Genomic DNA, 57,671 nt, shown 5'->3' on the forward strand with positions numbered 1-57,671 from the left:
TACCGCCCCGGTCGTGGGCGGATGGCTGGGCGACCGGGTCATGGGTACGCGCCGGACGATGGTTGTGGGGGCCATCATCCTGGCGACGGGCTATCTCATGCTGGGGGGGCTGACCGGCAACGTCCATTCCCTGTTTTTCGGGATGGCGGTCATTGCCCTCGGCAACGGTTTTTTCAAGCCCAACTCCTCCAACGCGGTCAATATCATCTACCGCGATCAGGACCACAAGCTGGATGTCGCCTTCACGATCTACTACATGTCGGTCAATATCGGCTCCACCTTCTCCCTGATCCTGACACCATGGTTGCAGCAGACTTATGGGTGGGGTGTCGCGTTCATCTCCTGTGGCGTCGGGCTGGGACTGGGCATAGCGGGTTATTTCAGCCGTCAGCGCCGGCTTGCCTGTATCGGCACGGCGCCTGACTTCACGCCACTATCGCCACGGCGGGGCATGCTCATTGCAGGGACGACCCTTGCCGCCGTGGTATTGATGGCGCGGGTTTTTGAATACAGCTCGATACAGGGTGCGCTTGTCATCGCATCGGGCTGCGTCATCATTGCAGCATGGACCCTGCTTTACATACGCGCCGCCGCACATGAACGTCCCGGCCTGAAGATCATGTATCTTCTGACCTTTGAAGTAGCGCTGTATTTCATCTTCTACCAGCAGATGGTGACATCGCTTACCCTGTTCGCGCTGCGTAATGTCAGCAAGGAATTCACGTTGTTTGGCGTGAACCTGTTTTCCATGTCGGCCGGACAGTTCCAGGCGTTCAATCCGCTCTGGATCATGGGGGGGACGCCCGTACTGATCGCCATCTATAACTGGCTGGGACGGCGCGACGATGATGTGAGCATCGCCACGAAATTCGTGATCGGCTTCGCCTGCGTCACCCTGTCCTTCCTGATCTGGTGGCTCAGTGCGGCGATGTCCTCCTCTCCCTACGTGTCACCGTGGGTCATGCTGATTGGATACGGCCCGTTATCCATCGGAGAACTCATGCTCAACAGCCTTGGGCTTGCAGCCATCGCCCGCTATGTCCCGCCGCGTATCAGCGCATTCATGGCCGGGTGTTTTTACGTCATGATCGGCTTTGCCATGTATGTCGGCAGTCTTGTCGCCAATCTGGCTGCGGTCGATAATGCGGGAACGCAGGGTGTCGATGCCGCCCGGACATTGCCCATCTATGGTGGACTTTTCTTTTACCTGGCATGTCTGGCCGGGGGGGCTACGCTTGTATTTGCCCTGCTGCTGCCGCTGGTCCGGAAATGGGAGGACGCCAATGCGCGGGGGCAGGATGAAAGTGTGGGAATGGAAACCCGCCTTTCGTATTAAGATGATGTAAAATGACGTTCCACGTCGCATAGGAATGTGGCGTGGAAACACTGTGGCCACTTGGGCTGCACGTCACTGACCGTCCCAGATCAGATCCAGCATTTCGTTGCTGGATCTTTTTTGTTTTAAAATGCCAGCACATCGAAAATGGATGTCAAGCGGACGGCAGGATTATGTAAGCAAGACTTCGTTTGTGACATTGGCGCGACCCTGATGGTCGTGTTTACCGCACGCCAGAAACTGACACCGGACGTATTTTTTCAACAGAGTCTGACTTCACTTGGATTTTCCCTGTTGGTCCGGTTTTCATCCTCGGTCATGAAGGCGGTCTGAAGACAGGCGTATTTCAGAATTATTATTGCGAAACAAAAACAATATCACGTTCATTTGATTTTTATGGCTGGCAACACTTCACCAGCATTACGTTAGGGGTTTCTGTCTGGCTCAATATCATCCGTCCATAATGGAGGCGTGTGTTGCGCAACGTAGCGAGACTGCTCACATCAGGACATATCTTTTTCATCCTATATTTTTCCCTGTTAGCCCTTGTAAATATCTATAATGCTTTTCCACTTGACGGCCATCATCCGCTTTTTGAGGTGGATTTCAAAAAGGCTTACTATGCGGCAGGCGACGCACTGGTCCACGGCGGACCGCAAGCATTATGGCCGCTGATTGAACAGGCCGAATTCGTTAACTGGCCGATCACTGCCTATCTGTTCGTACCTTTTGCATGGATCGGATTACAGAATGCTGAGTGGCTTTTCACTGTTCTTGGGATTCTGGCAATAGTTGCGACATTTCTGCTGCTGTCAAAAGACTGCCCGTCAGGAACACGATTAATGCTGGCCCTTCTGTTCCTTGGAAATGGCCCGTTATGGTACAGCCTTGCGGGAATGGGCAATACAACGCATTTCATACTTCTTGCCCTTATTATCTCCCTTCTTCTGTTGCGATCTGAACGTATGTATGGCGCTGGCGTCATAATCGGGGCTGCTGCCGCCATAAAACCAATGATCTCCATTTTTATTCTATATTTTATCTATCGCCGAAATTATCGCGCAGCCTTCTCCAGCATGGCCGTAATCGCATTTATTGCAGTATTTTCAGTGATTGTATTTGGACAGACCATAACCCATGGTTGGTATGAACATTGTATTGTAGCATTCTCAAAAAATCCAATCGGGGCTTTCAATAACCAGTCCCTCAGCGCGTTCCTGCTCCGCCTGCAAACGGGAGAAAAATATTTCCATGACTGGCGTGGACAGGATCTATCCTTTGACCTGCATTTCATTGCACAAATTGCACCGATACTGCTCATCGCCATAACGGCTTATGTCGGATGGAAAGAACGCCTGTCGCGGCAATCCGAACATTCATCCGATACTGTGGCCGCGGATATTTTTGACTTCAGTATTCTGACTACATTCTGCATCGTAACCAGTCCCGTTTCGTGGACGCATTACTACCTGCTGCTGCTTCTGCCGTGGGGTTTTCATATCACGGGCCGCCTGCCGTCAGATGACAGGCCCCTGACTTCATGGATGGTCTGGGGCAGCATGGTTTTTGGCTCACTGCCGGTTGTTAACCCGATAAGTCTGCCGTCCCCTCTGGAAGCCATAGCGACACGGACCGTTGCATCGATTTGGTTTCTGGGCGGAATGCTTTTCCTGTTTTCGCTGTTCCGATCCGGTCTGTATAAATCTCACGCAATCCCGCAGCCCATACCCGTGGATATTGCGTGGTTTAGCGGTACGGTTGAAACTCTACCGCTTGTATCGGCCGCCAATGATGATGTGTTATCACCTGTTACAATAGCGGATCGAACGGCTGAATCATCCTGACACATGTACGGGGAATGGTTTACGCGCCCCCCGTTCCCTGACGGATGCCAGATCCCGCTTCCGGTTTTATTCCCGTCATTATCCGTCTGTTTCCTGTCCTGATCTGAAAAAGAAAGACCGCCCGGCAAACTACACACTCCGCCATGCGTCTGCCTGCTATCCCTACAGAGCAGGACATCGTCCCATGAAAGCACTGACCTGGCAGAAAAAGGGCAAAATCACATGCGAAAGCGTGCCCGATCCCGTCATTCTTGACGGGCATGACGCCATCATCAAGGTAACCGCCTGCGCCATCTGTGGCTCCGACCTGCATCTTATGGACGGTTTCATGCCGACCATGCAGTGCGGTGATATTCTGGGCCACGAAACGATGGGGGAGGTTGTCGAAGTCGGAAAGGAGAATACCCGGCTTTCGGTCGGCGACCGTATCGTCGTGCCCTTTACGATCTCATGCGGTGCATGCCGACAGTGTAAATGGGGCAACTGGAGCTGCTGCGAACGCACCAACCCGAACGGACACCAGCAGGCTGAAACCTTCGGGTATCCACTGGCCGGGCTGTTCGGTTATTCCCACATTACCGGCGGGTTCGCGGGCGGTCAGGCGGAATATCTGCGGGTTCCCCATGCCGATATCGGGCCGATTATCGTGCCACCGGAACTGGATGACGAAAAGGTTCTGTTCCTTTCCGATATTTTCCCGACCGGATATCAGGCTGCCGAGTATTGTGACATTACACCCGAAGCCGAAAAGACCATTGCGGTATGGGGATGCGGACCGGTTGGACAGATGGCCATCCGGTCATGTTTCCTGCTGGGGGCAAAGCGCGTCATCGCAATAGACGAGGTTCCCGAACGTCTGGCCATGGCGCGGGCTGGCGGGGCCGAAACACTGGATTTCCGCGACAGAAACATTCAGCAGACCCTTATGGAAATGACGCAGGGTCTGGGGCCGGATGCGGTGATCGAAGCCGTCGGGATGGAAGCCCATGGCGCCGATACCATGATGCAGAAAATCGGGTCGGCCGTACTTTCGGCAACGACGCTGGAACGCCCCTTTGCGCTCAATCAGGCAATTCTTGGGTGTCGGCCGGGCGGGATTGTATCAATGCCCGGTGTCTATGCTGGTGCCCTTGGGCCGGTCATGATCGGCGCCCTCATGAACAAGGGTCTGACGTTGCGGACAGGACAGACGAACGTTCAGAAATATCTTCAACCCCTGCTGGAGCGCATTCGGAAAGGGGAGATTGATCCATCTTTCGTCATCAGCCATCGCACCACCAGTCTTGAGGATGGCCCCGATCTTTACCGGAAATTCCGCGATAAGAAGGATAACTGTACCAAGGTGGTCTTTTACCCTCATGGAAATGCGATATAGGATTGGCAAACTACGGCATTTCTACACTTCCTGCGTATTCTGCCGTTCCTGCCGGGGCGTCAGATCATTTTCCATGCGCTTAACGCCCGTTCCCGTGCAAGCCGGTGGTCCACCACTGGCGGCGGATAATCGCGGGGAAGCGCTGCTTCCCATGGCGCATGAATGGCATCGTCAGAAAGATGCGAGAGTTCGGGCACCCAGCGGCGGATATACACGCCGTGGGGATCGAATTTCCGGGACTGAAGGATCGGGTTCATGATGCGAAAATAGGGGGCCGCATCTACGCCTGTGCCTGCGCTCCACTGCCAGTTCATCGGGTTGCTGGCCGGATCATGATCGACCAGAGTGTCGGCAAACCAGCGTTCCCCGTGACGCCAGTCGATGAGCAGATGCTTTACAAGGAACGAGGCAACAACCATGCGCACCCGGTTGTGCATCCAGCCGGTATGCCATAGTTCCCGCATCCCGGCATCGACCAGCGGATAGCCCGTCTGGCCTTTCCGCCACCGGGCCAGACCGACCGGATCGTCACGCCAGGGCATGGCGTCAAATTCTGGCCGTAGATTCCGGTTGGCCATATCCGGTGTCACGAACAGCAGCGACCAGGCGAAATCACGCCATCCCACTTCAGCAAGAAACTGCTCGGGATATGTTTGTTCCGTTGCCGCCTGCCATATCTGTGCCGGGGTGATATGGCCAAAGCGCAGGAAGGGGGACAGCCGGGATGTGGCTTCTTGACCGGGAAAATCCCGCGCGGTTGCGTAGGTATCCAGATCGTTTTCGATGAAATCGGCAAGCTGGCTGTGCGCTGCCTCCTCCCCCGGTTCCCACATCGCCTGCAATCCGCCCGTCCAGTCATGGGTGGTGGGAAGCAGGCCGTATTCTCCCCCCTGCACGACAAGCCCGTCCGGCATGGGCGGAAGGGACGCAAATGTAAGCTTTTCAGGCGCGGGCGCAGGGGGAAAGGGGGCCGGACATGCCTTCATCGCGCGCCAGAACGCCGTGAAAATCTTGTACTGGCCGCCCGAGCGTGTGCGGATGGCCCATGGTTCGTGCAGAAGGGCACCCGCAAAACTGTGGGCCATGATACCCTGTGACCGGAGTTCCGACTTGATGATGGTATCCGTTTCACGCCCGCCGGGATCATAACGACGATTCCACAGGACGGTATCCGCCCCGGTCCTTCTGATGATTTCCATCAGAACATCCCGCGTTGCCCCCCGAAAGGCATGCAGCGCCCCGCCCTTTTTGCGCAGCGCACCGTCCAGCGACCGGATGGCCCCATCCAGCCACCACCGCGCCGCAGCGCCGGGCAGATGGGCGTCATCTACAATCACGATGCAGAGGACCGGTTTGCGCAGCTTTTCCGCCTCAAGAAGCGCCATGTTATCCGCAATACGGAAATCTTCGCGAAACCAGACGATAGTGGGGGGATGCGTCAGGTTATGTCTCCTTTATACCGGCATGGGGCCTGCATGATCTGACAATAGATAAAGCCGTTTGCGGTATGGGGCAAATGGGCAGCCGGGGAGTGTCCGTTTGCAGAAAGGGCATTCTCCGAAGCTTTTTGGGAAAAGCTTCCCCAAACACTTCTTTCTGAGTACGAGACATCAAAGGGAGGTTGTACTTCTGTTTATGTACGATGCTTACATATTGTCGTGATTAATATATTTATAAATAATCAGAACTGATACGTGTTGAGTTTTGATGTGATAACCTTGTTTTTGATATATTTGCGCTGAAGTTTTTCCTGCACCACATGGATATTCGTGCAGCGTGCGTTCATTTCCTTCAGCAGCGCATCTTTCCGGTCTTCTGGCAGGCTGCTGTCCCATTCGCCAGAAAGGTACTGACATATCTCCGCATTACGGACAAAGGCGGTAACATCCGTAGGAAACTGTTCCTCAGCCCTTGCAATAACCGGAAAGCCGACAAGTAAACAGGTAAGCAGAAATGCCATTTTCGTAATCATTGATGGATTGTCGCATACTCCGCCTGTTTCTTCCATCCGGTGTCACGATGTATTCGCCCGAATGAATAATGACGTAAAAGACCCCCTGCAACTTACGTCACAAGGGGTCTTTTCATTCAGGACCAGATGGACGCAGGGCAGAAATTGCCTGCGTCCGGTCATGACATCAGAACGGGGCGTCGATATCCACCACGTTAATAAGCTTGTGGTTGACGAACTCCTTGATGCCAAGGCCGATCAGTTCCCGGCCATAGCCGGAGTTCTTGATACCACCAAAGGGCAGGTCCGCCTTGGGCGACAGCGGATGGTTGATGACCACCATGCCCGTGCGGATGGCGCGTGCCACGCGGGCGCCACGGGCTTCATCCTTCGTAAACACGCTACCGCCCAGACCGTAGGGGGAGTCATTGGCGATGCGGATGGCGTCGGCCTCGTCCTTCGCACGGTAGATCTGGGTGACGGGACCGAAGAATTCCCAGTGCCGTGCCTCGTTCTTTTCATCCAGATTGGACATGAGCAGCGGCTGGAAGAAAGCGCCATGCTCCGGCACCGGTGCGCCGATCACTTCAACCTTCGCGCCCAGATCCATCGCCCGGGTCACCTGATCGCGCAGGTCATCCGCAGCCGCCTTGGATGACAGCGGCGCAAGCGTGGTGGCCGGGTCCATCGGATCACCCGCCTTCAGCGCCGCAACGCCTTCCTTATACAGCGCAAGGAACCGGTCATAAATGGCATCAGCCACGATCAGCCGCTTGGCGGAAACACAGACCTGCCCGGCATTCCAGTGCCGACCGATCACCGCCCAGCGGGCTGCCTTTTCCACATCGGCATCATCCAGCACGATGAAGGCGTCCGCGCCGCCCAGTTCCATCGTCGCCTTCTTCAGCGCCTTGCCTGCAATACCGGCAATAACCGTGCCCGCCCCTTCCGAACCGGTCAGTGCGATACCGCACACGCGGGGGTCGTTCAGGATCATGGCGGTGTGCGGACGCGCCGCATACAGGTTACGGAACAGGCCCGCGGGCAGTCCGGCTTCCGCCATCAGCGTATCAAAAGCAGCGGCGCATTGCGGCAGGTTGGACGCATGCTTGAGCAGCACGGCATTACCGGCCGAAAGCTGCGGCGCGATGATGCGCACCACCTGATAGAACGGGAAGTTCCACGGCTCGATCGCCAGCACGATGCCAAGCGGTTCATGCACCAGCGTGGCCCTGCCTTCCGCCGCGTCCGCCACAGGCAGGATCTCGGGCTTCAGCAGTTCTTCGGCATGGTTTGCGTAATATTCGAAAATCTCGGCGGAAAGAATGACTTCCTTCTTTGACTCCTCGAACAGCTTGCCCATTTCCAGCGTGCCGAGGCGGGCATATTTATCAATGTCACGGCGCAGGATGGCAGCCGCCGCGTTCATGACCTTTGCACGATCGGCAAAGGATGTATCGCGCCAGCTTTCAAACGCGGCATGCGCCTGTGCCAGTGCGGTCTGTACTTCCGCATCCGTTGCATCGGGAAAGGTTGCAACGACTTCGTTGGTATAGGGATTGGTTGTGGCGTACGCCATTTTAAGCCTCGTTTCTTTTCAACTTATGGATGCCGGGACGACAGGGTTGTGCATCCCGGCAGCGGGAACCGGCGCAGCAGGTCAGGCTGCGGCTTCGAGGATTTTGCGGCTGACATCCAGCGTGACATCGCCGTTTTCGCCCAGATGGGTCATACCGTGGTCTTCAAGCTGCCTGACCAGATCGTTGATGCCTTCGGCCCCGATGTCATAGGCGGACAGGCGGGTCGGCACGCCCAGACCTTCGAAGAATTCCTCGGTCTTGCGGATGACAGCGTCAATCCGCTCGTCTTCCGTGCCTTCGGTCAGGTTCCACACCCGCGCGGCATACTGCAGCAGCCTGGCGCGCTTTTCCGTGCGCCGCACCCGCAGCAGCGCCGGGAACACCATGGCCAGCGTACGGGCATGGTCGATGTGGTATTTCGCCGTGATTTCATGGCCGATCATATGCGTCGTCCAGTCATGCGGCACGCCCGCGCCAATCAGGCCGTTCAGGGCGAGGGTCGCCACCCACATGAGGTTGGAGCGCAGGTCATAATCATCCGGTGTCGCCACGATGCGCGGCCCGATTTCGACCAGACTGGACAGCAGCCCTTCGGAAAAGCGGTCCTGCGCCATGCCATCGACCGGATAGGTCATGTACTGTTCCATCACATGGACGAAAGAGTCCACGACACCGTTGATGACCTGTTTCATCGGCAGGCTCATGGTGCGCATCGGGTCCAGCACGGAAAAGCGCGGATAGACCAGCGGATTGGAAAACAGCAGCTTGTCGCCGGTGGACTGGCGCGAAATCACGCTCAGGCAGTTCATTTCTGAACCGGTTGCGGGCAGGGTGACGACCGTGCCCAGCGGCAGCGCCTTTTTTGCGGCCTCGCCCTTGCTGACCAGAATGTCCCACGGCTCACCTTCATACGGCACGGCGGCGGCGACAAACTTGGTGCCATCCATGACCGAACCGCCGCCCACGGCAAGCAGGAAGTCGAGCTTTTCCGCCCGCACCATGGCCACGGCCTTCATCAGCGTCTCGTAAGTGGGGTTGGCTTCAATGCCACCGAATTCACGGACAGTACGGTTGCCAAGGGCTGCGCGCACTTCGGCCAGCGTCCCGCTGCGTTCGGCGCTGGCGCCACCATACAGCACGAGTACGCGTGCTTCGGGCGAAAGCTGTTCATCAAGGCGGGCAATCATGCCTTTGCCAAAGAGGACCCGCGTGGGGTTGTAGAATTCAAAATTCAGCATTCTTGCACCTACTAGACCGGTCGTCTCTATTAGACCGGTCACTTATTAAATTCGTGGAACAGGACGCCCTGCCCCAGCCTGAAACTAGATTTCCAGAAGCCGCCTGCTTGCCTCCCAGGCATGGTCAAACGGCGGGGAACTATGGGTGATCTTCACCATCAGCGTCGAACCCAGCCATAACTGGTAAAGGGCCGCCGCCAGCATCGGGGCCGACTGCGTGTTGCCAATCGACCCTTCTTCCTGTCCGGCGGCAATGACCCTTGCGATCCGTTCGATCACGGAACGGGTCCCGATCTCCAGTATCGTGCGCATCCGTTCGGACAGGTCGGATACTTCGGCCGCCAGCTTCACGATCAGGCATTTGTTCCCGATCTGGCCATCAATATGGGTATCGCGCCAGAACTGGCAGTAACGCGTGATACGCTGCGCCGCGTTCCCTTCCCCATTATCAAGGATATCGTTCATTTTGATCAGATATTCCTCGATATAGGTCCGCAGGAGTTCTTCCCCGAATGCTTCCTTTGATTCGAAGTAGTGGTAGAATGACCCCTTGGGAATACCCGCGACATCCAGTATCTGCGCCAGACCGACGGCGGAGAAACCACGCTGGCCGATAAGCGGTCTGGCCGTTTCCAGAATATGCTGCCGGGCGGCGCGATGTTTCTCTGCGATCTTCATGGGAGTGTATATATGGGGTGCCTGCTGGCGTGTCCAGATAAAAATTAGACCAGTCGTCTTTTTTTTGGATCATGCCTGCTCAGGCACTCTGCCCGGCCATGATTTCCCCAATAATATCCTCCACCATCCGGGTGGTGCGCGAAAGCTGCCGTGTGCGGTCATGCACCAGCGCCAGCGTAAGATCCGGCACGCTGGCCCCGATCAGCGGGACAAAAGCCAGATCCCCCCGCATCACTTCGGACATTACATCCAGATAGCTGAGCAGACAGATACCCGTTCCCGCCATGACAAGGGAAATGATCATCTGCACATTGTTCGCCCGTGCCGCGACGGACGGGGCCATGCGTCCCGCCGCCATCAGCCGGGCAAATACGGATGCCAGCGCCAGCGGCTGTTCCGGCACGATCATGGCATGGTCCGCGCACTGCGTCAGCCGGACGGCATCATGCTGCGCCAGCGGATGGTCGGAACGGCAGGCAAAGCCGAGCGGAAAGGACAGCCGCCGGACCACAACCAGATCACGCATTTCCTCCGGGTCCAGTACCAGCGCAAGATCGCCTTCGCCTGACAGCAGGGTGTGGTGAATACTTTTATTGTCGCGGATATTCACATTCAGCACGACACCGGGATGCGTACGTTTCATGCGGCTGACCAGTTCGGGCAGGAAAGCGCGCGACAGGGCTTCGGGCGCCAGCAGGTCAACCTGACCACGGCGTATGCCCTTCAGGTCGTCGATTTCGCGCTTCAGGTCATCCAGATCCTTAACCCAGCGCCTGGCGCATCCATACAGCAGTTCCCCCGCCGCCGTCAGGCGCATGCCGGTGGGCAGGCGTTCAAATAACGGGGTCTGGAGCTGTTTTTCACCCAGCAGGATGTGCCGGTTGATGGCCGAACCCGCGATATGCAGTTCCTCTGCCGCCTTGCGTATGGATTTGTGCCGCGCAACAGCCAGAAAATAGACCAGAAAACGGGAAAAAGGCTGCATGCGTTCTCATTTCGAGAATGGGAAAGGATCAATTATGATATATCTGAGAGCGCACCGCATGTGAAATGATCTTTCCGAAGACCCCGGACCGCTTCCGGCCCGTTCAGGAGGACCATCATGACCACAGCAACCTGCGCCCGCCCGGCGGACATCCACCCCCTGCCCCGCACCATGACGTTTGAAGTGGATGACTGGAACATCCTTGCGCGCTGCTGGCATCCGGTCGCCCTTGTGCGCGAACTGGGTGACAGGCCGCTGGGCGTGACCCTGCTGGATGCGCCGCTGGTGGTCTATCGCGCGGGCGACAGCATTGTCGTGGCCGATGACCTGTGTCCCCACCGTGGCGTGCCGCTAAGCATGGGCAAGGGAGACGGGCAGACCGTTGCCTGCGCCTATCACGGTTTCCGTTTTGGGGAAAAAGGCCGCTGCGTGAAGGTGCCCGCCCATCCCGACAGCGCCATTCCGTCAAAGCTCAACCTGCGCACCTATCCCGCCGTGGAACGCTATGGCCTGATCTGGACCTGCCTGCGACCGGAAGGGGACGGGGCCGATATTCCCCCCATGCCGCACTGGAACGACCCGGCCTTTCAGCAGATCAACTGCCCGTGGATCGATATTGCCGGTTTTGCAGGCCGACAGGTGGAAGGGTTCATTGACGTGGCCCATTTCGCCTTTGTCCATACCGACACGTTCGCGGACCCTGAAAACCCCGTGGTGCCCCCTTACAGGACCCGCATCACGCCCGACGGGTTCGAAGCGGAATACCGCAGCAGCGTGGGCAATTATCCCATTGGCAAAAGCGACCGGGGGCGGCCGGGTTTTGAATGGCTGCGGCATTTCCGCGTGCATGTACCCTTTACCGCGACGCTGGAAATCCATTTCCCCGATAATGGCCGCCTTGTCATCATGAACGCGGCGTCACCCGTGTCGGCCCGTAAAACGCGGATGTTCGCGCCCATGTGCCGTAACTTCGACAAGGACCTGCCACTACAGGATGTCTATGACTTCAACCTGCGGGTTTTCGAGGAGGACCGCGCCCTGGTAGAAGCCCAGAAACCGGAGAACCTGCCGCTGGACCCCACGCTTGAAGCGCATGTCATGGCGGATCGCAGTTCGATCGCCTATCGCCGTGCCCTGCGCACGATGGGACTGAGCCAATTCTTCACGGCGTGAAGGGAATGATGCCCATGTCCACCCTGTTTTCTGTCCTTGTCGATGCTGTCACGCCGGAAGGGGACGACTGCGTGCGCCTGCGTCTGGTCGCCCGGGCGGGGCAGGACGACCTGCCACGCTTTGAACCCGGCGCGCATATTGATGTCATGACCCCTTCGGGCCTGATCCGTCAGTATTCACTGTGTGGATCAGCGGAAGATCGCACGGGGTATGAACTGTGCATCAAGCGCGAAGCGGCCTCCCGTGGGGGATCGGAATCCCTGTGCGCGGAAATACGGCGGGGCATGGAACTGCGTATTTCCCCGCCCCGCAATGCGTTCATGCTGCCTGATGCGCAACGCCATATCCTGATCGGGGGCGGTATCGGCATTACGCCCCTGCTTTCCATGATGATGTATCTGCAGGGCAGGAATGCTGACTGGCAGCTTCATTATTATACGCGTGATCCCCGGCGCGCGCCGTTTGGGGACATGCTGCGCCAAGGTCCGTATGCGCCCCGTGTCAAGTTCAGCCGAAGCCTGAAAAACGGGTACCCGGATGTACTGGACACACCATCGCCTGACACCGCCATCATGCTGTGTGGGCCGGACGGGTTCATGAACGCTGTTTTTTCCCATGCCGTCGCCGCAGGCTGGCAGGCGGATCAGGTCCATACCGAATATTTCCGCCCGACCGAAACAACCCATGCCCTTTCCGATCGGGCGTTTGATGTCGTGCTGGCGCGATCGGGGCAGACGGTGAACGTACCGGCGGGACAGAGCATTGCCGCCGCCCTGCTTGCCGCCGGGGTGGATGTGGACCTGTCGTGTGAGCAGGGTATGTGCGGTGCCTGTGTCGTGCCGCTTGTCGCCGGGGAAGGCGATCACCGTGATATGGTCCTGACCGAGGAAGAACAGGGGCGCAGCATTGCGCTATGCTGTTCACGCAGCCGCAGCCCGTCGCTGACACTGGACCTGTAACCGGGACCGGGCGGGGAATACCCGCGCGTTACTATGGCTGTCGGGAACTGTCCTCGGGGTCCGGTAATGCCAGCAGCGTCTCTTTCAGCGTATCCGGCAGGGCCGGAAAAGGATCGACCCCGACCGCGCGGATCAGCGTCGCCACATTGACAACCGTGCAGGTCGGGTTTTCCGTGTTCTTGCAGACATAGACACCGGCTGCGTTGACCATGGGGTCATACACCGCTTTCCATGTGGAGGAAGGCACCACAACATGATGCCCGATCCCCTGCGTGCTGCCGTAAAAGGCCGGTCCGGTCACGACATAGAGCGCGCCTTCCTGCAACGCCAGTTTCCGCACCGCCCGTTCCACATCGCTCCATATCCCCTTATTCAGTTCGGGTGTCTGTGGCACGACATTGGCCAGTGAAAACGCCTGATCGCGTCCCGCCATGTCGGGTGCTTCCGACGCCGGTGTCATGCGGCCACGGGCATAGCCCGAACGCCTGTAATCGGCAGGGTCGGCCCCATCGCCCGGCGGCAGGCGTGGGTCGGCATGAGGCCGGTCGGTCACGCGGCCCAACTGGCTGGCCCGCATGATTTCCCGCCGGGTCAGATATTCCGCCGACCATAGCGGTTCATGCACCAGACCGGAATTGAGGGCAGCATAATCCGCATTGCACAGCAGGGTCGTGCGCGGCAGCAGTCCGGGGGCAACCAGCGCGGGCAGGTGCCCCTGCGCGCCGAACTGCGGGCACGGATCTTCCTGGGCCGATGCCGCGCAGGGCATGCTGACAGCCAGGCACCCCATAACCGCACACACCCGGACTGATCTGCGTAACATACCGAACACCTCTGGATACCCTGCATAGGGCATTCCACATCAGTCGGGCGCAAGGCAAGCCCCGGCCTGCGATAAGGTGTAATGGTCGCGGCATCGCAATACTGCCGGGAAAACAGACTGTCTGAAAAACCTGCTTTTCATAAGAGAAGGTCTTGGTGACGCTTTTTGAAAAAAGGCGGCACTCAAAAACTTTTATTACATTTCACGCCGAAACGATACGGATGGGACGTTCGGCTATGTCGATCCGGACGGGTGTGAACTGGCGGGCATCCCCGTCGCTCTGCACCGGTATGCCCGGTGGTGTGCGGATTTCGATGCTCCGCGCGGTATGTATTTCCACGTCCCGCTGGCGTGCCAGATTGCCACGCAGCAGGGACAGGCTGGCGCGCAGGGTAGCCAGAATGCCGGGTGCCCGGAACAGCACGACCGAGAAGCGTTTCTCCGCCAGCATGGAATCCCGTGTCAGGACGTATTTCCCGGCATAGAGAGAACCCTTCGACACGATGACGGAAACGGCATCATATTCCACGCCGTCCAGCAAGACATGCAGCGGCTCAAATCCGTACCGCCATAATGATCGCACGGTATTCAGAACATAGGCGAACTGGCCTAACGCGCTTTTCAGTCGCGTCGACACGGCATGTACCACATGCGCGTCGAACCCGATCCCCGCCATCTGGATGAACAGCCCGTTCCAGCCATCGGATTGCAGGTGGCCGGGCCAGATGACCCTGCTGTTTCCCCGCGCCATTACGCCTGCACTGGCGGCATCATCCGATGGAATACCCAGTTCATGGGCCAGCACATTGGCCGTACCCAGCGGCAGGATGCCAAGGATACAGTCGGACCCGGCCATCCCTTCGGCGATTTCGGCAATGGTGCCGTCACCCCCGGCTGCTACGATATGCGTGTATTTCTGGTCATGGACCGCTTTACGGGCAAGTGCTGTTGCGTGGCCCCGGAAAGCGGTAGGGACGATATCGACCACAAACCCGGCGCCACGCAGGCACTGCGCGAAATGGGCGATACGGGTCCGGCTGTGCCCACCGCATTTTTCATTTACAATAATGAGGGCTGTTTTGTGCTGGACAGGCAAGATCTCTATCGCTCTGAAATAAAATCATACAAGACGGCCATGCCGCACCATGGAGGGGGGTGGGATCAGTCCTCCTGCCCTTCAGGCCAGTACTGATCCAGAAGCAGGTTGAGGGCTTCATGCCCCTGCGCCCGGCTTTTCAGGTCCGCAAGATGGAAGGTTACGGCAAGGGATTTTCCCGAACGCCGGTTTATCGTCACGACAGTCCTGCCATCGGATGGACGTTCTATGGTCGATGCCCCGGCAGCCCTGCGGGGGGCGGGTTCCGGTTTTTCCGCGGCTTTCTGCAATTCCCTTACCACGGCGGGCGCTTCGGTCAGGTAGGAATGATCACGCTTGCGCATATCCGCCATCTTTGCCGCCGCATCCAGCACGCGCCTGCGGGTGTCGATATTTTTCAGCAGGGGCTTGAGCTTCATGACATGCTTGATCCGCATGTCATGCGGGGAAGCAAAGGCCCCGATTACTGCGGCAGGCAGGCGGGCGAGATCAAGATAACGGCTCAGCCAGCTTTCCGATACCCGCAGCCGCTCGGCCATCGCCTTCTGTTCATTACCATAATAAAGGCCCAGACCCTTGAGGTAATCCCGCGCGCGTTCATAATCGCTCAGATCCTGTCGGGCGCGGTTTTCCAGATCGGCAATGCGGAAAGCCTGCTCATCGGTCAGTTCGCGCGGTTCCACGATGAAGCGGAATTCGGGATAGGTATTCGCCCGCAGCCATGAAATCGCCCAATGACGGCGCGCGCCGCAGATAACCTCGAATTCGTAATCGGGATCATTCTTCAGCCGCCTTACGATGGCGGGCATTTCCTGATGTCCCTGCGCCTTCAGGCTTTCGATCAGGTCATGGCAGCTTTCATATGTCAGGGCCGCGTAATCGCGGTTATGCTCCCCCCACATCCGGCAACGGGCGGGATCGACCGACAGATGGGTCTTGGTCTGGGCCAGTCCGCCCGCCATTTCCGCCAGCCTGTTACGCCGGTCCCCCAGCACGCCGCCCATCCGCGTGGCGGGCTTGCGGTCTTCGCGCAGGCCCGCACTGGCGGCGGCGGCTAGACCATCGGTGAATAACTTGTTCTTGGAGGACATCGTGGCCGACCTTCATGCTCTGGATCAGGGTAGGGCGTGTAATAAAGAGGAAGAATGCCGCCGAACGCGGCTATCGGGATGATTGCACCGGTGCAATCATCCCGGCGCGGGCAGGATCACAGGACACCCGCCCGGCGCAGGCTTTCCCGGTGGCTGGGCCACATGGCGCGTATGTCCAGTTCCAGTTCCTGATTAACCGCGTTCAGGTAAGTCAGGCAGCGATCCCGCACCGATCTGCTGGTAATCGGCGCATCCAGTTCATAAACGGTCATGAGCCGCGCGGTCGCGTTATCGATCTCGGCTGAGTTTTTCAGTGATGAACGGGCAAGATGGTGCCCGAAAATGGATTTCATCAGCCCCAGCAGTTCACGCTGCATGGATTTGTTTTCATCCACGCGGGAGCTTACGAATTTCAGAAGCTGCAGGTTCGGCGCATGCCCCGCCCGCTCAAGCTCAACCAATGTTTCCTGCAACATGGCAAGGAAGGCCGCGGTAGAAGAAAAATCCATCACCGTCGGCGGAACCGGCACGATCAGCGCATTGGCCGCGCGCAGCACGGACAGTGAGATTGCCCCCAGCGCGGGTGGCGGGTCCATGATGACCACATCAAACGCATCGGAAACCGAATTGATGCCCTGCGTCAGCCGGTCGATCAGGCCGGGATCACCCTGCGCCATCCGCGCCGCCAGTTCATATTCCGACTGGAACAGGCGAAGATTGGCGGGGATCAGCGACAGGCCGTCAAAATGGGTCGGCCGCAGCGCGTAGGCCAGCGATCCCATCTCATCATTGCGCAGGAACGGGTAAAGCGTATCGTCTTCCCCCAGATCCATGTCCGGCACGTAGCCAAACAGGGTGGTGGCGGACGCCTGACTGTCACAGTCGATCAGCAGGACGCGATAGCCCTGTATTGCAAGATACTGCGCCAGATGCACGGCGACGGTTGATTTCCCCACGCCCCCCTTGAAGTTCTGTACGGCTATGACCGCGGGCGCATCCGTTTGCGCACGCCACGGGCGGGTGCCGAAAATGCCGCGCATGACATTGAGCTGTTCCAGCGTATAGCCCACGCGCCGGTTGTTTTCCCCACGCCGGGGTTCAGGCAGGCGGCCATCCTTTTCCGCTTCCCTTATTGCGGCAGCCGAGCGGCCGATCAGTTCGGCGGCCTGACCGATCTGGAATGTCGGCTCCCTGCGGTCCCCCGCCCGCACGGCCTGCGCATTGTTGCGCAGGGTCTCCAGCACCGAAGACGTACGCAGTGCAAGGTCTTCCACCAATGAGAGCACGTTCCCGCCCTCGCCTTCAGCTACCGTGTCCATCGCCCACCATCATTTCACAATCACGAACCGATTACGCAAACCTTGCACTTCTTGTGCCCGTTTAACGTTTTTTTCGCAAGGACATTAAATCAGACGATGTCTGTCGAAAGAACGGACGTCGCCGTGAAACCGGCGATTTATCTTTGCCTGACAAAGACATGACCACCAGAATTGCACAACACGACCGGGCCATGATCCAGCCTGTCCCATCGCGGGAATATCCCGTTTACACCGATGAAGGATTGTTTTCCGCTTATTATATCGCATATACAATAAGGATGCGGTATGATTGGGATGACACAAAACGGGCAGCCAACATCGCCAAGCATGGCGTGGACTTTACCGCCGCTGAGGACTTTGAATGGGATGTCGCCCTGGTCATCGCCAGCCACAGCGCAACCGAACCCCGCCTTGTCGCCATTGCCCCGATCCGGCGGCGGCTGCATGTGCTGGTTTACAGCATTGAAACCCGCATTGTCCGCATCATCAGCCTGCGTAAGGCCAACCGACGGGAGGCAAAACTTTATGAAGCGCAAACCTGACTTCATCATGCCCACGGAAGATGAGGACGCCCGTATCAATGCCGGCATTGCGGATGATCCTGACAATCCCGAACTGACCGCAATGGATTTCACCCGCGCGGCAAGCGCATCCCGCGCGCAGCCTGATCTGGTACGCGATTATGAAAGACGCGTGCGCGGCCCGCAGAAAGCGCCGACCAAGAAGCAGGTGTCGATCCGGCTGGATCAGGACGTGATCGAACGCCTGAAATCGGACGGTCCCGGCTGGCAGCGCCGCGTAAATGACCTGCTGCGCAAGGCCGTGGGCATACGATGACCCCGCCGCGGTGCAGGAGGCCGGGTTGCGCCTGATCGCAGGCATCTGCCTTGTTCTTGGCCTTGCGTCGTCCCTTGCGGGCTGTGCAGACCAGAACCCCCGCATGGACCGCAATGCGCGCGCTGCCTATGACCGGGGCGGCGGCGGATACCATGATGGCTGGGACGGTTCCGGCGGGTGGGGTGGCCCCGGTGGCTGGGGGGGACCGGGTGGCATGGGCTGGTAAGCCCGTGGCCGGATTTTCAGGGGTCTGCCCCGGAACGTCGCGGGGCGCAACGGGTTATTGACACGGGCGCACCCGCGCCCACACAAAGCGATCCGTCCTGACGTGACGCCGTCAGCGATCCCGAAAGCGCCCGTTGCGGATATCCCATGCCCACGCATATCAAACTGGTCCAGTCTGTCGAACGGGCCGCGGCCATTCTGGAAACCATCGCCCGACAGGGTGGGGCCGCACACCTGCGGCAGATCGCGGCCCTTACGGGTATTGGCAAGACCACCGCCCATAACATCCTGCAGACACTGGACCATCTGGGCTATGTCCGTCGCCGCTCCGGCGATACGCGCTATTACCTCGGTGGCCGCATCCTCAACCTTGCGCGTATCGCGGGCAATGACAGCGCGACCCGCACCCGCCTGCGCCCCGTTCTGGAAACCATTGCCCGCAATACCGGCCAGACCGTCTGGCTTGCCGTGCCCGGTGGCGATGAAGCCGCGTATCTCGACATCGTTGATGCCACCAGCCCGGCAGAACAGGCCGATCGTGCCCCCTTTCGGGAAAAACTGGAAGGCTCCGCCGTGGGGCTGGTCTTTCTGGCCTTCGTGCCCGGCATGGCCAAGCGCCTTGCCGCCGCCCCCGGTGAAGCACCCACGCCCGCCATGGTGGAACAGATCCACACTGTGCGCGCACGCGGTTATGCCCTTGATCTGGAACGATATCACGCGGGTATCCACGGTGTCGCCATCCCGTGGTGGGAAGATGGGGAAGTGCTGGCAAGCATCTGCGTAACCGGCCCGGCGGGCGAACTGCCGCGTGCGAAGCTGGCCGACATTGCATGGATGATGATGCAGCAGCAGCTTGTCCGCGTTCAGCAATGATGAATAAATCATCATTTCACGATCATCTGTATTCCCTCATCCGCCATTGCCGTTAGCGTGCGCTTTTTTACATGAAGAAGGTCCGCAATAATGAAACTCTCTGTCGCTTCCGCCATGATCGACGCGGCCCTTGCCGAAGCCACCAGACTGAAGGTGACGGTATGTATAACCGTCGTGGATGCAGCCGCATGGCCGGTAGCCTTCGCCCGCATGGACGGCGCACCGCTGGGCGTAATCGATGTCAGTGGAAAGAAAGCGAAAACCGCCGTCCTGTTCCAGATGGACACGGCGGCCTTTGCCAAAATCGCGCATCCCGATGGCGTTGCCTATTCGCTGGAAAACACCAATGGCGGCCTGACCAGTTTTGGCGGCGGCGTGCTGCTGAAGGCGGCTGATGGCGCCATTGCCGGGGCGATTGGCGTATCGGGCGCCACCAGCGCGGAAGATATCGACATCGCCCGGGCCGCCGCCCGCGTCCTGTCCGCCTGACAGCCCGACCCGGACCGCACATGACCACAGATACCGCAACGACCGAATTCAATCCCCGGCCCGTCCACCCGCCGCACGGTGCAGCCGCCGCCTTCCTTATCCTGACCTTTGGCACCTTTGTCGTGGGAACGGGTGAGTTCGCCATCATGGGCATGCTGCCCGAATTCGCATCCTCGCTCCGGCTTTCCACCGCCGATGCCGGTTACGCGATTACCGCCTACGCGCTGGGTGTTGTATTTGGCGCACCACTCATCACCATACTTGGCGCACGCCTGTCGCGGCGTGAACTGCTGCTGTCGCTCTATATTCTTTTCTGCTGCGGCAACCTGCTGAGCATCGCCATGCCAACCCCCGGCCTGATCGAGGTCGCCCGCTTCATCACCGGTCTGCCCCATGGGGCGCTGTTTGGCATTTCCGCCCTTGTCGCCGCATCCATGGTCGACCACTCGCGCCGGGGCTGGGCCGTGGGGCGCGTGCTGTCAGGCATTGCCATCGCCACCCTTGTCGGCGCGCCGTTTTCCACCTTCGCCGCCAATCACTGGGGCTGGCGGATTTCCTACTTCATCATCGCGCTGTGCGGTCTGCTGACCTTTCTGGGGGTATGGCGCTATATCCCGGCGGACCGGCCCAACCGTTCCAATTCCCCGCTGCGCGAAGTAACGGCGCTGTTCAACACACAGGTCATGCTGACCCTGCTGACCGCCGCCATCGGTTTTGGCGGCATGTTCACCATCTATACCTATCTGACCAGCATCCTGCAGAACGTGACCCGCGTGCCGGAATGGGAAACCATGGTGTTCATGGTCCTGTGGGGTGCGGGCATGCTTACGGGCGCCAATGCGGGGGCGTGGGTGGTTGACCGCAACCTGTCCCTTGCCGCGATCCTCGCGCTGGCAGGCAGCGCGCTGACCATGCTGGTCTTCCCGCTGGTGCTGCACAGTATCCCTGCCCTTGTGGTGGTGGTTTTCCTGATCCCGTGTTTCGTCAATGCACTGGGTCCGGCATTGCAGACACGGCTTATGGATTACGCGGGGGATGCGCAGACACTTGCCGCCTCCCTCAATCACTCGGCATTCAATGTCGCCAATGCCATGGGGGCCTCCCTGGGCAGCGCCCTTCTGGCCGCGCAGTTCAGTTATGGATCGCTTGGTTTTGGTGCGGCCGTTCTGTCCACGGGGGGGCTTGTCGTCTATCTTCTGGCGCTTGCGCTGCTGAAGCGGCATGTCGTACGTGCGTAACCACTCCGGCACGGATTACCGGTAAATAAACATCATGAAACGCCGCCATTATTTTAATGGCGGCGTTGCCTAAAGCTTTCTGAAAAAGGCTTCACCACGAACCTGCCTGATAATCTGTCGATACAGCCGGGACCGGGACAGCGCAGCCAATCAACAATAAAACCGGTATTGAATCCCATTCATGCGATCGCATTTATTCGGTCTGCGGACTCAGTAATCCCGGCGGCTTCATGCCAATCGGCAAAAAAGATTACATACATCAGTATCGTTCCGGAACTTCCCTGTTCAGGGGACGTATAGCGATCATGAGGTGACAGCGGCATTTTGCATGACCTGTCATCATTTGCATCCCTGCATTCAATACATCCCAATACCAGTACATCGAGACGTCTCCGTTCATAAATAACCAGTACAGACGGAAGGCCCGACATGGTGGATATTTCTGAAATCTGGTCCCTGTTCATCTATGCGGTTGTGATCGGGGGGCTTCTGGCGTGCCTGTTCGGGCTGTCCGCCATGACCGGCACCCGGCGACGTGGGGCCGCAATGGGCCGTTCCATGTCCCTGCCATTTGAATCCGGCATGATGCCGACCGGATCGGCACGGCTGCGCCTGCCGGTGCAGTATTATCTGGTTGCCATGTTCTTTGTCATATTCGACGTGGAAACGGCCTTTCTCCTGCCATGGGCGACCGTTGTGGCGCGGGTCGGATGGATCGGGTATGGCGCGGCGGTTTTCTTTATCGCCTTTCTGGCTGCCTCCCTCCTCTATCTGTGGCGTGCGGGTGCGCTGGAATGGGGGCCGCAGCCGCGCCTGCCACGTATCGGGGGAAAGGCTTCGGTATCATGACATGGTCCCTCTCGCCCGTATCGCCCCCACGGAACACGCGGCCAGCGCAACATGACGACACGCCAACCTTCAGCGAGACGGTGCGGCGGAACCTTGTCATGGGACGGCTTCAGGATTTTGTGGCGTGGGGGCAGAAAAATTCGATATGGCCGCTCAATTTCGGCCTGTCCTGCTGCTACGTGGAAATGGCGACCGCCTTTACAAGCCGGTTCGACATTGCACGTTTCGGGTCCGAAGTCCTGCGCGCGACGCCACGTGAAGCGGACCTGATTGTCATTTCCGGCACCGTATTCGTCAAGATGGCCCCGATCATCCAGCATCTGTATGACCAGATGCTGGAACCCCGATGGGTGATCTCCATGGGGTCATGCGCCAATTCGGGCGGTATGTACGACATTTACAGCGTGGTGCAGGGCGTGGACAGTTTCCTGCCGGTCGATGTGTATGTTCCCGGCTGCCCGCCCCGCCCGGAAGCCCTGCTTGAGGGCCTGATGCTGTTGCAGAAATCCATCGGCACGCGCAGGCGTCCGTTAAGCTGGATGATGGGACCGCAGGGCATGGAACCTGTAACGCCCCCCAGCATGCGCGATGAAAAACGCGCCGCCCGCCAGGGCGTGCGCGACATCCGCCAGCCCGACGGGATCTGACCCATGGTCCTGAGCGCATCCCCCATAACCGGACTGGACCAGCCCGGCATGATGGCCACCCAGTCCACGCGCGATGGCGTCCGCACGCTGTGGGTTACGGCGGACGACCTGCGGCCCACCCTTTCCACGCTGAAGGAACACACGCCCGCATTGCTCATGCTGTTTGACCTGACCGCCATTGACGAACGCGAACGCACCCACCGCGATGGCCAGCCACCGGCGGATTTCACGGTCATCTATCACCTCATGTCGCTTGCCACCCGCGCAGATGAAGTGCGCATCAAGGTGGCGCTGCTGGGGGACAGGCCCACGCTTCCCACCATCAGCGACCTGTGGCCCAATGCCAACTGGTACGAACGCGAGATATGGGACCTGTTCGGCATCCGGTTTGAAAACCATCCTTTCCTGCGCCGCATCCTGACACCACCCACATGGACCGACCACCCGCTGCGCAAGGATCATTACGCCCGCGCCACCGAAATGCCGCCCTACAGCCTGACCGAAGAACAGGAGCGGCACGAGCAGGACGCCATGCGTTTCGATCCCTCGGCATGGGGCATGCAGCGGCATAGCGACCACAGCGATTTCATGTTCCTCAATCTCGGCCCCAACCATCCCAGCGTACACGGGGTCTTTCGCATTATCCTGCAGCTTGAGGGCGAACGCATCGTCGATGCCGTGCCCGATATCGGCTTCCACCATCGCGGGGCCGAAAAAATGGGGGAACGCCAGTCATGGCATACCTACATCCCCTATACTGACCGGGTGGATTACCTGGGCGGGGTCATGAACAACTTCCCCTACGTGATGGCGGTCGAAACGCTGGCGGGCATCACGCCGCCGCCACGCGCGCAGATGATCCGCGTCATGCTGGCGGAACTGTTCCGCATTGCCAGCCATCTGGTTTTCTACGGAACCATGGCGCAGGACGTGGGGCAGCTTTCGCCAGTATTCTACATGTTTACCGACCGCGAGCGCGTATTCGGCATTATCGAGGCGATCTGCGGTTTTCGCATGCACCCGGCATGGTTCCGCATCGGCGGGGTGGCGATGGACCTGCCCACCGGATGGGAAGACCTGATCCGCGCCTTCGTCAACGACCTGCCCCACCGCCTTGACGAATATGACGCGATGGTCATGCGCAACCCGGTTTTCCGGGGGCGGACGAAAGGGGTGGGCGCCTATACCACCGCCGAAGCCGTGGAATGGGGCGTAACCGGGCCGGGACTGCGCGCCACCGGCCTGCCATGGGATTACCGCAGGCAGGCCCCCTATGCCTGTTACGACCAGCTTGAATTCGACATTCCCACCGGCGCCAATGGCGACTGCTACGACCGGATCGCCGTGCATGTGGAAGAAATCCGCCAGAGCCTGCGCATCATCCGCCAGTGTCTGGACCACATGCCCGCCGGTCCCATCAAGGCGGACCATCCGCTCACCACCCCGCCGCCCAGGGCGCGGACGCTGCATGACATCGAAACCCTGATCCATCATTTCCTTGGCGCAGCCTGGGGGCCGGTCATCCCGCCGGGGGAGGCCAGATCCTGCGTCGAAGCCACGAAAGGGCTGAACTGCTATACCCTTGTCAGCGATGGCGGCACCACATCCTATCGCACCCGCATCCGCACGCCGTCCTTCGCCCATCTGCAGATGATCCCGCTTCTGGGGCGTGGCGTCATGATCGCCGACCTGATCGCGATCCTGGGCAGCATTGATTTCGTGATGGCCGATGTCGATCGCTGAACAGCCCCTGTCAGGCGACCTGCGGGCGGAAATCCGCGCCCTTGCGCAGGCGGAACCGCACCCGCGCGGGGCCAGTGTCGCGGCCCTGCGGCTGGTGCAGGCGCATATGGGGTGGATCAGCACGCCGCACCTGAACGAAGTAGCCGATGTGCTGGGCATGTCCGCTGCGGATCTGGACGGCATCGCCACCTATTTCAACCTGCTGTTCCGCAGGCCCGTGGGGCGGCATGTCATCATGCTGTGCGACAGTGTCTCATGCTGGATCATGGGGCGTGAGCGGCTATGCGCCCATCTGTGCCGCACACTGGATATCCAGCCGGGCCAGACCACGGCGGATGACACCATCACCTTTCTGCCCATCGTGTGTCTGGGGCACTGCGACCATGCGCCCGCCATGCTGGTGGACGATACACTCTATGGCGACGTGGATACGCCCACCCTCGACCACCTGATCGACACCCTGCGGGAGCCGCCACCATGAGCCATGCCGAGCGCCCCCTGACCGCCATGATCGACCCCGTGGCCGGTCCCCCCGACTGCGCGGCCTATGAACGGGCCGGGGGATGGCAGGCCACGCGCACGGCCCTGCGCACCCTTGCACCGGCCGAGGTGGTGGACATCGTAACCCGCTCGCGCCTGCGCGGACGTGGGGGGGCGGGGTTCGGAACCGGGCAGAAATGGAGCTTCGTGCCCAGGGAACCCGCAAGCGAACGCTGCAAATACCTGATCGCCAATGCGGATGAGATGGAACCGGGCACCTTCAAGGACCGCTGGCTGATGGAAGGCAATCCGCTGCAACTGGTCGAAGGCATGTTACTGGCCGCCTACGCCATTCAGGCGGGGCATGGCATCATCTTCCTGCGCGGGGAATACCACCTTGCCCGCACCCGGCTGCACGACGCCATTGCGCAGGCGCGGCATGGGGGATGGCTGGGTCAGGATATCCTCGGCTCCGGTTTCAGTTTCGACATTCATGTGCATGTCAGCGCCGGGCGCTACATATGCGGCGAGGAAACCGCCCTGCTGACCGCGCTGGAAGGACGGCGCGCCACCCCGCGCAGCAAGCCCCCCTTTCCACAGACAGGCGGACTATGGGGCGCGCCAAGCGTGGTGAACAATGTCGAGACATTAAGCAACCTGCCCCACATCATCGCCAACGGACCGGAATGGTTTGCGGGTCTGGGCATCGGGCCGGATGGGGGCACCAAGATATATGGGGTCAGCGGGCGCGTAAGACGGCCCGGCTCATGGGAACTGCCCATCGGCACGCCGCTGCGTGAAATTATCGAGGAGCACGCGGGCGGCATGCAGCCGGGCTACGGACTGCGCGCCCTGCTGCCCGGCGGGGCTTCCACCGCATTCGTGGATGACACGGCCCTTGATATGGCGATGGATTACGCATCGGTTGAAAAAGCGGGCAGCCGCCTTGGCACCGGCATGGCCATCATCCTTGATGACCGCACCTGTCCGGTGGGCATGCTCCGCAATCTGGAACATTTCTTCGCACAGGAATCCTGCGGCTGGTGTACCCCATGCCGCGATGGACTGCCCTGGGTCGAACGCCTGCTGGACGCGATCGAGGCGGGTACGGGCATGGCGGAAGACATCGACCAACTTGACCGCCACGCCCGCATGCTGGGCACGCCGGGGCATACGTTCTGCGCCCATGCGCCGGGGGCCATGGCGCCGCTGGCCAGTGGGCTGAAACTGTTTGCGCGCGATTTCGCGGACCATATCGCCGGGCGCGGCTGCCCGCTGCGTCACGCAGCCTGACGGCGGGCAGGAGATCCGGCCATGACCACCATCAGGATCGACGGGCGCGAATGGCCCACCCGCCCCGGCATCAACCTGCTGCAGGCGTGTCTGGAAGCGGGTGCGAACCTGCCCTATTTCTGCTGGCATCCCGAACTTGGTTCCGTGGGGGCCTGCCGCCAGTGCGCGGTCCGTCAGTTCAGCGGTCCCGATGACAGGACCGGTCGCCTTGTGATGGCGTGCATGACGCCGGTAAGTGACGGGGCCATCATTGCGATCGAGGATGCGCAGGCACGCGCGTTCCGTGAGGGCGTGATCGAATGGATGATGGTCAACCATCCCCATGACTGTCCCGTGTGCGAGGAAGGCGGCGAATGCCACCTGCAGGACATGACCGTCATGACCGGCCACAACCAGCGCCGCTACCGGTTTACAAAACGCACGCACCGCAATCAGGATCTCGGCCCGTTCGTGAAACACGAAATGAACCGCTGCATCGCGTGCTATCGCTGCGTGCGGTTCTACCGCGATTATGCGGGGGGCGACGATCTGGCTGCCTTCGCATCGCATGACAGTGTCTATTTCGGCCGCGCGGAAGACGGTGCGCTGCAAAACGCCTTCAGCGGCAATCTGGTGGAAATCTGCCCCACCGGCGTATTTACCGACAAACCCTTTTCCGCCGTCTACACACGCAAATGGGACCTGCGCGGCGCCCCGTCGGTATGCGTCCACTGCGCCGTGGGCTGCAACATTATCGTCAATGCGCGTGAAGAAAGCGTGCGGCGGGTCGTCAACCGGTACAATGCAGCCGTCAACCGCTACATGCTGTGCGACCGGGGCCGGTTCGGGCACGGCTTCGTCAATGCCGACAGCCGCATCCGCATGCCCCTGCGCAGCATTGATAGACACCCCGCACCCGTTCCCACGCGCGACGCGGTGACGCAGTTCGCCCGCATGGCTGCTGATGGCCCGGTCGTTGGCATAGCCTCCCCCCGCGCATCCATGGAAACCTGTTTCAGCCTGCGCGCCCTTGTCGGGGAGGCACGGTTTTCAACCGGGCAGACGCAGGTTGAACAGGCATGCGGGCAACTGGCCTGCACGCTGCTGCGGCAGCATCCGGGTGTCATTCCCAGCCTGCATGAAATGGAAAGCGCGGATGGCGTGCTGGTTCTGGGGGAAGATGTCTGCGCTACCGCCCCCCGGCAGGGCCTGTCGCTGCGCCAGTCCGTCCGCCAGCCAAGCTTCCCTATGGCGGATGCGGCGAAAGTGCCGCGCTGGATGGATGCCGCCGTGCGTACCATCGACTGTGATGCGCCATCCGGCCTGTTCATCCTTACCCCTGCCCCAACGGATCTGGACCCCGTGGCCGCGCAGTGCTTTCGCGCGGTGCCTGACGATATCGCGCGCATCGGTTTCGCCATAGCACACCGGATCGACCCGTCCGCCCCTACTGTTACGGACCTGACCGATGAACAGGTCCGACTGGTGGAGCATGTCGCAGCCACGCTGCTCGCCGCGAAAAAGCCCCTTGTGGTATCGGGCATGCAATATGGGTCGCCCGCACTCATGCGCGCCGCCGCCGCCATTGCATCGGCCCTTGCACGCACCATCCCCGCAAGCGGGCTGTCACTGGTCCTGCCGGAATGTAACAGCATGGGGCTGGCGCTGCTGGGGGGGCTTACGCTTGAAGCCGTGATGGCGCAGGCGCGGGCGGGAAAGATCGCAACACTTGTGATTGCGGAAAACGACCTGACCCGTCGCCTGTCCCCCGCTGCGGTGGTCGAACTGCTTGAGGCGGTGCCCAACATCGTCATCATCGACCATACGGACACGCCGCCATGCCGCGATGCGACGCTGGTGCTGCCCGCCGCCGCCTTCAGCGAATGCAGTGGCACGCTGGTCAGTCAGGAAGGCAGGGCGCAACGCTTTTTTCAGGCGGTTTATCCCCCCCAGCCCATCCGGGCGGGATGGCGATGGATGCAGGCCCTTGCCCGCGCGCAGGGCTGCGTGAACGTACAGGCAGCGGCACGGATACAGGCAACCGGACTGACCACATGGCAGGGGCTGGATGATGTGATTGCCGCGCTGGGGCGGGCCTGCCCCATTCTGGCGGGCATGGTGGATGCGGCCCCCGGTGCCGATTACCGCATTGATGGCCAGAAACTGCGCAGCCAGACTTACCGCGCCAGCGGGCGGACCGTTATCCGCTCCCATATCAGCGTGCGTGACCAGCCCCCGCCGGGCAGTCCGGACACCCCGTTCAGCAGTTCGATGGAAGGGGCGTACACCCCGGACATGCCGCCGTCTCTTGTCCCCGGCTATCAGGTGCCATCATGGAACTCGGTCCAGTCGCTCAACCGGTTCCAGCACGAAATCGGCGGGGACATGCGTGGGGGGATATCCGGGGTCCGGCTGTTTCCGGCACCTGATGCTACCGACCACCCCACCCATCCCTGCGCCACGGATATTCCCGCCGCGTTTGCGCGCGCTGAAGATAGCGTTCTGGTGCTACCCGATACGCGCCTGTTCGGGAGCGAGGAACTGAGCATGCTTTCCCCGCCCGTCGCCGCACGGGCAACACCACCCACGCTGCGCGTGCCGACCGGGGCTGCAGGACCAGCACACATGACCCTTCACCTGCCGGACGGTGCGCATACCCTGCCGGTGGAACCCCTGGCAGGGCTGCCGGATGGCGTGGTGCTGTGCCCATCGCACATGGTGTCCCCCGCCTTCATGTTTCCCTGCATGGCGCGCATCACCCCGGCGGGAGAGGCGACATGACGCCGCTTCCCCTCGCCCCCATCGTGCTTACGCCCCTTGTGGTGCTGGCACTTGCCACCGTGCTGACATGGGTTGAACGGCGGCTGCTTGGATTATGGCAGGATCGCTACGGTCCCAACCGTGTCGGGCCGGGCGGGATGTTTCAGGCGGTGGCGGACGGGATCAAGCTCCTGTTCAAGCAGGACTGGGTGCCCCCCTTTGCCGACCGGGGCGTGTTCGTTCTCGCACCCGCCATCGGCATGATGACGGTGCTGCTGTCCTTCGCCGTCATTCCGCTTGCGGCAGGGGGCATTGCGGGGGGCCTGAATGTGGGCCTGCTGTTCATCCTCGCGATGATGGGTCTGGGCGTTTATGCGGTCGTTCTGGCGGGGTGGGCGTCGGACAGCAAATATGCGCTGCTGGGCGGGATGCGCGCGGCGGCGCAGATGATCAGCTACGAAGTCTTCATGGCGCTTTCGCTGCTGGGGGTTGTGATGGTCGCCGGGTCGTTCAGCCTGCGCGACATCGTGGCGGCACAGTCCGGGCTGTGGTTCATCATTCCGCAGGGGCTGGGGTTCGTGGTCTTCCTTCTGGCCGGAATTGCGGAGACGCACCGTCTGCCCTTCGACCTGCCGGAAGGGGAAAATGAACTGGGTGCCGGTTTCCATACCGAATATTCAGGCATGAAATTCGGCATGTTCTTCATTGCCGAATATGCCGGGATCGTCCTTGTCAGCGCCCTTGCCACGACGCTGTATCTGGGCGGCGGCAATGGCCTGCTCCTGCCCGCGCCGGTGTGGTTCGCGCTGAAGACCGGCGTGATCGTCGCCTTCTTCATTCTGCTGCGCGCGGGGCTGCCACGTCCGCGTTATGACCAGCTTATGGGGCTGGGGTGGAAGGTGCTGCTACCGCTTTCCCTGCTCAATGTCCTTGCCACCGGAACCGTAATGATGCTGCGCGCGTCATAACCACGCCTGCAAGAAAAAGGCACGTCCCATGCTCGATACCCTGCGCACGCTGCTGCTGACGTTCCTGCACGGTTTTCACCGGCGCGCCACCGTGCAGTATCCCGAACAGCAGCCCTACCTGCCGCCGCGTTACCGTGGGCGCATCATCCTGTCGCGCGACCCCGATGGCGGGGAACGCTGCGTGGCGTGCAACCTGTGCGCCGTTGCATGCCCCGTGGACTGCATCAGCCTGCAGAAGACCGAACGCGATGGCCGGTGGTATCCGGATTATTTCCGCATCAACTTCTCGCGCTGCATCTTCTGCGGTTTCTGCGAGGAAGCCTGCCCCACCTACGCCATCCAGCTTACGCCGGATTTCGAGATGGGCGAATATGCCCGCCCCAACCTTGTCTACGAAAAGGAAGACCTGCTGATCAGCGGGACGGGAAAATATCCCGGCTACAGTTTCCATCACGTCGCGGGCGTTCCCATACCGGGCAAGGACCGGGGTGCGTCGGAACATGAACGCACGCCCATCGACCTTCACAGCCTGCTGCCCTGACGCATCATGTATGTCCTGCCCCTCCTTTCCGGTGGTCTGACCCTTGTGGGGGCGATGATGGTCGTCACCTGTCCGGTGGCGGTGCATGCGGTGCTGTACCTTGTGGTAACGCTGCTCTCACTGGCCATGGTGCTGGCCATGCTGGGCGCACAGTTCGCGGCGGCGCTGGAAATCATCATCTATGCCGGCGCCATCATGGTGCTGTTCGTGTTCGTCATCATGATGCTCAATCTGGGCCAGCCTGACCGGGACCGGGAAAAAGAATGGCTCCGGCCACGCGCATGGATCGGGCCGGGGCTGCTGGCGGTCGTGGCGTGCGGCGAACTTCTTTACGGCCTGCCCACGCTGTCCGACCCGGATGGTGCCGTTTTCCCGATTGATGCGCGCGACGTGGGGCTGAGCCTGTTCGGGACGTATGTACTTATGGTCGAACTGGCATCCTTCCTGCTGCTGGCCGGGCTTGTTACCGCCTTTCATATCGGGCGAACCCTGCGGGAGAGGCCCTGACATGACCGCCTTTCCATTCAACGCGGCGCTGCTTCTGGCCGCCATGCTGTTTTCCATCGGACTGGCGGGCGTGCTGGTGCGGCGCAACCTCGTCTTCATGCTGATGTCGCTTGATATCATGCTGAACGCGGCGGGGCTTGTTTTCGTCGCTGCGGGGGCACGGTGGCAGGATGCGTCGGGTCAGGTGATGTTCCTGATGATCCTTGCCCTTGCCGCATCCGAAACGGCGGTAGGGCTTGCCATCATCCTGTGCCTGCATGCGCACGGACGCCCATCGCTTGACGCCGATACCGGCAACCTTCTGCGAGGATAGGATCATGGCGGCACTCCTCCCCCTTGTGGTTGTCTGGCCGCTGGCCGCCACCGTGATCGTGTTCCTGTCGGCGGGACGGATCAAGGGGCGCTCCGCCGGGATACTTGCGACCGGTGCGGTGGGGCTTTCCGCCATGACGGGTGGTGTGCTGGCGGCGGGGTTTATGTCCGGTGCGGTGACTTATCCGCTGCATGTCATATTGTGGGAATGGATGCATGTTCCGGGCTTTTCAGCCACCATTGCGTTTGCGCTGGACCCGGTTTCCCTTGTCATGATTGCGGTTGTTACCATCGTTGGGTTCCTGATCCATCTATATGCCATCGGGTACATGGCGGCTGATCCCGGTAGCGCGCGGTTCTTTGGCTGCATGACCCTGTTTGTGGCTGCGATGCTGGTGCTGGTGCTGGCGTCGGACCTGCTGTGCCTGTTCATCGGGTGGGAAGGGGTGGGGCTGTGTTCCTACCTGCTGATCGGGTTCTGGTATGACAGTCCCGCCAATACCGCCGCCGCGCGCAAGGCGTTCTACACCACCCGTATCGGGGACGTGGCCATGCTGTGCGGGCTGCTGATGATGGCGACGGCTACCGCTTCGCTCCAGATTGACGGGCTGCTTTTTGCTGTTACGGCGGGACAGCTTTCCCCGGCGGTCATGACGGGAACTGCGCTGTTGCTGCTGACGGGCGCCCTTGCCAAATCGGCGCAGATCCCCTTCCAGTCCTGGCTGCCCGATGCGATGGCTGGTCCCACGCCTACATCCGCCCTGATCCATGCGGCCACGATGGTTACAGCCGGGGTGTATCTGCTCGCGCGGCTGCACGGGCTGTTTGCCGCCGCCGCGCCGGTTATGGCGATCATGGCGGCAATCGGCATGCTGACGCTGCTGGTGGCGGCCTGCACGGCGCTGGTGCAGTCGGATCTCAAGCGTATTCTGGCATGGTCCACGATCAGCCAGCTTGGTTACATGTATCTGGCGCTCGGGGTGGGGGCGTGGCAGGCGGCGCTGTTCCATCTGGTGACGCATGCCTGTTTCAAGGCGCTGCTCTTTCTCTGCGCGGGTGTAATCATCGCGCGTGTCGATCATAAACAGGACATCTTTCGCATGGGCGGGCTGCGCCGTTTCATGCCCGGTGTCACAGCCGCCTTTGTCATCGGGGCTGGCGCGCTGGCGGCCCTGCCGCTGGTGACGGCGGGCTTCTACAGCAAGGAAATGATCCTGTCCGCCGTATGGCGGGGCCAGCCCGTGCTGACACCGGATTTCATCCTTTCGGGTCATCTGCTGTGGGGCGGGGCGCTGTTCGGGGCGCTGCTGACGGCCCTGTATATTTTCCGCTGCGTTTTCCTTGTTTTTTATGGACAGGAGAAAACCGTGCCCACGGGTCGCACGCCGTGGGTCATGGCTGTTCCGCTGGGCTGTCTGGCCTTTCTGTCCGTATTCGTCGGCTGCATTGAAATGCCCGGCGACATTGCGCCGGTTCATCTGTTTACGCGGTTTGTCGATCCAGCAGGCATGGCGTTCCATCCGCATGAGCCTGTCTGGCTTCTGCTGGCAGGCGCGATCACACCGGTTGCGGGCGCAGGGATCGCATGGATTGTGTGGGGACGCTCCGGACCCGTCACCCGCGCAATCCCCGAAACAGGGGGGGGAACGGGCGACCTGCTTCCGGTCATGCCCCTACGCTTCGTGGTGCGGATCACGCGCTACGATCTGCCTGACCGGCTGGCTGCGGCTGCAGGCTGGATGACACGCGCCACAAGCCGGATGATGATGCAGGCACGACGCGCCGCCCTGCATCTTGCCGCCGAACGCACGGCCATGGTGGGTCGGGAGGGGACAGTTGTGCTGGTGCGGATGCAAAATGGCCGCGTGCGCTGGTATGCGGGCTGGATCGTGGCCGGGCTGGGCGCGGCCCTTGCATGGGCGATGCTGTCATGAGCCTGCTTCCCGCCCTTGTCGTGCTACCCGTCGCGGGGGGCGTGATTGCGTGGCTGGCGGACCGCCTGCATGTCGGTACCGGCGTGCGGATGCGCAGCATATCGTGGTTTGTTAGCGTCGTGGTGCTTGTGCTGGAAACGGTTCTGCTGCTGGTGGAAAGCCTGCGGCCTGCGCTACAGGCGGGTGGATGGCGGGATCATTTCTTCCTGCCGTGGATTGCGCAGATGGGCATTGCGGTCCGGCTGGATATGGATGGCCTGTCGCTGTCCCTGATCTGGCTTTCGCTGTTGCTGTGCCTTGCATGCGTCATGTTTTCGACACGGCAGGTTACGGTCAGTGCCGGGGTTTTCCATTTCCTGTTCCTGTCCACCCTGACGGGCATTATCGGTACGTTCCTTGCCACCGATCTGTTCCTGTTCTTCTTCTTCTGGGAACTGATGCTGGTGCCGATGTTCGTGCTGATTGCGCAATGGGGGCACGAGGACCGGCAGCGCGCGGCGATGAAGTTCTTCATCTTCACGCAGGGTAGCGGCCTGCTGATGCTGCTGTCCATCCTCGGCCTGGTCATCATCCATTACCGGCAGACAGGTGTGCTGACCTTCGATTATTTCGCGCTGGCCACCACGGGGCTGTCGCCGCTCGGCTCAATGCTGCTCATGCTGGGATTTTTCGTCGCCTTCGCCGTCAAGCTGCCGGTCGTGCCGGTGCATGTCTGGCTGCCCGATGCCCACACACAGGCCCCCACCACCGCCAGCGTGGTGCTTGCGGGCATCCTGCTCAAGACCGGGGGATATGGCATGATCCGCTTCGATATCATGCTGTTTCCCGATGCGGCATCCCGCTTCGCCCCGGTCGCCATGGGGCTGGGGATTGCGGGTATCCTGTATGGCGCGTGGCTGTCGTGTGAACAGGACGATATCAAGCGCCTGATCGCCTATAGCAGCGTAAGCCATATGGGATTCGTCCTGCTGGGACTTTTTTCGGGATCGTGGACCGGCATGCAGGGGGCCATCATCCAGATGCTGGCGCACGGGCTGAGCACGGGGGCGCTGTTCCTTATCGCCGGGTCCATTCAGGATCGCGTGCATAGCCGGGACATGCGCATGATTGGCGGGCTGTGGGCGGCCATGCCGCGCCTGTCGGGTGCGGGCGTGTTTTTTGCCGTCGCATCGCTTGGCATGCCGGGGCTGGGGAATTTCGCGGGGGAATTTCTTGTCCTCCTCGCCACATGGCGGGTCAGTCCGGCAATGGCGGTCATGGCCGCAGCCGGTCTGGTTCTGGCGGCGGTCTATTCGCTCCGGCTGGTCAATCGGGTATTCCTTGCTCCCACGCGACCGGGCGCGCAGCCCGTAACGGACTTTCCGGCCCGGCAGATGGCCCTTCTGGGCAGCATTATGGTCGCTGTCATCGTGCTGGGCCTGTATCCCCGGCCATTCATGACGTTCGCGGTCCCGTCCGCGCTGTCCGTGACGGCTGCCGCCAGCGGGGAAAGGCGCGCGCCATGATCGGTCATGACATCTTCCTTCCCGCGCCGCTGCCTGTCCTGTCGGCCGGGACGATGGTGATGCTGCTGGCCATTGCGTGGCGGCGCAGCGTGATCCGCAGCCTTGTCATTGCGGTCGTGACCCTGCTTGCCGCCCTTGTCAGCGTCAGCCATGCGTTTGGCACCCCGCCCGCTGACGGGACGGGCCTGTTCGTTCAGGACCGCTGGGCGATCTATACGGCGGTACTGATCCTGCTGTCGGTATTGTGCATCGTGTTCATGTCGTGGCGGGATCTGGTGCGGGATGCGGCGCATCCGACCGATGAATATCCGCTGCTTATGATGCTGGGCACGCTTGGCGCCACTTCCATGGTGTTCAGTGCCAGTTACATGCCTTTTTTCCTTGGCGTGGAAATTCTGGGCATATCCCTGATGGGTCTGATCGCATCGCGGCATTACCGCTTTGCGCAGGCCACTGAAGCAGCGATGAAGTATCTGATATTGTCGGGTGTTTCATCGGCCATCCTGCTGTTTGGCATGGGACTGGCCTATGGCGTGAGCGGTTCGCTGGCCTTCGTGCCACCTGTTGCGGCAGCGGGCTTTGCGCCGTCCATGGCGCAGGTGGCGACGGTCATGATCCTTGCCGGCATGTTCTTCAAACTTTCCGCCGTTCCCTTCCATATGTGGCTGCCCGACGTGATGGAAGGCGCGCCGCCGCCCATAGCCGCCTTTACGGCCGTGACCGCCAAGATTGCGATATTCGCCAGCCTTGTCCGTTATTTCGGCGCCGGCCCCCTGCCGCCCTTCCTGCAAGGGGTAATATATGCCGTCATCATCCTGACCATCATGGGGGGGAACCTGCTGGCGCTGTGCCAGAACAGCCTGACGCGGCTTATGGCCTGTTCCTCCATCGCCCATATGGGATATCTGCTTATCGCCTTCTTTTCCCCCGGACGGCTGCAGGGCGGGGCGATGACCGTCTATCTCATGGCCTACACAGTCAGCACGCTGGGGGTCTTCACCATCATCTGTGCATGTGCCCCCGCCATGGGGCAGGATGGCAACCGTATTACGGCATGGAAAGGGCTGTTTGCCACCAACCCGCTCCCCGCCACGGCCATGTCGGTGATGCTGCTTTCGCTTGCGGGCATTCCGCCAACAATCGGCTTTTTTGCAAAATTTGAAATTGCGGGCACCGGCGTCGAACTCCAGCGCGACGTGTTGCTGCTGGTTCTGGTGATCGGCAGCATTATCGGTCTTTACTATTACCTGAACATCATCCGCGTCATGATGAATGGAGGGGCAGCACCGTCCCTGCCCATTGCCAGACAGCCACAACCGGAACTGACGGCCCTTACCATCGTTCTGACCATAATCGTGATTATGGGGGGTCTTTTTCCTGGCCCTGCGCTGTACCCGCTGCTGCCTGCCACCGTTAAAACCATGCCTGCCCGTAACCTGACCGGAACGCCGCCTGAAGCACCGATCATGAAAACCGCGATCGCGCCCCCTGCCCTGTAACATGGGGGATGTGTTTTCTGTCTGGAAACATGGAAAGGATTTTTCCCATGTCCTCTCGTGTCTTTCATCTGCTGGCCCAGAAAGGCCGCATGGTCATTACCGTAAACGAAGATGATCCGATCCTGTCCGTTGCGGATACATTGGTGCGTTACAATATCGGTGGTGTGCCGGTTGTGGACCGCGACGGCGCGCTGCTGGGGCTGGTATCGGAAAAAATGATCGTCAACGCCCTGTCACAGCGCGGCAGGGACATATCATCCGCCCGTGCGCGCGATATCATGCTGACGGACATCCAGACCGCCACCCCCGATGACAGCCTGTATGACATCGCATGCCGCATGACATATTCCCGCAGCCGCCATGTTCCCGTGCTGGAGGACGGGAAGCTGGTCGGCCTGATCAGTATCGGCGACATCGTCAAGATGCGTGCCGAAAATGCGGAACAGGAAGCACGCGAACTGCAGGATTATGTCACGGGCAGCGACCACGGTGCCGTCCAGACGCCGGATGCGCCCACACAGATGCACTGTGACGTAAATGGCAGCGCATCGCGCATACGCAACGATAACTGAAACCCGATACCGCAGCGGCAGGGACCGCAAACGCCGCAGGATCCGGAACGCGGGGCATACAGGCGGAAGGCTATCCTGAACGGGAACGACAGCCATGACACCCAGACCATCCGTACGGGCAACACAGGGCCACGACGATCTGGTCCCCACCCTTGCCCGACATGCCGAACCCCTGCCCCCACTGGAAGACACCGCAGCATTTGGCGCGTTTTTCGATCGCTTTGCCGATGCCCGCGTCGTGCTGCTGGGTGAAGCGACGCATGGCACGTCGGAATTCTACCGCGCGCGTGCCGCCATTACCCGCAGGCTGATCGAACACCACGGCTTCACCATTATCGCGGTTGAAGCGGACTGGCCCGATGGCGCGCGGATCGATGACTACATCCGCCATCAGGCCCCGCGTCCATGGCGCGGCGCGGCCTTTACCCGCTTTCCCACATGGATGTGGCGTAATGAGGAGGTGGCCACTTTCGTCCGCTGGCTGCACCACCATAATGAACACCTGCCAGATGAGGGACAGGTTTCGTTCCATGGTCTCGACATCTACAGTCTGGATGAATCACTCCACGCCGTCCTGACATATCTGGACAGGGTTGACCCACACGCCGCCGCATCGGCCCGGCAGCGTTATGCCACCCTGAGCCAGTGGCGACATGACCCCACCCATTACGGCCGGGCCGCCGTGGGCGAGGCGCACCATGCGACCGAGGACGCCGTGGTGGCGCAGTTGCGCGACCTGCTTCGCAACCGCCTGCGTTACCTTAAGGATGATGGGGAAGCATGGTTTGACGCAGCCCAGAACGCCCGCATCGTACGTGCGGCGGAACAGTATTACCGGGTCATGTACCGCGGCATGAACGAAGGCTGGAACCTGCGCGACCGGCATATGTTCGCAACCCTTCAGGCGCTTCTGGCCCACCGGGGCGATGGCGCCCGGGCCGTGGTATGGGCGCATAATTCGCATATCGGCAATGCCGCCGCGACCGCCATGGGATGGGAAGGACAGTTCAATATCGGTGAACTGTGCCGCATGGCCCATGGCGACGAAGCGGTGCTGATCGGTTTCGGGACGGATCGCGGCACCGTGGCGGCGGCGGGCGAATGGGACGGGAATACGGAAATACGCACGGTCCTGCCCGCCCGCGCCGACAGCTACGAACATGCTTTCCTGCGCGCGGGCCTTTCCCCTGCCCTGACGGACTGGCGGCACAGCCGTTCATCGCTGCGCGCGGCATTGCGCGGCCCCCGGCGCGAACGCGCGATCGGCGTGATCTACCGCCCCGACACGGAATTGCAGAGCCATTATTTCGAGGCCTCCCTTACCGATCAGTTCGACGCATGGGTCTGGTTCGAGCAGACGGAAGCAATCACGCCGCTGGGGCATGAACACCCGCACGGCCTGCCCGAAACATGGCCGTTCGGGCTGTAACAACGCGCCCCATTGCGCAGCCTGCGTTGGGGGAGAGACACATGCCGCCAGAACGGAGCACAGCATTCGCCAACAGGCAGGCCGCCGGACGCGCCCTGGCCGCAGCCCTGCTGCCGCTGGCGTCTTCCCACCCGCTGGTGCTGGCCCTACCCCGTGGCGGCGTGCCGGTTGCATTCGAGGTGGCGAAAGCACTGGATGCGGAAATGGACCTGCTGTTCGTGCGCAAGATCGGCATTCCGGGGCATGAGGAATACGGCGTGGGTGCGATGGTGGATGGCGCCGATCCGCAGGTCGTGCTGGATGAAAACACCATAGAAAGACTAGGTATCCGTACGGAGATGATCCAGGCCATCATTACCCGCCAGCGCGCCGAAATCGAACGGCAGCGCCATCTGTATGCAGGCAGCCATCAGCCGCCATCCCTGACCGGTCGGGCGGTGATTATCGTGGATGACGGGATTGCCACTGGCGGCACCATGCGCGCCGCCCTGCGCGCCGTGCGGCGGAACCGGCCAGCACGGCTGGTACTGGCCGTGCCGGTTGCACCACCTGAAACCATCGCGCTCCTTGCCGGGGAGTGCGACCAGATTGTCTGCCTGCTGCAACCACAGCCACTGTATGCCGTTGGCGCCTATTATCGGGATTTTTCACAGGTGGAAGACGTGGATGTCATCCGCCTTGTAACACAGGCCAGCAACCTGCGACGCCAACGTCTGACCAATCGCGTGGGTCCACATTCCGATACCACGTAATGTTGCCTGCCCATGGATATGTATTGGTAACAGCAGCCGTCAGGTAAAGTAATATCCATGAACCTGCGTGCAATGCTCCACAACGAAAAAAGAAACATGGCAGACAGGAATCCCGACATGATGACACTTCACCGCCATCACGAATACGGGAGAGATATTGCTTCCATCCATGTCAATACGCATCTGCGGTAGAATAAAACAAAAAGGTACTGTCCCATGCAGGTCAAGACCATAATGACATCGCCCGCGATAAGTATAGAACCCACAGAAACCATCATGACGGCCATCCGCCTGATGCTGGCGCACAAGATCAGCGGCCTGCCGGTGGTGACATCGAAGGGAGAACTGGTGGGCATCGTCACGGAAAGCGATCTTATTCATCGCAGCGAACTGGAAACCGAAGGTGAACATTCCTGGCTTGCGGGACTGTTCCGGTCGGCTGGCAATTACGCCGCTGAATATGCCCATACGCACGGGCGCAAGGTAGCCGATGTCATGTCGAACGCCCCTGTTTCCATCGCGCCCGACGCATCCCTGCGCGACGCGGTCGAAGCCATGACCCGGCAGCGGGTAAAACGCCTGCCGGTGGTCAAAAACGACCATGTTGTAGGCATCGTGGCGCGCGCGGACATATTGCGTGCGCTGCTGCCCGCCATTGCCGATGCATCAAAAGTTGATGACGATGACAGCATCCGGCAGGCGATCCTGCGCGAATACCAGAATCAGGACAGGTGGGCAGGCAGGAATCTCATCAACGTACACGTCAAAAACGGTATTGTTGAACTGACCGGCGTTGTCATGGATGAACCTTTGCGCACGGCGGCCCGTGTCGCGGCAGAAAATGTGCCCGGCGTTGTTTCCGTCATTGATAACATCACCTTCAGCGAACCACTCAGCGATACCATCATCCCCCCGCCCATGTTTCCGTGAAGGTCAGGACCAATGACTGCGAAACATATCCTTATCATCATCGCGGATGGGGAACATGCGCGCTTTGTCCGACCCGCGGCAAATCACAGCCTGCATACCGTTGAATCCTTTGACTCCATATCCGCCCATCAACGGACATCCGACATTGGCAATGACGCGCCCGGAGCATCCTGTCATACCGGTTCCACCGCCCGTCATGCCCTGAACCCGCATCATGATCCGCACCGAATGGCCATGGAATCATTCGGGAAGTTCGTTTCTGAACAGATCAATGAATGGAGCCGTAGCTACGACAGGCTACTGATCGTCGCGCCACCGCATAGCAGTGCCGAAATCATCCGTTACCTTGACCCCGCATCCCGAACAAAAGTCATCGATATTGTTCATAAAGACCTTGTCAAAACCCCGGACAATGCGCTGAAGGATCATCTGAATTATATTACCTGATCCGCTCCGCGCCACAGGGCCAATGATACCGCGACCGCGATTGATAAAAAGCGTCTGATCACAGAGGTCGTTTGAAAACAACAGGCGACGGGTTGGGTACCCTCTACACAGAACATACAGGGTACCCGCTGCCGATCAACCGATCGCCGCGACACCTTCGTGCCGGGCGAACGTATCAAGCCGGTCGAGATATGCGCGCCGTTCCTCAGCGCCAATCCACGCAGCATTGAACGCATTGCGGCTGATCGTGACCAGTTCTTCAGGCGTCAGGGCCGCGCCGTCGCGTGCCATTTTCATGGCCTCGTTCATATACACGCTCTGCATATAACCCGGATCATCGGAATTGATGGTAATGGTCAGACCGGCATCCAGCAGGGCGCGAATGTCCTTTTCATTACTGCCGGGACGGATCGCCATGTTGGGGAACGGACAGACCGTGAAGGGAATGTGCCGCTCCCGTGCCTGCTGAAGCAGTTCGGGTTTTTCCAGCACATTCAGCCCGTGGTCGAGCCGCTCGCTTCCCACGTCCTCAAGCGCCTGACGGATATGTTCATGGGTATTCTGCTGGTCAATGTCGCAATGCATTGTCACATGCAGTCCGGCTTCACGCGCACGGCGGAATACATGGGCGAATTTGGCGGGAGGATTACCCTTCTCGTCCGAATCAAGACCTACACCGATAATTTCCGACAGATAGGGAAGCGCTTGGGTAAATGTCTCATCGGCTGATTCCGCGCTCATTTCGCGGATGAAACACATAATGAGCTGGGACCGGATGCCAAAATCGCGCTGCGCATCCGCCCGGGCGCGGCTGATACCCTTTATGACCGTCTCGAACGCAATGCCCCGGCGGGTGTGAAGCTGGGGATCGAAGAACATCTCGGTGTACAAAACGTTCTGCGATGCGACCTTCTTGAGGTAGGCGTAACACAGGTCATAAAAATCCTGCTCGGTCTGAAGCAGTTCCACGCCTTCGTAATAAAGAGCCAGAAAGGAAGGCAGGTCATCGAATACGTAACCGGCGCGAATATCGTCTTCCGTCATGCTCTGGATCGCATGGCCATTGCGGCGGGCGAGGACGATCTTCAGCGCAGGTTCGAGCGTGCCTTCCAGATGGACGTGAAGCTCCGCCTTGGGCAGGGCTTCAATAAAAGAATCGGAGGCAGACGTCATGATATGAAACCCTTTTTGGTCGCGAGACAGGTTTCCATCATACACTATCGCAATCGTAATAAAATGGTGTACGTAGCGATCTGGAACTGCAGGGCAAAAGCGTTCCATCGAATGGGATGGAACAGCCGGTGGCGAGAAGGGCATGGGATGGGAAACAGTGGTGTGAAGCTGGCCATCTGCCCCCGGCACCCTGATAATCTACTGCGTACCCATTAACTACGAAATAATACTCAGGGCATTGATAATGCGGTATTGTGTGTAAGCAGGACGCACGGGACATCCCCATAAGGATACGCAATCCTACTGCGGCAGGGAACGTGCCATCTGCAGATGGTTTTCAAGGGTTGGAAGGGTTTTGGCGGCCCAGGCTTTCAGTGCAGCATTATCCCCGCCTTCCGAATAACGACGGAACAGGGATACGGCATCCTCGTGCCCCGAAATCTGGTCCGACCGGTACTGAAGGGCAAAATCCCGACCGTGCAGGGTTTTGAGTTTATCCAGCATGGTCTGGTGGCTCTCATCAACCGCTGTGGGTTGATCCGCCTGCAGGTTGTTGCTCTGCACGATACCCTTGAGCGCCGTCGAAGTCGTTTCGTGATCTTCGATCATGCGGGCGGCAAATGCACCAAGGGCCTGATTGTGGGTCTGCTGGGCCAGTTCGCTCGACTGGATCTCGAACAGGTCACTGATGGTGGCGATCTTGATGAAATCAGCCGTCCGGGGTGCTACACCCATAAGGGAGTTCACGCCCGTTTTTTCCGGAATGGACTGCGCCAGGACGGGGCCGGACATGCAGACTGCCAGTCCCAGCATTACGATCATGCTTTTTTTCATTGGATATGTCTCCATGCACCTGAAGGCGGCATTGGCATAAAAGTAGGTAGAATATTACTTTCTCTAAACATTACTCATGAAATAAGGTTCCGGCAGGCAGGGTTTTTATATCCCTGCAATTTCTTACCGGAAAACCCATCGCCATGATGGCGATGTGTCCTTTTTATTGTCGTCCCCCCTGTAATAAAAGGGCGGAACCTTTACAGGTTCCGCCCCCCGGTTCAGCCCTTGTCGTGGTCGTGACTGTGTTGGCCCCCTTTGCGGCCGGCTTCTGCGGCGCGCTCCGGGTTTTCGGCAAAGTTTCCTGAACTGTGCTGGCCGCCCTTGCGACCGGCCTCGGACGCTTTTGCAGGGTCCTGTGCAAAGTTACCCGAGCTGTGCTGACCGCCTTTTTGTCCGGCTTCGGACGCTTTTTTGCGGTCATTGGCGAAGTTGCCCGGATTATGCTCGGCCCCACCGCCCCCATGGCTGTCGGCGGGCGCCATAGCGGGAAGACCGGCATATTCGCGTGGGTAGATACGATAAGTCATGATTACTTACCCTTTCGGATGGCAGCGGCTATTTGAGATCCTTGTTATTTCTGACTTCCCATGGTTCTGGGGTAAGAAAGCGACCTCAACACTGTTCGCTGCGGATAGCTCAACGGAAGGGCTGTGGGGTAGTTTCGCATCATCTGCGAAAACAGAAAATAAAAATAATACGACTTTATGAAATACATATCGAATTCATAATATAAGTTGAGAATCGTGCTGTTGTTTTATGAGGCGCAATGACCGTTTTCTTTCGTGCACCGTATGGTGCGTTTACAGTAAAAGATATGACGGGACAATATTTCTATTCCATTTTCCTTTCCACTCTCGATCTGTGTAATTGCTACCAAATAAAATGGGATGGATTCCGTTAACGCCATCTCTTTGCGTGAACAAATGGCATAAGCAGCCCATTTCTTTTCAGACCGTCGCAATGCACAAATGCTGTTCCGTATCAATCAAGGCACAAAAAATTACGGGACAGCGCACCCATCCCCACAGGGGGGAACAGGTGGCTATCCCGAATATTCATTCAGATACAGATTGACTTCCGCGAGACCCACGCCCCGTTCAGGCTGCTATAATGCCACCTGAACAGGGGATGCGCAAACCAGCGGCTGCGGGGCTGTTTGAAAAGTCTGTCCAGAAATCATAAGGAGGTTTTTACTCAGGATTTCTTTTCAGACGATCCCTTACTGTTCGCCGCTGTCAGAGGGCGAAGGCGTTTTATTGCCGCCCCGGCTGCTGCGACCTTCGCTCCCCGGCAGGGTGCGATGGGTTCCGGCATTGGCGGGCGGCTGGGTTCCCGGCTGCTCGGAGACGGTTCGGGGATTGTTCCATAACTTGTCCGACGGTTCCACCCGCTTGCCGCTGGAAGTGGTAGCCGAAGACGGGCTTTTTCCAACAGCCGAGGCAGCGGAATCTGCTGTCGGCGCGGGTCCGCTGCTCGGTTCTGTCTGCGCCATCGCCATGGCGGGCATACTGGCGACAACGGCGGCCAATAATGCGGCATGTATTGTCTTTTTCATAATTCAATCTCCTGTCTGGCAAAAATGCCGTTGTATTTCTAAGGGGCTGAATAGGATGAAGGTTGCATGCTATCTGCGCAGGCCCGGTGCGGGGACAATGCTGTCACAACACGCAGGGGCACCGGGCCGCTACACTTCATGGCCTGAAAACATGCGGAACGCGCTCTGCCGTATCACAGCGCCCGTTATGGATTTTTCTCCGGCGGGCGAGAATGCCCGTCGCATTCATCCGGGTTCTGCTGTGTGCCCTTGTGGCTTGTTTCTTCGACTTTCCTGTCATTGTCGAGTGTGGATTCCGGCTCATCTTCTCCCGCACGGGGACCGCCGGTTCCGGTGGCTTTCGGGTCCTGTCCACCGGCATGATTGTCCGCGGGGGAAAAGGCGGTACGGTCAGTGCGTGCATGACCATATGCATGGTGCATCATCATCTTTCTCCGGTATATGGGGAAGGAACAGAGCGATAGAGTGGCCTGTTTTTCAACATGCCCAACCTAACGACAGGCGGGCTTGTGGGGTTTCCCTCTTTTTTGCGCCTATTTTTCAGGGGCAGACCGAAAAACCGGTATGCCGACCGCAACCGGTCCACCCCGCCGACCGTCAGGAAACGAGCCGATAACCCCGTTTTTTCCTGTGCCGGACAAGTGCAGCCAGCGCATTTGCCGCCGCGCCTTCATTGGCGTACAGATCCAGTCTGATCCGCCCGGCCGCACCAATCCGGCCCCACCGCCGCATCAATGCCGCGCCACCGAACAGGTCCGGCTGGATGACCATGGCATAGTAACGCCATTCATTCTTTTGCGGACAGATACGCTGCATGTAGACGCTGAGCGGAAACAGGGACATCTGGGATGGGGATGTCATGATAGGCGCTTCGTTTCCTGAAACATGCACGGGTTGATTGCGTATATATAGGATGGTTTCAGGACGAATTGAACAGAAAGCCACGCCTTTTATCTGAACTGCGCACGATAGTTGATTGAAAACCTGCGGCGTTGCTGTCCCCCGCTTTACCCCCGCCGGTTGCAGGGAACTAATCAGACAGCGCCGTATTGTGTCTGTGCGTAGCGGCTTTCCCGCAAACGTAACCGGACAGAAGGAGCTGGCGGTACATGACCTTTCCCTTCGATGCCCTGTCAGCCTGCCGCGCGGAACTGGAAGAAGAAGCATCCATCAATGATGCACAGGGCACTTTTCCAGCAGACGGCCTGCGCCGCGTGCGGGAATTGGGGGGATTATCGGCAGTACTGCCCACAACGCTGGGCGGATACGGGTTCGGAGAGGGCTGTCAGGGAGCAATCGGACTTTTGCACCTGCTCCGCCTGACAGGCGAGGGTAATCTTTCACTGGGGCGCATAGTGGAAGGGCACGTCAACGCCATCCGCCTGATCGCCTGTTATGGCACGCCCGAACAGCTCGCCCGCGCGGCGGCGGATATTCATGATGGTGCCCTGTTCGGCGTATGGGTAACACAGGGCACTGCCCCCGTACGCATGGAACAGACGGGGGACAGCATCATACTGCGCGGAGAAAAAATCTTTGCATCCGGTGTGCGGCAAGTCACGCGGGCACTCATAACAGCCAACACGGCTGATGACGCAACCCGGATGATATTGGTGCCACTGGATACCGAGCATAATGCGGCCCCCTGTCTGGACGGGATTACGGGCATGCGGGGCGCAGGCGCCGGACGGTATGATTTTACGGGCACGATGGTCCTGTCCGATGCACTGATTGGCCAGAGCGGGGATTACCTGCGCCAGCCCGAGTTTTCGGCAGGCGCATGGCGGGGCATGGCCGTGGCCCTTGGTGGCATCGACCGGCTTGTCACCCTTCTGCGCGAACAGTTATGCGCGCGTAGCCGGGCGGAAAATCCCAGTCAGCAGGCACGGATCGGCACGGCCCTGATCGCGGCTGAAACCGCCCGGTTATGGACATGCAAGGCAGCCCTGATTGCCGCCGGAACCGACGATCATGAAGCCGGGGATGTAGCGGCCACAGTCAATCTGGCGCGGCTTGCGGTGGAAAGGGCGGGGCTGGAAGTGATCGAACTGGCGCAGCGGGGCCTTGGGCTTTCCGCCTTTGTCAAAACCAATGTCGTGGAACGCCTGATCCGTGATCTTTCCACCTATCTGCGCCAGCCTGCCCCGGATGAAACGCTGCTCGAAGCCGCAGAATGGTTTACCCGTCGCAACCTGCCCCAAATGGAGCGCATATGGTGAAAGCGGGCATCATACATACGGCGCTGCGCAGCCTGCCCGTGGCTCCCCTGTCGGCTGTTGCACCCGGCACGGTCCTGATCCTTGCGCCCCATGCGGATGATGAAAGTCTGGGGTGCGGGGGGCTGATCGCCGCCTGTTGCGCCGCCGGTCGGCCGCCCGTTGTGGTTATTGTGACCGATGGGGCTGCTTCCCACCCCAACTCCCCCACCTGGCCTGCCGATCGCCTGCGGCAGCAGCGGCAGGCGGAAGCCATCCGCGCAGTCGAATGTCTGGGCCTGTCGCGACAGCGGATCGGTTTTATGGGTCTGCCCGATGCCGCCGCCCCCCATAGCGGTCCCGTTTTCGGGCATGCGGTCAGTCAACTGGCACGGCTTGTCACAACCCATGGCTGTACCACCGTGCTGGCCCCATGGCGGGCTGACCCGCATTGCGATCATGAAGCTGCGTGGAAAATGGGTGTGGCATTACAGGAGCATTGTGCCATAGCCCTGCTTGCCTATCCCGTATGGGGCTGGCTGATCCCGGCTGACAGGGAACTGGATCATGACATGCCGGTGGGAATGCGGCTGGATATATCGCCCTATCGCGCGCACAAGGCCCGCGCCATTGCCATGCATGAAAGCCAGTACGGACACCTGATTACAGACGACCCGACAGCTTTCAGCCTGCCCGAAGACCTGCTGGCGGCGCTGAGTTCGGATTTTGAGGTCTTTGTCAGGCCATGAGTATGACAAGCTGGTCACGTGACGTGTTTGAACGCATATACCGCCACCATCCCGATCCCTGGGGGCTTGCCACGCGGGTATATGAACGTGAAAAATACCGCCAGACGCTACGTCTGGTGGCCGGCCGGCATTTTCATCATGCGCTGGAACTGGGCTGTGGCATCGGCATGATGACGGCGCAACTGGCGCGGCAATGCGACCGGCTGGTTGCCGTGGATGTGTCCGAAACCGCCCTTGTGCAGGCACGCCGCCGCTGCGCGGGGCTGGCGGGGGTATCGTTCCATCGCGGGCAGCTTCCGCACATGTTCCCGCCGCTTGCGCGGCATGGCAGCGACCTGATCGTTATTTCTGAACTGCTCTATTTCCTTTCACCCGCCGATATCAGCCAGCTTGCCGCGCAATGCCTGTATGTGCGCCGGCATGGCGCGCCCATCATTCTGGTCAACTGGACCGGGCCGACCGATACGCCATGCGATGGCAACACCGCCGCCGGGCATTTCATAAACTGTTGCCTCAACGACGGGCTGCTCGTGACCCATGCGCGCCTGTACCCGCAATACCGTATCGATGTACTTAGCGACGCTACATCCCGCCCGGGGGTGAAGCTGTCGGGATAAGGGAAGAAGACGGGGCGGGAGAGAGCAGTCCAGACACGATCCGTTCGGCCATACGGTGCTGAATGGGCAGATCGGCCCGTTTAACCGGCACATGAACAAGCAGCGGGCTGGCAATTTCCAGCTTCTCCCACGCCATGCCAAAAAAACGCTCCTTCGCCATATGGGCTACATCCTGCACCCCGACATGCAGGTAATCGGCAAGCTGTTTTTCAGCGGTCATCCGCTCATCCCCTGTTCGGGGTCGTATGCGTAACCGGCGCAGGGCCGCACGGGCCCGCGCCCGACGCAGGCAGTGCATTGCGGGTTCAAGACTGTCATCCAGCATTTCATCCTGCCGGATCAGGCGGCGTGCCATGGTATCGGCCATGCCGCCGCGTGCCCGTCCCGCCGTGCGGCCGGATACGGTTACCGTTACATCCGGCGCATGGCGGATAATGGCGTCCACACGGCGCAAAGCCGCAAGGAAAGCCCGGTCTTCCCCCAGCGAAAGGGCTGGAATGCCCCCTGCCCGCTGCCAGGCAGACGCCCGCACGGCAATGCTGGCGCCGGAATGTTCCGTATGGCGGGGCCACGGATCATGTGGATCAGGGTCCACCAGATCATGAATATGGTCCAGTAACGTGGCATAAGCGATTTCTGCTGCGTCATCGCGATGGAGATGCGCGGGGATCAGCAGCGCGTCCATCGGGTCAATCAGGGCGCGCCCGCATACGGCGTCTGCCCCTCTGGCAAGGGAAGCCAGCGTATTGACCAGCCAGTCCGTGGCGGGAACGGCATCCGCATCGGTCGTGAGCAGCACGCCATCCGGCCCGGCCAGTTCCGCCGCGATTTCCATGGCTTCGCGCCGCGCGGTTCCGGCATGGGCCACGTCTGGCGGGTAGAGGCGGGTGGCGATGGAAACACCGAAAGGTAACTGTGCGGCAAGCGCCTGCACGCAATGCGCCGTATCATCAGTACAGTTGTTGAGCAGAAGGACGGCATGGGTAAGACAGGCCCGCTGCTGGTCTGCAAGGGCGCGCAGGCATGGGCCGATACGCTCCGCTTCATTACGCACAGGAATAGCCACGACCAGTGGACAGGGAAACCGGACGAGAGGCATGGAGGCACCTTGTAGGTGGGAAAAGATGAACGCACGCCCTGATGATCCGGTTGCATGGTCATGGCGGGAAACAATGAAGTAATTCCTGACCGGAATACCAGTGGATGATGGGCGAACCTGCAGGGCAGTTTCCTGAACCAGCGCCCGGTTTCGTGGCAGATATGGTATACCTTATGAATATTACCCGGCAGATATAGCAATATAATGCCGCACGCAGGGCCATTTTATCGGGAACCGATTATACCGATGCACCACCATAACTACACTTAATTATTCAAATAATAATATATGGAATACAGTAATTCCATTTATCACCATATTCATAAACACCGGATACGAAGCCAAAGATCCTTGTTGTAAATTGATCAGCAGCCACCCATCCCTCTATCCACAACAGAAAGAAGTTTTTGGTGAAGCTTTTTGAAAAAAGCTTCAAAAACACCGCCCAGGTAAAGAACCGGATTAAGCACCATCCTTCAGGGAACCAAGCCCTTCAAGAAGCGGACGAAGCGTTTCATCATCGGGACGCCAGCGCCCGATTGCATTACGGTAAATCGGGTTTCTGACCTGTTCCATACTGGATGTCCTGACCGGACGGGTGGACTTATGGAAATCCAGACAGGCCTCATCCCATTCCAGTCCACAATACGCGATGATGCGCCGTGCGCTGGCCTCAAGGTTTTCGACTACATCTTCGTAACGCACATCCAGCATGGCGCCAGCGGGCAGTACCTTGCGCCAGTGTTCCATCAGTTCATGATACTGGCGATAACGGCGGCCCAGTTCGCCCAGATCGAAAGAGAATTCCTGCGTATTGAATGGAATTGAAAAGCAGGAAAGGCAGGTGTCCACCGGGTCACGCATCGTATGAATAATGCGTGCATTCGGCCATAACTGGTGGATCAGGCCGATATACAGGTAATTGCCCAATGTCTTGTTGGTAATACGCTGTGGCGGTTCATCCCCCGTCCAGTCGACAACCCGCGCGTTCAGCCGCTGAAGATAGTCTTCGGCCACTGCAAACCGCTCGGCTTCCGTCAGATGCGCAAGGGGGGCAACCGTTTTCCATGCCGGAAACTGTGTGGCCGCGTCCCTGAATGTATCAAGCAGGGTACCGACTTCGCCCGCCGCATAAACCGCAGGGTGACGCGCCAGTATCTGTTCAACCAGTGTCGATCCCGATCGTGGCATGCCAACAATGAAAATGGGCTGGGTCGATGAATGGCCGGTCCGGGCCAGACCGGCTATCGCTTCCGTCGAAAAAAGCTCGCGCATCTTGCGCATGCCCGCGAATACCCGCTTTTCATCATAGTTAATATGGCGACGGCGCAGCGCATTGCCCTGCTGGATATGGGCGAAAGAGTGCTGGTGTTCGCCAATATCCGACAGCGCCTTGCCCAGCGCGAAATGAATATCGGAACGTTCCTTATCCGGCAGGGATGTGGCGTTATCCGCCGCCAGTTTCTGCATGACCGGCAGAACCGGGTCATCAGCGGCAAGTTTTGCAAGGCGCGTCAGGCATAAATAATACCGCGCACGGTCCGGGGCCAACGCAATGGCACGACGGAAACCCTGTATCGCTGCCTCAATCTGCCCGGTTTCCTGCAACACGGCGGCCACGGCGGCATGTGCCGCGGCCTCATCAGGTTTCAGGGTCCGGGCCTTTTTGAAATGATGCAGCGCTTCGTTATGCCGGCCGTTCTTATGTAGCAGCTTTCCCAACTGCATATGGACCGTATAACTGTCGGGACGATGCGCCAGCAGGGCACGATAACAGTCTGCTGCCCTGTCCCTGCGTTCCATATCGATCAGAAGCGCGCCAAGATCGAGGGTGGTTTCAACATTATCGGGGGCATATGTCAGGGCCTGCTCGAACTGGCTCGCTGCCTCCTCATATCGACCCGTGGCCTGTAGGGCCTTGCCCAGTTTGTTTATGGTGGCAATATCCGTGGGGTTGCTGACCAGTATTTCCCGGTAGCGGCTGATATCCGCGTTATGCCCGTCAATTGTAAGAATCATCCGATAGGCGGCGATCGCCCCGGCCTGATCGCCGCATCCGCTCAGCGTGTCGCCCAGATTGACAAGGGCCGCGCGATAATGCGGCGCCAGTTCAAGCGCCCGACGGAACGCGGCTACGGCTTCTTTCATATGGTCTGCCTGCCGCAGGGCCAGCCCAAGGGTATTAAAGCCTTCCACATTCCTGGGCATATGCGCCAGAGCACGCCTTAACAGAGGTATGGCTTTTTCCGGCCATCCATGCCGGGCATATAATGTGCCCAGAAAGTATAGCGCATCCATCTGGTCAGGATTTTTGGCCAGCATGCCTTCATAAAGCTGCATGAGACTGGTGGTGTGCGCGTCCTGCTGGTCCGCAGGCCCGGAAACCGGACTGTTGGATAAATGAGTTTCCTGCATTGACACGCCCATCCCGCAATAAAAGCACCCTGCGGCCACCATCCGGCCCGATCTGTTACGATCAGGCGGATACAGCCCACGCTGATTTTATAGGACAGGTTCCCCGCCCGGCCAATGCCCCGACGGGCTGGACACAATTATACACAGGCAGGAAAATCAGACCGCTGCCGATCCCCATAATATACGGATCACCCTATATGATATGTTTCCTGAACTATGCTTCAGGCAGGGCACGCGGGCGTCTGTCTTCGTCAATGGCGACAAAAGTAAACAGTCCTTCGGTGACCTTGCTGGTTTCGTGCGATCTGCGTGCGCGGCGCCATGCTTCAACATGGATCGACATTGAAGTGCGGCCGGTACGGACAATTTCCGTATACAGGCTGATCTCATCGCCAATCAGCACAGGCTGGTGCAGGATCACCTTGTCTATGGCGACAGTCACGCACCGCCCCTGTGAACGCAGGGCCGCCGCGCTGCCTGCCGCAAGGTCCATCTGTGACATAAGCCAGCCGCCGAATATATCGCCTGCTGCATTGGCGTCTGCCGGCATGGCGATCACACGGATGGTCGGCGGCGTGGATGGATGCGGGTTTGGGGAGGGGATCTCAGAAACGGGTTTATCCAAGCAGACCTCCAACACACGATAAAATTGCCCCCGGGGGCATGGCAGAGTAACGCCCATCCGAACCGATGATTTAAATACCGGGCGCTTAAACTCCGCGATCAGTTCGCGTGAACCGTATAAGGAAGCAGGGCGGACGAAGTTGCACAGCATTCCCCATCACGATCTCAAGATTACGCAGGTTTCCTGTCTTCTGGCCTGTTACAGTCTGCTCGTTACCGAAAGATATGAAGGCGTCTGATATGGAGTACAGAATATAGTTATATTTTTATCTATCGAACTTTTTTATTACTGAAACGACTTTGTATTCTTCTTCCCGATGCCTGTGAAGGCTGCATAAGCAATACCTGAAATTTATTCATTTCCTTGGACTACAGCAGCCCAAAGAGTGCCCCCTTCAGCTTACAGGTCATTTTTCAGGCTTCACGCGTTCCAGCAGCAGTGTCGGTTCATCATCAAACAACACTTCGCGCAGCAGCCGGTAGCCACCTTTTTCCGCCACTCTGACGGACGGTACATTTTCCGGTGCGACCAGACACACGGTACGGTCGATGCCCCGCACATTGTCCATCCAGTCCAGCATGCCGCTTAACGCCTCGGTAGCAAAACCCTGACCATGCGCCCATGACGCCAGAACCCACCCGGCTTCGGGCGTGTCACCAAGGGCCGGTTTTATGGGACGGTGGAAATTTCCAAATCCGACATCACCGACATACCTGCCGTCGGCCTTTGTCCGCACACACCAGTAACCATAACCCAGCAGATCCCACAGGCCACGATAGCGCAGCAGGCGGAACCAGCTTTCCTGTTCCGACAACGGACGCCCGTTGATGAAACGGACAACCGCCGGATCACTCCACATCGCATGGACATCATCGAAATCGGCCCTGGTATGGTAGGATAACGTCAGCCTTGCCGTCCCGATCATGTCAAATCCCTGCCCTTCTTTACAGGGTGCCTGTCGCGTGATGATGCCCTGCTCCGGTATCAATATACCGGTGCGCCTGTCCCGTCACGACCCCTGATCATGCCAGCCGTTTCGCCCACGGGCAAACAGGACCACCGCCATCGGGCCCGAAACCGAAACAAGCCAGAAGGCAGGCCGTGGCCGCTCCCCACCCCGCCATACGGCGAAAAGGGCTGTCATCACGGGTGGCCTTTGAGCAGAAACGGATTCTTGCCCCCGGCGTCGTATTCAGCGTGTCCGGCAATGCAGACAGTTGCATGCGCTTCAATGTAGCCCCGCTGACCGATCCACGAATACGGGACAGACCTTATGGCGCGATGAAGGTGCCGCAGCGCCTGCACCCCATCAGAACCCCGACCCTGACATGCCGACTGCCGATCCATCCCTGACCAGAAAATGATACTCTGGCCTGTACGATCCATATTCAGAAACTTGCGGAAACCGTTCCAAAATACTGCCGGGGCGCACCGACAAGCGCGGACTGGTAATCCCCCGTAAGCGGCAGCCCGTTTTCACCGATCTGGGAAATGTAGCGCACATTGGCGAGGTTATAGATATTGAAATTGATCGTAAGGTTATGCAGCGGGCCATAACTGCCGAAGCTGTACCGTGCGCCAAGGCTTGTCATCCAGTAACCCGGCACCGATTCATCATTCATGTAACTGAAATAGCGTTTTGACATGTAATTCGCATCAACATGCACTTCGGCATTATGGAAGCTGTAGGTCAGGTTCGCCTTGTACATAAACTGCGGAAAGGCGACGACTTTCTTGCCCTGCAGGGCATATGTCACCCCCTGCGAGACGATATTGTTACCGTAGGTCGAGTGGTTGTAACTGATGCTGTTGGTGAACGCGAGGTGCCGGATGGGCCGCACCGTCAGCAGCGCATCCACGCCATACATGCTGACACTTCCCACATTCACCACCGTCGATATGGGCTGGATAATGGTGCCACCGGTCAGGGATTGCAGGCGATTGGAGAAATCCGCATGGTAGGCATTAAGTGAGCCGGTTATGAGCGACGAATTATACCGATAACCGACATCATAAACCCACGCGGTTTCCGGCCTGATCGTTTTCTTGAGCTGATCGAACGTTTCCTGATTTGAAACCCCCCATGGCGAGCCGAGCTGATAGCCACCATAGCCGTACGCTTTCATGTTCCGGGTAATATCCACATACAGCTCATGCCCCGGCAGGAAATGCCATTCCGCATTGATATGCGGCAGGAACGCCTTCGCACTGGTCAGGCTGCCATTGGGCAGGTCCGTCTGCCCGTTATAGGCTGCGTCATTTGCCGTCGCCCCCCCGGTGGTTGTCACCAGCAGCGAACGGAACCCCGCGCGAAGCGTCAGGTTGGACAGGACCCGGAAGCGGTCCTCCAGATGGAACTGGAACGTATTGGTATTATAGGCCATGCCCCAGTTACGCTGGAACGGCGTGCCAAAATTGCCCGATGCCGCATTGATCGGCGTACCCTGCCCCAGAACCGGTTCCTGAAACATGTCCTGATTGAAGTAATAATGATTGTTTTCGTACCAGACGCCTGCCTCGATCGTGTGTTTCTGGATACGGTATTTGAATGCTGTGGTGAAACCATATTTCTGGTTGCCCGCAAAATCGATCTGTTCGGACAGGGGGGAGCCATTGGGTGATGCCGTATATGGTGTCGTCCATGTGCCCCAGTGATTTTCCGCCTGACCGTAAACAACGGAATCCCAGTCCAGATGCCTGGTCAGGACCAGATGCATGTTAAGCCCGCCGAGATAGTCGGAAGCATGCGTCACGCCATCATAATACGAAACATCCAGCGCATCGGGAAAATTGGCCAGACTGCCACTGAACTGCCCCTCAGCCGCGGCATAGGCCCTGGCGTAATTGGGATATGAGTAATCATTGCGATACCCCAGCGTGCGGATCATGCTCAGTGACTGATCGGCGTAATTGAACTGGGTGGCGTCGTTCCAGTTGAAAAATATCTTCAGATTACTGTCCTGACCGATCGGCTGCACCAGCTTGGTATTGACCTGCTGATCGAACTGTTCGCCGGGGCCTTTCCATTTATTGCCATCCGACCGGGCGTAGGAGATCATGAATTTGGTGCCGGACGCATTCAGCTTGCCACTATCGGCCCGTACATAGGTTCTGAACGCATTATGGCTGCCGAACATCTGGGCGACCTTGCCACCATATTTATCCTTCGGGTCGGACGAGTATATGTTGATCGACCCACCCAGATTGGTCGTTGACGGCACGGACACATCCCCGCCCCCTTCGGACACATCCATGCGTTCGATATTGTCGGACAGGATGGCGAAATTGATGGTTTCGCCGTTATAGGTATAATAATCCTGCGCCCCCAGCGGCACGCCATCCAGCGTCACGCCAAGCTGGTTCTGCACAAATCCGCGCATATACAGGCTGGAACCCCATGTATCGACCCCAAGGGGATCGTCGGACACGAAGTTGATGCCTGGCGTGCGCGACAGCATCATCATCGGGCTGCTGCCCTGCACGAACTGGTCCATGGCGGCACGCGACATGGACCGGACCGCCCCATGCGACACGGACCGCGCGGCGGAAACGGAAATCGTCTCATGGGTATTGGCATTACGACCGGACGGTGATGCAGCCGGTCTGGCAGATGTCGCGCGGGCACGGGTACTGCCGCTGGCCGGAGCATGGCGCGATGCAGCACCCGCCGCCAGACCATGCGCAGGAAGCAGCGAGATCGAAATGGCCGATGTAGCCATTAATACCGACAGAAAACCTGACCCATTCATTTCGTGCGGTTCCTTTCGTATTCCGGTTCGGTACCGGAACGATATGCGGCAGGGGACACAGAGCGTGGATATCCGTTGATGTCGTTTTATTAAAAAATACTGTAAATATAGGCTGTTGATACTTGCGCCATGCCGCCAAGAAACATGATTTTCACATCCGCGAAATGGAGCATGCCCTTGCATTCGCATGCATGGCGGGGCCGGAAATACATGCCCCTATCGCCGATGGTGGAAATAGTGGCGGTCACTGACATCAGGCACCGGTACGGCGCCACGCATGTCTTCCATTACTATGTAACTGACAGTTCTGGCACGCCCCGGCCAGTAACCGGAAGCCAGACGGTATAAGGTGACTGAACAATACTGCCCCGATTGAACAGCGGGGATGCAGGCAGGATATGTGGTGAGGCGTACATCTGGTGTTTCATGATGGAAACATCCCTGATCAATGATCGCGTCTGAACGCACAGTGCATGCATATTGAACGGTCGTGCAACAAAAATTCGTAACGCCATCGAAAAAATAATTCCTGCACGAAAACGTTTTCTGGAATCTCGATATATTGTATATTTATTCAATAATCTGTCGGTTTCCTTCAACGGATCAGACAGGGTAATTGGGAGAAGTGTCGACGCACGCGATTTGATTGAACGTTCAGTCAATGTGCTGAGACGGATGATTGCAGAGGAAACCATCGTGGCAACTGAGCAGCGTGACGACAGCCGCCGGACCCATTTCATCAATATGACCCTTGCGGTTCTGGCCGATTGCGGAAATTCCGGCACGACGCTGGCGCGCATAGCGAATCGCGCCAATGTTTCCCCTGCCCTGCTGGTGCATTACTTTGGTGACAAGGATTCCCTTCTGGGGGCGGCATTCCAGCATCTGGTCAACCAGTTCCAGCATGACACGACGCAGGCGCTGAAATCCGCACCCACATGGCGCGCCCGGATCGCCGCGATTGTCGGCTGCTGCCTGGACAGCAGCCAGTTTCGCAAGGATGTGGGATCGGTCTGGCTGGCTTTCTGGGGGCAGGCGATCCATGTCCCGGCCATTATGGAAGTCCAGCGCATCTATCAGGAGCAGCTATTATCCAATCTGAGCAATGCGCTGCGCCCCGTCCTGTCGGAAGACCAGATCCTTCCGGTCGCGACAACCATCGGCGCCCTGATCGACGGCATATGGCTACGCGCGGCACTACAGGGCGTGGATGAAGCGGATACGCAGGCCGTTGTCGAACAGATCGGCAATTTCGTGGATTCCTGCATCGCCGGGCGTCAGGCACAGAAACTGTCCCTGCCCGCCATACAGCAGGCGATACCCGATACCTGCAAAAGCTGGATTGACGGCCGCCCCTTCGCATCCACCGGCGCGCGTTTCACCACGCTTAACCCGGCAACAGGGGAAATCCTTGCCCATGTCGAAAGTGCTACAGCCCATGAACTGAACGCGGCGATAGAAAGTGCGGGACGCGGCCAGAAGATATGGGCCGCCATGTCCGGCACGGAACGCGGTCGTATCCTGCGCCGCGCGGCTGACCTGTTGCGCGAAAACAGCAGGCTTCTGGCGCATCTGGAAACGCTCGATACCGGCAAGCCCATTGCAGAAACACAGGCCGTGGACATTCATTCCGGTGCCGACGCACTGGAATATTACGGATCGCTCGCCGCCACCATCAACGGGGAGGCGATGGATCTGGGTAGCGATGCCTTCGGCTACACCCGGCGCGAACCGCTGGGCATTACCGCAGGCATCGGGGCGTGGAATTACCCGCTACAGATTGCATGCTGGAAATCGGCGCCCGCACTGGCCTGCGGCAACGCCATGATATTCAAGCCATCGGAACTTACCCCGCTTACGGCGCTCCGGCTTGCCGAAATCTATCGGCAGGCCGGGCTGCCTGACGGGGTGTTCAATGTGCTGGCGGGCGGGCGCGAGACGGGCGAACTGCTGGCCACCGCACCGGCCATACGCAAGGTTTCGCTGACCGGTTCGGTCGGCACCGGTCGGCAGGTCATGGCTTCCGCCGCGCAGAGCCTGAAATATGTGACGCTCGAACTCGGGGGTAAATCCCCCCTCATCATCTTTGACGATGCGGATATCGGGAACGCGGTTTCAGCCGCGCTACTGGCCAATTTCTATTCCGGCGGTGAAATCTGCTCCAACGGCACGCGGGTTTTCGTCCACCAGAACATACATGAACAGTTCATCGCCGCCCTGAAGGCGCGGGTGGAAAAAATGCGTATCGGCCATCCGCTGGACCCGAAAACGCAGGTCGGGTCGCTCGTCTCGCACGACCATATGGAAAAGGTGCTCGGTTACATCGAACTGGGTAAACGGGAAGGGGCAACCCTGCTGACCGGCGGCCACCGCGTAACGGACGGCGCACTTGCCGCGGGT

53 protein-coding genes and 2 pseudogenes (2 of these 55 cut by a window edge) are annotated in these 57,671 nt (G+C 59.3%); 34 read left to right on the forward strand and 21 right to left on the reverse strand.

Translation table 11 applies throughout. The features are described from left to right. The 3 genes from KSAC_RS14515 to KSAC_RS14525 form a co-directional block, all read left to right on the forward strand. On the forward strand, positions 1-1,336 hold the 3' portion of the coding sequence (locus KSAC_RS14515) for a peptide MFS transporter (RefSeq protein ID WP_132306388.1). 173 nt of this gene lie to the left of the window's left edge; the window shows 1,336 of its 1,509 coding nt (coding positions 174-1,509); its start codon lies off the left edge, out of view; its stop codon occupies positions 1,334-1,336. A 476-nt stretch (positions 1,337-1,812) separates the two neighbouring features. Further along, positions 1,813-3,180, forward strand: coding sequence for a glycosyltransferase family 87 protein (locus KSAC_RS14520; RefSeq protein ID WP_165927355.1), 1,368 nt, complete (start codon positions 1,813-1,815; stop codon positions 3,178-3,180). A gap of 184 nt (positions 3,181-3,364) precedes the next feature. After that, positions 3,365-4,555 carry a zinc-dependent alcohol dehydrogenase gene (locus tag KSAC_RS14525; RefSeq protein ID WP_132306392.1) on the forward strand — a complete coding sequence of 397 codons (1,191 nt, stop codon included), beginning with the start codon at positions 3,365-3,367 and terminating at the stop codon, positions 4,553-4,555. Between the two features lie 59 nt (positions 4,556-4,614). Here the strand turns inward: KSAC_RS14525 and KSAC_RS14530 are convergent, their stop codons facing one another. The 6 genes from KSAC_RS14530 to KSAC_RS14555 all read right to left on the reverse strand — a co-directional run bounded on the left by KSAC_RS14530 (position 4,615) and on the right by KSAC_RS14555 (position 10,987). After that, positions 4,615-5,940 carry a cryptochrome/photolyase family protein gene (locus tag KSAC_RS14530; RefSeq protein WP_243705393.1) on the reverse strand — a complete coding sequence of 442 codons (1,326 nt, stop codon included), beginning with the start codon at positions 5,938-5,940 and terminating at the stop codon, positions 4,615-4,617. 296 nt (positions 5,941-6,236) lie between these two features. Then, complete coding sequence (locus KSAC_RS14535) at positions 6,237-6,563, reverse strand: hypothetical protein (protein ID WP_243705394.1); 327 nt, start codon at positions 6,561-6,563, stop codon at positions 6,237-6,239. A 130-nt stretch (positions 6,564-6,693) separates the two neighbouring features. Next, a complete protein-coding gene (locus KSAC_RS14540; RefSeq protein ID WP_110547674.1) occupies positions 6,694-8,085 on the reverse strand; it encodes an NAD-dependent succinate-semialdehyde dehydrogenase in 1,392 nt (463 codons plus the stop codon). A gap of 81 nt (positions 8,086-8,166) precedes the next feature. Continuing rightward, positions 8,167-9,324: an iron-containing alcohol dehydrogenase gene (locus tag KSAC_RS14545; RefSeq protein WP_110547675.1), complete on the reverse strand. Its 1,158-nt coding sequence runs from the start codon at positions 9,322-9,324 to the stop codon at positions 8,167-8,169. 84 nt (positions 9,325-9,408) lie between these two features. Further along, positions 9,409-10,002 (reverse strand): TetR/AcrR family transcriptional regulator, encoded by a 594-nt coding sequence (locus tag KSAC_RS14550; protein ID WP_132306396.1) that lies wholly within the window; start codon positions 10,000-10,002, stop codon positions 9,409-9,411. A 79-nt stretch (positions 10,003-10,081) separates the two neighbouring features. Further along, on the reverse strand, positions 10,082-10,987 hold the full coding sequence (locus KSAC_RS14555; protein ID WP_118963784.1) for a LysR family transcriptional regulator: 906 nt from the start codon (positions 10,985-10,987) through the stop codon (positions 10,082-10,084). A 117-nt stretch (positions 10,988-11,104) separates the two neighbouring features. On the opposite strand from KSAC_RS14555, the gene KSAC_RS14560 reads away from it, so the two are divergent. Both KSAC_RS14560 and KSAC_RS14565 read left to right on the forward strand, forming a co-directional pair. Next, a complete protein-coding gene (locus tag KSAC_RS14560; RefSeq protein ID WP_118963783.1) occupies positions 11,105-12,160 on the forward strand; it encodes an aromatic ring-hydroxylating dioxygenase subunit alpha in 1,056 nt (351 codons plus the stop codon). Positions 12,161-12,174: 14 nt separating this feature from the next. Then, positions 12,175-13,119 carry a PDR/VanB family oxidoreductase gene (locus KSAC_RS14565; protein WP_132306398.1) on the forward strand — a complete coding sequence of 315 codons (945 nt, stop codon included), beginning with the start codon at positions 12,175-12,177 and terminating at the stop codon, positions 13,117-13,119. Positions 13,120-13,150: 31 nt separating this feature from the next. On the opposite strand, the gene KSAC_RS14570 is transcribed toward KSAC_RS14565, so the two are convergent. From KSAC_RS14570 to KSAC_RS14585, 4 genes are all read right to left on the reverse strand, one after another. Next, positions 13,151-13,909, reverse strand: coding sequence for a DNA/RNA non-specific endonuclease (locus KSAC_RS14570; RefSeq protein ID WP_243705395.1), 759 nt, complete (start codon positions 13,907-13,909; stop codon positions 13,151-13,153). 235 nt (positions 13,910-14,144) lie between these two features. Beyond that, positions 14,145-15,038: a diacylglycerol/lipid kinase family protein gene (locus KSAC_RS14575; protein WP_132306400.1), complete on the reverse strand. Its 894-nt coding sequence runs from the start codon at positions 15,036-15,038 to the stop codon at positions 14,145-14,147. A 65-nt stretch (positions 15,039-15,103) separates the two neighbouring features. Then, positions 15,104-16,129 (reverse strand): ParB/RepB/Spo0J family partition protein, encoded by a 1,026-nt coding sequence (locus KSAC_RS14580; protein WP_132306402.1) that lies wholly within the window; start codon positions 16,127-16,129, stop codon positions 15,104-15,106. Positions 16,130-16,245: 116 nt separating this feature from the next. Continuing rightward, positions 16,246-17,448: an AAA family ATPase gene (locus KSAC_RS14585; RefSeq protein WP_110547681.1), complete on the reverse strand. Its 1,203-nt coding sequence runs from the start codon at positions 17,446-17,448 to the stop codon at positions 16,246-16,248. Between the two features lie 158 nt (positions 17,449-17,606). On the opposite strand from KSAC_RS14585, the gene KSAC_RS14590 reads away from it, so the two are divergent. The 24 genes and pseudogenes from KSAC_RS14590 to KSAC_RS14705 all read left to right on the forward strand — a co-directional run bounded on the left by KSAC_RS14590 (position 17,607) and on the right by KSAC_RS14705 (position 40,257). Further along, on the forward strand, positions 17,607-17,990 hold the full coding sequence (locus KSAC_RS14590; protein ID WP_243705396.1) for a BrnT family toxin: 384 nt from the start codon (positions 17,607-17,609) through the stop codon (positions 17,988-17,990). Further along, entirely contained in the window at positions 17,974-18,285 is a 312-nt protein-coding gene (locus KSAC_RS14595; protein WP_243705397.1) for a BrnA antitoxin family protein, read from the forward strand. The genes KSAC_RS14590 and KSAC_RS14595 overlap by 17 nt, the downstream gene beginning before the upstream one ends. Positions 18,286-18,310: 25 nt before the next feature. Further along, positions 18,311-18,511, forward strand: coding sequence for a hypothetical protein (locus KSAC_RS14600; RefSeq protein ID WP_118963780.1), 201 nt, complete (start codon positions 18,311-18,313; stop codon positions 18,509-18,511). Positions 18,512-18,657: 146 nt separating this feature from the next. Then, positions 18,658-19,383 carry an IclR family transcriptional regulator gene (locus KSAC_RS14605; protein ID WP_132306404.1) on the forward strand — a complete coding sequence of 242 codons (726 nt, stop codon included), beginning with the start codon at positions 18,658-18,660 and terminating at the stop codon, positions 19,381-19,383. Between the two features lie 90 nt (positions 19,384-19,473). Further along, positions 19,474-19,872, forward strand: coding sequence for a GlcG/HbpS family heme-binding protein (locus KSAC_RS14610; RefSeq protein ID WP_110547684.1), 399 nt, complete (start codon positions 19,474-19,476; stop codon positions 19,870-19,872). Positions 19,873-19,892: 20 nt separating this feature from the next. Then, positions 19,893-21,110, forward strand: coding sequence for an MFS transporter (locus tag KSAC_RS14615; protein WP_110547685.1), 1,218 nt, complete (start codon positions 19,893-19,895; stop codon positions 21,108-21,110). Between the two features lie 429 nt (positions 21,111-21,539). Then, the gene (locus tag KSAC_RS14620; RefSeq protein ID WP_132306406.1) at positions 21,540-21,959 is read left to right on the forward strand and encodes an NADH-quinone oxidoreductase subunit A; all 420 of its coding nucleotides are present in this window, start codon (positions 21,540-21,542) and stop codon (positions 21,957-21,959) included. Continuing rightward, on the forward strand, positions 21,956-22,606 hold the full coding sequence (locus tag KSAC_RS14625; protein WP_110547688.1) for an NADH-quinone oxidoreductase subunit B: 651 nt from the start codon (positions 21,956-21,958) through the stop codon (positions 22,604-22,606). Before KSAC_RS14620 ends, KSAC_RS14625 begins: the two co-directional genes overlap by 4 nt. A 63-nt stretch (positions 22,607-22,669) precedes the next feature. Beyond that, a pseudogene (gene nuoC / locus KSAC_RS14630) lies at positions 22,670-24,349 on the forward strand (NADH-quinone oxidoreductase subunit C/D); the annotation flags it as partial. Then, entirely contained in the window at positions 24,336-24,830 is a 495-nt protein-coding gene (gene nuoE / locus KSAC_RS14635) for an NADH-quinone oxidoreductase subunit NuoE (protein WP_132306410.1), read from the forward strand. The pseudogene nuoC and the gene nuoE, both read left to right, overlap by 14 nt. Further along, positions 24,827-26,122: an NADH-quinone oxidoreductase subunit NuoF gene (nuoF, locus tag KSAC_RS14640; RefSeq protein WP_132306412.1), complete on the forward strand. Its 1,296-nt coding sequence runs from the start codon at positions 24,827-24,829 to the stop codon at positions 26,120-26,122. Before nuoE ends, nuoF begins: the two co-directional genes overlap by 4 nt. Before the next feature lie 21 nt (positions 26,123-26,143). After that, positions 26,144-28,882, forward strand: coding sequence for an NADH-quinone oxidoreductase subunit NuoG (gene nuoG / locus KSAC_RS14645; protein WP_132306414.1), 2,739 nt, complete (start codon positions 26,144-26,146; stop codon positions 28,880-28,882). Next, positions 28,879-29,829 (forward strand): NADH-quinone oxidoreductase subunit NuoH, encoded by a 951-nt coding sequence (nuoH, locus tag KSAC_RS14650; protein ID WP_110547693.1) that lies wholly within the window; start codon positions 28,879-28,881, stop codon positions 29,827-29,829. Before nuoG ends, nuoH begins: the two co-directional genes overlap by 4 nt. Positions 29,830-29,857: 28 nt before the next feature. Further along, positions 29,858-30,370: an NADH-quinone oxidoreductase subunit NuoI gene (nuoI, locus tag KSAC_RS14655; protein WP_132306416.1), complete on the forward strand. Its 513-nt coding sequence runs from the start codon at positions 29,858-29,860 to the stop codon at positions 30,368-30,370. A 6-nt stretch (positions 30,371-30,376) separates the two neighbouring features. Continuing rightward, positions 30,377-30,877, forward strand: a complete 501-nt coding sequence (nuoJ, locus tag KSAC_RS14660; protein WP_110547695.1) for an NADH-quinone oxidoreductase subunit J — start codon at positions 30,377-30,379, stop codon at positions 30,875-30,877. A gap of 1 nt (position 30,878) precedes the next feature. Beyond that, entirely contained in the window at positions 30,879-31,190 is a 312-nt protein-coding gene (gene nuoK, locus KSAC_RS14665; RefSeq protein WP_118963769.1) for an NADH-quinone oxidoreductase subunit NuoK, read from the forward strand. A gap of 4 nt (positions 31,191-31,194) precedes the next feature. Further along, complete coding sequence (gene nuoL / locus KSAC_RS14670; RefSeq protein WP_243705398.1) at positions 31,195-33,123, forward strand: NADH-quinone oxidoreductase subunit L; 1,929 nt, start codon at positions 31,195-31,197, stop codon at positions 33,121-33,123. After that, the gene (locus KSAC_RS14675) at positions 33,120-34,628 is read left to right on the forward strand and encodes a complex I subunit 4 family protein (RefSeq protein ID WP_132306418.1); all 1,509 of its coding nucleotides are present in this window, start codon (positions 33,120-33,122) and stop codon (positions 34,626-34,628) included. The genes nuoL and KSAC_RS14675 overlap by 4 nt, the downstream gene beginning before the upstream one ends. Further along, on the forward strand, positions 34,625-36,127 hold the full coding sequence (locus KSAC_RS14680; protein ID WP_132306420.1) for an NADH-quinone oxidoreductase subunit N: 1,503 nt from the start codon (positions 34,625-34,627) through the stop codon (positions 36,125-36,127). Before KSAC_RS14675 ends, KSAC_RS14680 begins: the two co-directional genes overlap by 4 nt. 47 nt (positions 36,128-36,174) lie before the next feature. Then, positions 36,175-36,699 carry a CBS domain-containing protein gene (locus tag KSAC_RS14685; RefSeq protein ID WP_118963766.1) on the forward strand — a complete coding sequence of 175 codons (525 nt, stop codon included), beginning with the start codon at positions 36,175-36,177 and terminating at the stop codon, positions 36,697-36,699. 94 nt (positions 36,700-36,793) lie between these two features. Continuing rightward, positions 36,794-38,128, forward strand: a complete 1,335-nt coding sequence (locus tag KSAC_RS14690; RefSeq protein ID WP_132306422.1) for an erythromycin esterase family protein — start codon at positions 36,794-36,796, stop codon at positions 38,126-38,128. 41 nt (positions 38,129-38,169) lie between these two features. After that, a complete protein-coding gene (locus KSAC_RS14695; RefSeq protein ID WP_132306424.1) occupies positions 38,170-38,880 on the forward strand; it encodes a phosphoribosyltransferase in 711 nt (236 codons plus the stop codon). A 276-nt stretch (positions 38,881-39,156) separates the two neighbouring features. Further along, a complete protein-coding gene (locus tag KSAC_RS14700) occupies positions 39,157-39,810 on the forward strand; it encodes a CBS domain-containing protein (protein ID WP_243705399.1) in 654 nt (217 codons plus the stop codon). A gap of 12 nt (positions 39,811-39,822) precedes the next feature. Continuing rightward, positions 39,823-40,257 carry a host attachment protein gene (locus KSAC_RS14705; protein ID WP_110547703.1) on the forward strand — a complete coding sequence of 145 codons (435 nt, stop codon included), beginning with the start codon at positions 39,823-39,825 and terminating at the stop codon, positions 40,255-40,257. A 135-nt stretch (positions 40,258-40,392) separates the two neighbouring features. Here KSAC_RS14705 and add read toward each other — a convergent pair whose 3' ends face one another. The 5 genes from add to KSAC_RS14730 form a co-directional block, all read right to left on the reverse strand. Then, a complete protein-coding gene (add, locus tag KSAC_RS14710; protein ID WP_132306428.1) occupies positions 40,393-41,430 on the reverse strand; it encodes an adenosine deaminase in 1,038 nt (345 codons plus the stop codon). Between the two features lie 300 nt (positions 41,431-41,730). Beyond that, positions 41,731-42,264 (reverse strand): DUF4142 domain-containing protein, encoded by a 534-nt coding sequence (locus KSAC_RS14715; protein WP_110547705.1) that lies wholly within the window; start codon positions 42,262-42,264, stop codon positions 41,731-41,733. 221 nt (positions 42,265-42,485) lie between these two features. Then, positions 42,486-42,794: a con-10 family general stress protein gene (locus KSAC_RS14720; protein WP_132306430.1), complete on the reverse strand. Its 309-nt coding sequence runs from the start codon at positions 42,792-42,794 to the stop codon at positions 42,486-42,488. A 692-nt stretch (positions 42,795-43,486) separates the two neighbouring features. Beyond that, the gene (locus KSAC_RS14725; RefSeq protein WP_118963758.1) at positions 43,487-43,822 is read right to left on the reverse strand and encodes a hypothetical protein; all 336 of its coding nucleotides are present in this window, start codon (positions 43,820-43,822) and stop codon (positions 43,487-43,489) included. Between the two features lie 597 nt (positions 43,823-44,419). Then, positions 44,420-44,683, reverse strand: a complete 264-nt coding sequence (locus KSAC_RS14730; RefSeq protein ID WP_243705400.1) for a WGR domain-containing protein — start codon at positions 44,681-44,683, stop codon at positions 44,420-44,422. Between the two features lie 248 nt (positions 44,684-44,931). Here KSAC_RS14730 and KSAC_RS14735 point away from each other — a divergent pair, with 248 nt between their 5' ends. From KSAC_RS14735 to KSAC_RS14745, 3 genes are read left to right on the forward strand one after another with little or no spacing between them, the layout of a single operon-like run. Further along, complete coding sequence (locus KSAC_RS14735) at positions 44,932-46,041, forward strand: acyl-CoA dehydrogenase family protein (protein WP_132306432.1); 1,110 nt, start codon at positions 44,932-44,934, stop codon at positions 46,039-46,041. Then, complete coding sequence (locus KSAC_RS14740; RefSeq protein ID WP_132306550.1) at positions 46,038-46,766, forward strand: PIG-L deacetylase family protein; 729 nt, start codon at positions 46,038-46,040, stop codon at positions 46,764-46,766. Before KSAC_RS14735 ends, KSAC_RS14740 begins: the two co-directional genes overlap by 4 nt. 2 nt (positions 46,767-46,768) lie before the next feature. Beyond that, the gene (locus tag KSAC_RS14745) at positions 46,769-47,383 is read left to right on the forward strand and encodes a class I SAM-dependent DNA methyltransferase (protein WP_243705401.1); all 615 of its coding nucleotides are present in this window, start codon (positions 46,769-46,771) and stop codon (positions 47,381-47,383) included. Here KSAC_RS14745 and KSAC_RS14750 read toward each other — a convergent pair. The 5 genes and pseudogenes from KSAC_RS14750 to KSAC_RS17595 all read right to left on the reverse strand — a co-directional run. Next, entirely contained in the window at positions 47,349-48,449 is a 1,101-nt protein-coding gene (locus KSAC_RS14750) for a glycosyltransferase (protein WP_243705402.1), read from the reverse strand. The genes KSAC_RS14745 and KSAC_RS14750 overlap by 35 nt on opposite strands. Positions 48,450-48,944: 495 nt before the next feature. Beyond that, positions 48,945-50,897, reverse strand: a complete 1,953-nt coding sequence (locus KSAC_RS14755; RefSeq protein ID WP_165927356.1) for a tetratricopeptide repeat-containing sulfotransferase family protein — start codon at positions 50,895-50,897, stop codon at positions 48,945-48,947. Positions 50,898-51,111: 214 nt separating this feature from the next. Next, positions 51,112-51,447: an acyl-CoA thioesterase gene (locus KSAC_RS14760; protein WP_243705404.1), complete on the reverse strand. Its 336-nt coding sequence runs from the start codon at positions 51,445-51,447 to the stop codon at positions 51,112-51,114. A 481-nt stretch (positions 51,448-51,928) separates the two neighbouring features. After that, complete coding sequence (locus tag KSAC_RS14765; protein ID WP_132306440.1) at positions 51,929-52,447, reverse strand: GNAT family N-acetyltransferase; 519 nt, start codon at positions 52,445-52,447, stop codon at positions 51,929-51,931. Positions 52,448-52,546: 99 nt separating this feature from the next. Next, positions 52,547-52,672 (reverse strand): annotated as a pseudogene (locus KSAC_RS17595) (EamA/RhaT family transporter); the annotation flags it as partial. Here KSAC_RS17595 and KSAC_RS17365 point away from each other — a divergent pair. Continuing rightward, positions 52,624-52,875 (forward strand): hypothetical protein, encoded by a 252-nt coding sequence (locus KSAC_RS17365; protein WP_165927357.1) that lies wholly within the window; start codon positions 52,624-52,626, stop codon positions 52,873-52,875. The pseudogene KSAC_RS17595 and the gene KSAC_RS17365 overlap by 49 nt on opposite strands. A gap of 35 nt (positions 52,876-52,910) precedes the next feature. Here the strand turns inward: KSAC_RS17365 and KSAC_RS14775 are convergent, their stop codons facing one another. Next, the gene (locus tag KSAC_RS14775) at positions 52,911-55,271 is read right to left on the reverse strand and encodes a TonB-dependent receptor (protein ID WP_243705403.1); all 2,361 of its coding nucleotides are present in this window, start codon (positions 55,269-55,271) and stop codon (positions 52,911-52,913) included. A gap of 696 nt (positions 55,272-55,967) precedes the next feature. Here KSAC_RS14775 and betB point away from each other — a divergent pair. Then, positions 55,968-57,671: the 5' portion of a betaine-aldehyde dehydrogenase gene (betB, locus tag KSAC_RS14780; protein ID WP_243705386.1), read on the forward strand. 375 nt of this gene lie beyond the right edge of the window; only the first 1,704 of its 2,079 coding nucleotides appear in the window; the start codon lies at positions 55,968-55,970; its stop codon lies off the right edge, out of view.

It is taken from the genome of Komagataeibacter saccharivorans, from assembly GCF_004348195.1.
GTDB lineage: Bacteria > Pseudomonadota > Alphaproteobacteria > Acetobacterales > Acetobacteraceae > Komagataeibacter > Komagataeibacter saccharivorans.

Excerpts from the sequence above, each read along its gene's own strand:
- KSAC_RS14525 (WP_132306392.1), top strand. The coding sequence starts at position 3,365 with ATGAAAGCACTGACCTGGCAGAAAAAGGGCAAAATCACATGCGAAAGC.
- KSAC_RS14530 (WP_243705393.1), bottom strand. The coding sequence starts at position 5,940 with ATGGCGCTTCTTGAGGCGGAAAAGCTGCGCAAACCGGTCCTCTGCATC.
- KSAC_RS14535 (WP_243705394.1), bottom strand. The coding sequence starts at position 6,563 with ATGGAAGAAACAGGCGGAGTATGCGACAATCCATCAATGATTACGAAA.
- KSAC_RS14540 (WP_110547674.1), bottom strand. The coding sequence starts at position 8,085 with ATGGCGTACGCCACAACCAATCCCTATACCAACGAAGTCGTTGCAACC.
- KSAC_RS14545 (WP_110547675.1), bottom strand. The coding sequence starts at position 9,324 with ATGCTGAATTTTGAATTCTACAACCCCACGCGGGTCCTCTTTGGCAAA.
- KSAC_RS14550 (WP_132306396.1), bottom strand. The coding sequence starts at position 10,002 with ATGAAGATCGCAGAGAAACATCGCGCCGCCCGGCAGCATATTCTGGAA.
- KSAC_RS14555 (WP_118963784.1), bottom strand. The coding sequence starts at position 10,987 with ATGCAGCCTTTTTCCCGTTTTCTGGTCTATTTTCTGGCTGTTGCGCGG.
- KSAC_RS14560 (WP_118963783.1), top strand. The coding sequence starts at position 11,105 with ATGACCACAGCAACCTGCGCCCGCCCGGCGGACATCCACCCCCTGCCC.
- KSAC_RS14565 (WP_132306398.1), top strand. The coding sequence starts at position 12,175 with ATGTCCACCCTGTTTTCTGTCCTTGTCGATGCTGTCACGCCGGAAGGG.
- KSAC_RS14570 (WP_243705395.1), bottom strand. The coding sequence starts at position 13,909 with ATGGGGTGCCTGGCTGTCAGCATGCCCTGCGCGGCATCGGCCCAGGAA.
- KSAC_RS14580 (WP_132306402.1), bottom strand. The coding sequence starts at position 16,129 with ATGTCCTCCAAGAACAAGTTATTCACCGATGGTCTAGCCGCCGCCGCC.
- KSAC_RS14585 (WP_110547681.1), bottom strand. The coding sequence starts at position 17,448 with ATGGACACGGTAGCTGAAGGCGAGGGCGGGAACGTGCTCTCATTGGTG.
- KSAC_RS14590 (WP_243705396.1), top strand. The coding sequence starts at position 17,607 with ATGACCACCAGAATTGCACAACACGACCGGGCCATGATCCAGCCTGTC.
- KSAC_RS14595 (WP_243705397.1), top strand. The coding sequence starts at position 17,974 with ATGAAGCGCAAACCTGACTTCATCATGCCCACGGAAGATGAGGACGCC.
- KSAC_RS14605 (WP_132306404.1), top strand. The coding sequence starts at position 18,658 with ATGCCCACGCATATCAAACTGGTCCAGTCTGTCGAACGGGCCGCGGCC.
- KSAC_RS14610 (WP_110547684.1), top strand. The coding sequence starts at position 19,474 with ATGAAACTCTCTGTCGCTTCCGCCATGATCGACGCGGCCCTTGCCGAA.
- KSAC_RS14615 (WP_110547685.1), top strand. The coding sequence starts at position 19,893 with ATGACCACAGATACCGCAACGACCGAATTCAATCCCCGGCCCGTCCAC.
- KSAC_RS14620 (WP_132306406.1), top strand. The coding sequence starts at position 21,540 with ATGGTGGATATTTCTGAAATCTGGTCCCTGTTCATCTATGCGGTTGTG.
- KSAC_RS14625 (WP_110547688.1), top strand. The coding sequence starts at position 21,956 with ATGACATGGTCCCTCTCGCCCGTATCGCCCCCACGGAACACGCGGCCA.
- nuoE (WP_132306410.1), top strand. The coding sequence starts at position 24,336 with ATGTCGATCGCTGAACAGCCCCTGTCAGGCGACCTGCGGGCGGAAATC.
- nuoF (WP_132306412.1), top strand. The coding sequence starts at position 24,827 with ATGAGCCATGCCGAGCGCCCCCTGACCGCCATGATCGACCCCGTGGCC.
- nuoG (WP_132306414.1), top strand. The coding sequence starts at position 26,144 with ATGACCACCATCAGGATCGACGGGCGCGAATGGCCCACCCGCCCCGGC.
- nuoH (WP_110547693.1), top strand. The coding sequence starts at position 28,879 with ATGACGCCGCTTCCCCTCGCCCCCATCGTGCTTACGCCCCTTGTGGTG.
- nuoI (WP_132306416.1), top strand. The coding sequence starts at position 29,858 with ATGCTCGATACCCTGCGCACGCTGCTGCTGACGTTCCTGCACGGTTTT.
- nuoJ (WP_110547695.1), top strand. The coding sequence starts at position 30,377 with ATGTATGTCCTGCCCCTCCTTTCCGGTGGTCTGACCCTTGTGGGGGCG.
- nuoK (WP_118963769.1), top strand. The coding sequence starts at position 30,879 with ATGACCGCCTTTCCATTCAACGCGGCGCTGCTTCTGGCCGCCATGCTG.
- nuoL (WP_243705398.1), top strand. The coding sequence starts at position 31,195 with ATGGCGGCACTCCTCCCCCTTGTGGTTGTCTGGCCGCTGGCCGCCACC.
- KSAC_RS14675 (WP_132306418.1), top strand. The coding sequence starts at position 33,120 with ATGAGCCTGCTTCCCGCCCTTGTCGTGCTACCCGTCGCGGGGGGCGTG.
- KSAC_RS14680 (WP_132306420.1), top strand. The coding sequence starts at position 34,625 with ATGATCGGTCATGACATCTTCCTTCCCGCGCCGCTGCCTGTCCTGTCG.
- KSAC_RS14685 (WP_118963766.1), top strand. The coding sequence starts at position 36,175 with ATGTCCTCTCGTGTCTTTCATCTGCTGGCCCAGAAAGGCCGCATGGTC.
- KSAC_RS14690 (WP_132306422.1), top strand. The coding sequence starts at position 36,794 with ATGACACCCAGACCATCCGTACGGGCAACACAGGGCCACGACGATCTG.
- KSAC_RS14695 (WP_132306424.1), top strand. The coding sequence starts at position 38,170 with ATGCCGCCAGAACGGAGCACAGCATTCGCCAACAGGCAGGCCGCCGGA.
- KSAC_RS14700 (WP_243705399.1), top strand. The coding sequence starts at position 39,157 with ATGACGGCCATCCGCCTGATGCTGGCGCACAAGATCAGCGGCCTGCCG.
- KSAC_RS14705 (WP_110547703.1), top strand. The coding sequence starts at position 39,823 with ATGACTGCGAAACATATCCTTATCATCATCGCGGATGGGGAACATGCG.
- add (WP_132306428.1), bottom strand. The coding sequence starts at position 41,430 with ATGACGTCTGCCTCCGATTCTTTTATTGAAGCCCTGCCCAAGGCGGAG.
- KSAC_RS14715 (WP_110547705.1), bottom strand. The coding sequence starts at position 42,264 with ATGAAAAAAAGCATGATCGTAATGCTGGGACTGGCAGTCTGCATGTCC.
- KSAC_RS14720 (WP_132306430.1), bottom strand. The coding sequence starts at position 42,794 with ATGACTTATCGTATCTACCCACGCGAATATGCCGGTCTTCCCGCTATG.
- KSAC_RS14725 (WP_118963758.1), bottom strand. The coding sequence starts at position 43,822 with ATGAAAAAGACAATACATGCCGCATTATTGGCCGCCGTTGTCGCCAGT.
- KSAC_RS14730 (WP_243705400.1), bottom strand. The coding sequence starts at position 44,683 with ATGACATCCCCATCCCAGATGTCCCTGTTTCCGCTCAGCGTCTACATG.
- KSAC_RS14735 (WP_132306432.1), top strand. The coding sequence starts at position 44,932 with ATGACCTTTCCCTTCGATGCCCTGTCAGCCTGCCGCGCGGAACTGGAA.
- KSAC_RS14745 (WP_243705401.1), top strand. The coding sequence starts at position 46,769 with ATGACAAGCTGGTCACGTGACGTGTTTGAACGCATATACCGCCACCAT.
- KSAC_RS14755 (WP_165927356.1), bottom strand. The coding sequence starts at position 50,897 with ATGCAGGAAACTCATTTATCCAACAGTCCGGTTTCCGGGCCTGCGGAC.
- KSAC_RS14760 (WP_243705404.1), bottom strand. The coding sequence starts at position 51,447 with ATGCCGGCAGACGCCAATGCAGCAGGCGATATATTCGGCGGCTGGCTT.
- KSAC_RS14765 (WP_132306440.1), bottom strand. The coding sequence starts at position 52,447 with ATGATCGGGACGGCAAGGCTGACGTTATCCTACCATACCAGGGCCGAT.
- KSAC_RS14775 (WP_243705403.1), bottom strand. The coding sequence starts at position 55,271 with ATGAATGGGTCAGGTTTTCTGTCGGTATTAATGGCTACATCGGCCATT.